Origin of the sequence: Rhizobium giardinii bv. giardinii H152 (genome assembly GCF_000379605.1) — a bacterium.
In the GTDB taxonomy this organism is placed as follows: domain Bacteria; phylum Pseudomonadota; class Alphaproteobacteria; order Rhizobiales; family Rhizobiaceae; genus Pararhizobium; species Pararhizobium giardinii.
Genome location: NZ_KB902685.1, coordinates 1 through 55,587, shown reverse-complemented (window position 1 = coordinate 55,587; position 55,587 = coordinate 1). Strand labels below are relative to the sequence as shown.

The window sequence follows — 55,587 nt, the reverse complement described above, 5'->3', positions numbered from 1 at the left end:
AGCCGCACCCTTACCGCGATGGTCGACTTGCCGTCGCAGCCATGCGGCACGCGGAGAACGGCCTTGTAGTTGGCCCCCGTCTTCGCGGTGTTGGTTTCCAGGGAGACATGGGCCATAGCGGGAAATACGCAGACTGCGGCGAGTGTGAGCGCGGCCATCGACGTTCTGATGATAGACATTGCTGTTTCCTTCTGTTTCGTCGGAGACCGCCGAGGAGGCGCTCCGAGGGGTAAATCGACGATGACGATGTTTAACCGCGCCGGACGCGCGCCCACTTTGTCCTGCGTCAATGAACCGGCGGTTTGGGGAGGCTCGACCTGTCGACGTACCGTTTGATCTTCCGTAGAGCGGCCGATCCAAATGACGAACCGCAGCGAGACATCGGTTCTGTGTCGGCAAATCGCGCCGAGGACGGGCTTCGGCAACTTGCGATCTGTTTCGCGACTTCTTCTCCCCAGATTAGCTTACGGCGACTTCCGGGCAAGGCCTCGAAGTGGGCCAGCGCCCTCGGCTTCGTTTTCGGTTTGGCAATCTGCGCTCTCCACTTCACGGCGATGAGTGCCGCAGTGTTCAGGACCGACCCTACCGTGCAAATCTCAGATGGAAGCCTGTCTGGATTCGTTCTCGGCATATCAGTGGCTCTTGTGACATCGTCCATCGCCATATGCAGTCTCGTCGTCGTGCGGGCGGCGAGCCCATGGATGTCACGCTTCACGCGACGCCTATTCACGCGAGCGCCCCCTTGCAGCTTGTCGTCGAGGTTCGCGACGTTCGAGACCAGAAACGGGAGCGCGAACAGATGGCCGCGCTTGCCAACCATGATACGCTCACCGGACTTCCGAACCGTAGATTGCTGGACGCCGAGCTGAGTCAGGAGACCGCTTCGGGTCGAGAATTCAGTTTGCTTTGGATTGATCTCGATCACTTCAAGGAAGTCAACGACACACATGGACACGCAATCGGAGACCTGCTCCTTCGATCGGTTGCAGATTCCGATCCGTGCTCGACGACCATCATCTGCTCGCTCGCGTCGGCGGAGACGAGTTTGTGGTTCTGTTCGGGCCGCTCCCACACCGATCTGACGCTGCGGAGCGGCCGAGTCCCTCTTTGCGTCGATGGCGAACCCGATCCGGGTTGACAATCAGACGCTGACCGTGGGTCTGTCGATCGGTTTGGCATCATAACCTGTCGACGCCGATTCGGTGGATGCCTTGATGCGGCGTTGTACGAGAAAAAAAAGACAGGCCGCAGCCGTTTCATCCTGGCCGCTTGAAAATGAGATTCACCGAAGCCCACTCCGAAACGGCGTGGACAACCACTACTTCAAACAGTTCGCGCGCACGCTCCCGGCAAGCTCGTTCCCCTAATTTTGCGTAGGCCACCATGAGCCGAGGATTTCGACATGGACTACGACTGGAATGGAACGCGTACGCGGCGTTTGACCCGCCTCAAAGTTTCCGTTTGCTTCGCGATTACCTCCGCCGCGGCGTGGGGGATTTGGCACCTGATGATCTGATGGACCCTGACTGATACGCAGCCGCCGCTTTGATCAGTTTCAGGCGACATGTCGGCAGTGTTGCGCGATGATCTCGTGCATAAGTTCCGGTGATAGGGTTTGGTGACCCAAATGGCCGTTTCAGGAAGATCGCCATCTTGAGGTCTTGCGGCACCCGACGCGACGACGACGCAAATAATATGCGGCCAGCGATCGACGACCTTCCGCGCGAGCTCGAAACCGCTGATCGGGCCAGGCATTTATACATCCGTGAACAGCAGTTCGGTCGATGGATGGTGCGTCAGGAATGCGTATGCGTCCTCCGCCGTGGTCGCTTCGAACACCGCAAAGCCTTCGTTGGTCACCATGTCTGCAGTGTCCATCAGAATGAGCGGCTCATCGTCCACGACGAGGGCGATCGGTTCACGAAATTGCGAGGATTCTCGGCGGTCCATGCCCCCAAAGCTTCAGAGACCTGAAAAGTTCCCCCAGCGTTGGATAGAGAATCCCACACGATCGACCAGAAGCGGGACCATCGTCGCGCCTCTATTTGCAGGATTTTTCAAGACCGGCCATGACGCCGTCGGTCGGCGAAACCGCTTCTGTAGGCCGTCCTGGACAAAAATCTCTGATCGCGAAGATGTTTGTCTTGCGTCAAAGATCGTGCCCCTCGCTCCTGTAGGTTACCGCCCATGAATTCAGCCATCTTCGCGAAAAGGAGCAAGAAATGAAAAAACTGGCAACCACCGTCCTCGGCGTGACTTTCGCCCTGGCTACCATGGCGCCGTGCGCCGCGGCCGCGGACTTTGAGGTCCATATGCTGAACAAGGGCAAGGACGGCGTGATGGTATTCGAACCTGGCCTGACCAAAGTGGCCAAGGGCGATACGGTCACGTTCATTCCCACCGACAAGTCGCACAACGCCGAGACCATCAAGGACCTGATCCCGGAAGGTGCCAAACCCTTCAAGGGCAAGATGAACGAGAAGCTGACCGTCACTTTCGACACTGACGGCGCGTACGCGATCAAATGCGCACCGCACATGGGCATGGGCATGGTGGCGCTGGTCTTGGTGGGCGACGCTCCTGCCAACATCGACGCCATCAAGTCCGCGAAGCTGCCAAAAAAGGCGCGCACACGTCTCGACGCTGACATCGCTGGAGCGATCTAAGCAGCGCCCAGGCCGATTGACGCCCGCGCACCTCCCTGCGCAGACGTCTTCTATTGAACTGGCTTTTCACCAGCTCTCGCGTGACATCGTCGCTTCCCACATGATAAGCATTCCGGCGATCGGACACGTGGGAAATGGATTCAAGCGGATGATGTCGAGCAGTGAGAGCGGGATTGCCCGGGCATCGTCGGATTTCGTCCTGCGCAAGTCTTGGCTCCCAATCCACGCATACATCTTCGCGGTCTCGACGGTCCTTCTTGCCTTCGTGCTGCGCTACTTCATGATGGGCTTGCTCGATGACCGCGCCATCTACATCCTTTTCGTGCCGCCGATCCTTCTTGCCGCGGTGACTGGCGGTTGCGGTCCCGGGTCTCTGGCGGTCGTCCTTTCCGTCTCTTCGGCGGTGTATCTGAGATCGATGACGCCGGGTGGCGTTCAGGTCCCCGAATTGCTTGTGTTCGTCCTCGTCAGCGTCGCGATCGTCGTCATGGGCGAGTTGCTACGCGCTGGGCAAAAGGAAGTCTCCGAAGCCAAGGAGGCACTCGACACGCGGGAGGCCCACCTCAGGTCGATCCTGGACACCGTGCTCGACGCCACGATCGTCAGCGATCAGGAAGGGACGATCGTCTCCTTCAACGCCGCCGCGGTCAGGCAGTTCGGCTATTCGGAAGGCGAGGTGGTCGGTCAGAACCTGAGAATGCTCATGCCGCAACCGTACCGTCACGAGCACGACGGCTACATGAATCGCTACCTGACGACGGGCGAAAAGCGGATCATCGGCGTCGACCGCGTGGTGGTGGGACAGCGCAAGGACGGCTCGACGTTCCCGATGAAGCTGGCCGTCGGCGAGACGAAAACAGGCGGCCGACGTTTCTTCACCGGATTCGTGCGCGACCTCACAGAACGCGAGGAAACAGCCGCACGCCTGCAGGAAATCCAGACCGAGCTGGCACGCCTTGCCAGACTGAATGAGATGGGGGAGATGGCCTCCACCCTCGCCCACGAACTGAACCAGCCGCTCTCCGCGATCGCCAACTATGTCCACGGCAGCGCGCGCCTCGTTCAGGAGTGGGAAGGCGAAAAGGCGGAGCGGCTTCGCGACGCGTTGAAGGAAGCGGGCGAGCAAAGTATCCGTGCAGGCCAGATCATCAAGCATCTGCGCGAATTCGTCACCAAGGGCGAGACCGAAAAGTCCCCCCAGAACATCCGCCAGCTCGTTGAGGAAGCCGGAGCCCTGGCTCTCGTCGGATCGCGCGAGAAAGGGGTGCGGACCCTTTTCGATTTTGCGAGTGGCGTGGAACACGTGATGGTCGACCGCATCCAGATTCAGCAGGTGCTCACCAATCTCATGCGAAACGCCGTGGAGGCGATGAAGGACGCGCCGGTGCGGGAGCTGCGGGTTGGAATCAGGCCGTCCGGCGACGACGATGTGATGATCGTGGTCGAAGACTCCGGGCCGGGCATTTCCGACGATGTCGCCGATCAGCTTTTCAAGCCGTTCATGACGACAAAACCCGGCGGCATGGGCATCGGCCTTTCGATTTCGAAACGGATCGTCGAGGCTCATGGAGGTGAGATGACGGTATCCAGAAGCCAGTTGGGCGGAGCATGTTTTAGCTTCACGTTGCCAGCATTCGATGAGGAAGACGATGACGATCGATGACTTCACGGTACATATTGTCGACGATGAGGAGGCCGTTCGGAAGTCGCTGGCTTTCATGTTGACCATGAGCGGCCTGGGTGTACGAGTGCATGAATCGGCGACGGCGTTTTTGGCCCTCGCCCCGAACCTCCGGCAAGCGGTCCTTCTCACGGACCTCAGGATGCCCGACATGAGCGGCGTGGAGTTGATCCGCAAGCTCGCTTCAGTGGGCGTCGCCATTCCGCCCATCGTCATGACCGGCCACGGCGACGTGCCGATGGCCGTCGAGGCGATGAAGGCCGGAGCCGTCGACTTCATAGAGAAGCCGTTCGACGACACCGTGATTATCGAGGCGATCCGAAGGGCATCCGAACGCCTGGGCGATCGGGACGCTGGAACCGAAAAGACCGACGAGATCAGGAGCCGCCTGGACACGCTGAGCGACCGGGAGCGTCAGGTCCTCGCACAGGTCGTGACCGGTCAACCCAACAAGGCGATCGCCTTCAACCTCGAAATCAGCCCTCGCACGGTGGAGGTGCACAGAGCGAACGTGATGACCAAAATGAAGGCGCGCAGCATTCCTGAACTGGTTCGAATGTCGCTCGCCGTCGGCTTCGCAGCCGCTGAAAACCTTCGCCGGAGTTGATCCAGAACAAGGCCCGAGGCCTCATTCGTGCGATTAGATGGTCTGGCGCGCTGATGCGCTACCAACGCTCACGGGTTCTAAAGTTGCCGCTCGCACCTACCATCGTTGCTATCGCCAAGGACTCGGCCCTGCTCCGGTCGCTGGCGTTCGCGCTGGAAGCGCACGGATATTTGGTGAAGCCGTTCCGGTCGTGGAAATCGGCCAAGGACAGCACGCGCGGCGCGTTCTGCGTCGTCCTTGACGACAACCTCCCCGCTGCTGACAAGGTGGCATGGCTCGCCGACCGGGAACCGGGCGTGGGGACAGTGCTCCTCTCCGAGGACGATCTCGAGCTCGCCGGGCGCGATCCGGGCGTGATCGTGTTGAACAAGCCGCTCGCAGGCCCTGATGTCGTGACCGCGCTCGCGATCCTCAAGGCGCGTGCTACGTAGAAACCCGTAGTGGTACAACCGAATTTCGGCTCAATGTGCATTCGGGCATGATTTCCCCATAGACATCGAACGGGGACATTTCCATGTACGCTTCTGCTTCAATTATTTCGCGGGATTTGCAACCGCCTCGCGCGCTGCTCGCCAAGTCTTTCACGCGCCCGCGGCCCGTAACGCTCCACACTCCTGGCACAGAAATCTACGCGCAGGGCGAAACGGCTGGAACTCTCTATCGAATCGAGTTCGGCGCAGTGAGGATTTGCAGATTGCTGGCCGACGGCCGCAGACAGGTCGTTGCCTTCCATATCGCAGGCGAAACATTCGGCTTCGAAGGCGGAAAGGTTCGCAGCTTCTTCGCGGAGTGCATCGTGTCCACCGGGCTCACGACCGTCGAAATCGATCGCGACGGCCGCTACTCTCCCGAGCTCATGGAACTCGCCCTCAAGGAAATGATCCGCGCCCAAGAGCACCTTCTCGTAGTCGGAAAGCAGTGCGCCCTCGAAAAGCTGGCGGTCTTTCTCGTCGACCTCGCCGAGCGCCAAGGTGGTCTCGGTTGCATTGACCTCCCGATGACGCGCACCGACATCGGGGACTACCTCGGAATGACGATCGAAACCGTTTCGAGGAATCTCTCGAAGCTGCGCTCAGCGGGCGTTCTGCGTCTTCGATCCAGCCGCTCCATCGAAATTCTGAAGCCCCAAAGACTGTACTGTCTCGCCAGCAAGCTCTAAATTGCTGCATGAGGAAGGCCACCATGGACGCCGTCCCGGTTAGAGCGCGGAATATTGGTCCCGAACTGGGACGTATTGGAAAGGCTCGATCGCCATCTTCTGTAGCGAGCTCAACTCTTGTAAAAGGATCGCACAACGATTGTTTGCTTTTAGCGCTCCAGAATGCCCGCGATCCTAACCAGATCTGCAACTGACGATGCGCGCATTTTCCGCATCATGTGACCGCGGTGAAGCTTTACGGTGGCTTCCGCCAGTTGGACCTCAGCCGCAATCTGCTTGTTCAGCTTTCCGGCGGCAACCAATGCCAGAATCTGCCGCTCACGCTCGGTAAGTTTGGAATACCTCAGACGCAATGCAGCCGTCTGATTGGCCTCTTCACGTCGAGCGCTATCACTTGCCAAAGCACGGTTCACCGCTTCGAGCAAATCCTGCTCCCGCACCGGCTTGGTAAGAACATCGATTGCACCGGCTTTCATTGCCCGGACAGCCATCGCGACGTCGACATGGGCGCTGATCAGGACCACCGACCTTGGATGTCTGCTTTTCGCCAGCGCCTCTTGAAACTCCAGACCGCTCTGGCCTGGCAGACGGATATCCAGAACAATACAACCTGCCTGGTGCGGATCGTCCGCAACAAGGAACTCCGACACCGAGCCGTGGGTTTCGGTGGCAAGACCAACGGATTCGAACAATCCCTTTAAAGCTTCTCGAACGCTTTCGTCGTCATCGATGATGATGACGGTCGGCCGGCCTCTTTTGCGGTCATCGATCATCTGCAGCTGTAACCTCCGCCATCGGCAGTGTAAACGTGAACACCGTGCCAACCTGACTGTCTGCCGTAGAAGCCCAGATCCGGCCACCATGGGCTTCGACAATGGAACGGCATATTGAAAGCCCCATCCCAATGCCATCTGCCTTCGTGCTGTAGAACGCTTCGAAAACCCGATCCAAATCGTCGGAAGAAACGCCGCGCCCCGTATCCGAGACGCTCACTTTCACGAATTGGTGCTCGTCCTCGGCGCATCTGATGCCGATACGCCTTTCTCCTGAAGAAGTGGCCATCGCTTCGGCGCTGTTCATGACCAAATTCAGAACGACCTGTTGCAACTGGGTTCGATCTCCAATGACCTCAAGAGACCGTAGCGGAAGATCGAGATCGAGTTCGATATCTCGATGACGAAGTTCCCCTCGCAAAAGATCCAGCACGTGATGCAAGGCGCCCTTCAAATCGGTTTGCTCCATTCGGGCTGGTGATTTCTGAGCCATTGCCCGGATACTCGCAATGATGTCGCCGGCGCGATGACCATCCTTGACGATCCTCTCGGCCGCGAGCCGGGCCTGCTCGATATCAGTGTGTCCCGGTTGTAGCCAGCGCAGGCACGTGCCGGCATTTGTGACGATTGCCATTAGTGGCTGGTTTACCTCATGGGCGATCGAAACGGCAAGTTCACCCGTGGCTGTCATACGCGTCACATGCGCCAGGTTGCTCTGGCTTTGTCTCAAGGACTCTTCCGCCCGCTTGCGATCCTCAATATCGACGACGACGCCGTACCACCGCACGACATTCCCATCCATATCCAGAAGGGGGCTTTGTCGGAGGTTGAACCATCGATATTCGCCATCCGCACGTCTGATGCGAGCGTCTACCGGACGACTTTTTTTCGTGGCGACGATATCGTTCCAGGCCACACGCATCGGCTCGACATCATCGGGATGAAACATTCGATAAAAGCCGAACCCTACGATTTCCTCGACGGGTAGGCCGACATAATCGATCAGGTTTCGATTAAAATATTCAAGCCGGCCATCCGAAGTACAGGACCATGCCATCGCCGGTATCGTATTAATGATAAGACTGAGCTTGTGTTCGCTTTCCCTGAGCGCGGTTTCGCTTTCTCTTAGCGCATTCTCTGCGGCTTGCAGATCCTCGATATCGATATTGCAGCCGAACCAACGCACGACGCCGTTTGCATCGACCAGCTTGCGGCCTGAGAAATAGAACCAGCGGTAGTTGCCGTCCGCTCCGCGAATACGACCCTTCAAAACGGTATGGTCGGAATGTTCGAGATCTCTCTTCCAGATGTCGACCATACCTGGAATATCATCTGGGTGGTAAAGGTCGAGGAAGCCCCATTCGAGGATTTGGTCGGCAGGACGACCTGCATAATCCAACCAGCTTTGATTGACGAAATCAGCGCTGCCATCCGGTCGTGCTGACCATACAAGTACAGGCAAGGAATTGATGATGAGGCTCAGATTCTCTTCACTGGCGGCAAGTGCCGTCTTCGTCTCTTTCAGCGCATTTTCGGCCTGCTTGCGGTCTTCGATATCAAGGACCACACCATACCATCTCATGACATTTCCTTCGCAATCGAGCCGAGGCTTTTGGCGAAGCGTGCACCAACGATAGTGGCCGTCCGCGCGCCTGAGCCTGCCCTCAACCTCCCTCGCATTTTTAGAAACCATGATCTCATGCCATTCGGAAGCGAGACGCGACGTGTCGTCGGGATGGAATATCCCATAGAATCTCTCTCCGGAGATTTCCTCGAGCGGCGCCCCGATGAAGTCGAGAAAGTGCTGGTTGGCGAAATCCAGCATGCCATCCGATGTTGCCGACCACACCATTGCGGGGATCAGATCGATGATGGGATCGGTTTCCGGCTCTCTATCCACAACACTCTCCGTGCAGAGTTTGAGACGGAACCCAAAGACCCGGCCTCATTATCGTCCGCGGGAAATAGTTACGGGATTTCTGTTGGTTGCGTAAGGACAAATCGATATACCAAGGTCTACGTCTGCAATGCCATCGTCTAGTTGCGCGTGACCTAGATCGCAATTGTGAGCGATCACAAACTCGCCTACTCCTAACCATCGAAGCCCTTGATGAAACGCACGTCGGCTGTTCCACCGTTGCGTTCAAACCAGACATTTACGTGCATCGAAATTCCATGTTGCCGCAACATCCTGACCGGGGGCGACGGCCTGACACTGCTATCGCGACGGCTGATGTGCGGTCTGGACAGCCAGATCAGCCCCTATTCGACGCCAAATTTTGTTCATCTCGATTATTGGGAGACCATCATGCGTAGTTTGATCATATGTCTGATGCTAGCGGCCGCCAGCATGACTGCCCCGACAATCGCAAGCGCGGTTCCCGCGCACGCAACAACGGAAGATCGCAAAGCTCCGGCTCCCGTCCACTACCGTACCGCAAAAATTGACGGCCTCGATATCTTCTATCGTGAAGCCGGTCCGGCCGACGCTCCGGTCGTGCTGCTGCTCCACGGCTTTCCGACGTCCTCCCATATGTTCCGAAATCTGATCCCGCTTCTTGCAGACCGGTACCGTGTCATTGCGCCGGACTATCCGGGCTACGGGCAGAGCGCCTCTCCCGATCGCAGCACGTACGCCTATACCTTTGCCGGTGCCGCCGACATCATCGATAAGCTGATGGTTCACTTGGAGACCAAGAGCTACGCGATGTACGTCATGGATTACGGGGCGCCCGTCGGCTATCGTCTGGCGCTGAAACATCCGGATCGGGTCAGCGGCCTGATCATCCAGAACGGCAACGCTTATGAGGAAGGGCTGAAGGAATTCTGGGACCCGATCAAGACCTACTGGTCTGACGGATCAGACAAGAGCCGCGAGGCACTTTCCGGCCTCCTCACCCTTGAGACCACCAAATTCCAGTATACCGACGGCATGGAAGACGTGTCGCGCATAAGCCCCGACAACTGGGTTCACGACCAGGCTCTCCTGGACCGTCCGGGCAACAAGGATATACAGCTCGACATGTTGTATGACTACCGCACCAACGTGCCGCTTTACCCGGACTTTCAAAGCTTCTTTCGCGAGCGCAAACCCCCCACGCTGATTGTCTGGGGCAAGAACGACTATATCTTTCCAGAGGCCGGCGCGCATCCGTATCTCAAGGATTTACCGGATGCCGAGATCCATATCCTGAACTCGGGTCACTTCCTGCTCGAAGAGAAGTTGGACATTGCTGTTCCGCTCATCAACGATTTTCTCGATCGCAACATCGCAAAGAAGTGACCGTGATGCATGGTCGCCGGCGGTGTGACCGAGGGTCCGCCAAACCAAGGTCGCACCGCCGCACAGCGAGACGAATATTCCCGATTTTGGAGATCACCGTGCCGTACCACTTTTTGGAAGTTGCAATCACTCCGAACGTGCGGCTGGCACAGGCCGAGATGGGTGCGGATCAGATCTGGTTGGGTGACCACCATCGAGAGTCGGATAGATTCACCGAGAACGAGCTTGCCTTCATCGCTGCACGGGACAGTTTCTACATTGCATCAGTCTCGGAAACCGGTTGGCCTTATGTGCAGCACCGCGGCGGGCCCCGCGGCTTTTTGAAAGCCGTCGACCGAAAAACCCTGGCTTTCGCCGATTACAGGGGGAACCGGCAGTACATCAGTACGGGAAACTTTGCCGCAAACGACCGGGCCTGTCTCTTCTTGGTGGATTATCAGCGACGCGCGCGTCTCAAGATCTACATGTACGTCGAGAAGCTGAAGCTTGATGCCGACCCCGCACTGACCAACCTCGTTTTCGATGCCGGCTACCGCGCAAAGGCCGAGCGGATTTTCCGGCTCAAGCTGGAAGCGTTCGATTGGAACTGCCCTCAGCATATTACGCCTCGCTACACCGAGCAGGAAGTTGAGACAGCGGTAACGCCGTTGCGTGAGCGCTTGGCCCAACTGGAAGCGGAGAATGCAGAACTGCGCGCTCGGCTGACGAAACTTGGAGAATGATGATGGGCACCACAAGACCGCCTCTGCCGCCCTTTTCGATCGCCTCCGCACCGGAAAAGGTGCGCCTTGCCGAGGATGGTTGGAATAGCCGCAACCCTGAAAGGGTGGCGCTGGCCTACACCCCGGACAGCCAATGGCGCAATCGTTCCGAATTCATAAACGGCCGCGATGCGATCATCGCCTTTCTCACCCGAAAAGGGCAGTGTGAGCTCGAATACAGGCTGATCAAGGAGCTTTGGGCCTTTACCGCTAACCGCATCGCGGTTCGCGTTACCTATGAGTGGCGCGACGACAGCGGAAACTGGTTCCGATCCTATGGCAACGAGACCTGGGAATTTGAGGCCGATGGCCTCATGCGAAAGCGCTTCGCCTCCATCAATGACGTCCCAATCCACAGCCAGGATCGCCGGTTTGATTGGCCGCTCGGCCGCCGGGCGGAGGGCCATCCCGGACTCAGCGATTTCGGATTCTAAAGCGAGGACAAGATGAAACATCCGACCTATCACCGCATCGATATCGACGGCCATAAAATATTCTATCGACAGGCGGGCGATCCGAGGAAACCGACCCTTTTGTTGCTGCACGGCTTTCCGTCTTCAAGCCACATGTTTCGCGATCTCATTCCGCAACTCGCCGATCGGTTTCACCTTATCGCACCCGACATACCAGGGTTCGGCCAGTCAGAGGCGCCATCACGCGCGAATTTCGCCTATACTTTCAACAATCTCGCCGGCTTCATCCAAAGGTTTATCGAGGTCGTGGGCATCGAACGGTTTGCTCTTTACGCTTTCGATATAGGAGCGCCCATCGGGTTCCGCGTTGCAATGAAATATCCGGCGCGCCTAACGGCTATCATTTCTCAAAACGGCAATGCCTATGAGGAGGGACTGAGCGACGTCTGGAACCCGATCAGACGGTATTGGTCCGAGCCGACAGACACCAACCGGGATGCCCTGCGCGAGATCATGAAACCTGCCGCCATACGCTGGCAATACGAACATGGCGTTTCGGATCTGTCGAAGGTGTCGCCCGATGGCTATTCGCTCGATGCCTTCCACATGGCACGTCCGGATGCGGAAGAAATCCAGCTCGACATTGCGCTCGATTACGCGAGCAACGTGGCGATGTATCCGAAGTTCCAGGCGTATTTTCGCCAGCACCAGCCAAGATTCCTGGCAATCTGGGGCGATAAGGACCCATTCTTTCTGCCCGCCGGTGCAGAAGCCTTCAAACGGGATCTGCCGAATGCCGAAGTCAGGTTCCTCGATACGGGCCATTTTGCCTTGGAAACGCATTCGTCTGATATCGCCGCCGCGATTTTGAACTTCCTGCTCTAACTCCGCCCGCAACCTCAGCCTGCTTATCCCGTGGTGGACCTTGCTGCGGTGATGTCTGTTTGGCTTATCGATAGCTCAAGGACGCTGCCATGGATCACCCGTCAGCATCGCGCCTCGCCGTGCCTGAAGAAGATGTCATCGAAGCGAAAGCATTTATCGATCTGTTCATGATCGCTCCTCAGACGCTCGTAGACCATGCTGCGTTTCGCTGTATGCAATTGGGTGCAGGCTGCGCAATATCGCTGCCCAGTGCGCCTGCCATCGGTCTCAATCGTATCCTCGGCATTGCAGAACTCGACGACCTCGACACCGCCTACGCGTGGATGAGCAAGAAGGCAGGCCGCCGATTTTTGCAAGTAAACCCTAACGCGGCTCCTCAGCAAACGCGCGATTGGATACGGAAAAAGGGGCTTCTCCCCGAGGGTAACGGGTGGGCAAAGCTACGACGAGCCGCTCCTATCACGCCACTTACCCACACTGGAGATATCGGCACCCGACAAGTCAACGTCGCCGAAGCCAAGATTTTCGGTTCAATGATGTGCGCTGGATTTAACTTTCCAGCGAACCTAATGCCACTTTGGTCAGCAATCGTCGGCAAGGAAGGCTGGACCTGTTTCTTTGCCGAGCTGAAAGGAAAAGCAATTGCGACCGGCGCAATGTACGCGTCAAATGGCTGGGCGTGGCTTGGTGGTGGTGCAACGATTCCTGAGTTTCGCAATCGAGGTGCTCAGAAGGCCCTCATCACCGCGCGCCTGAACGAGGGCGCCACGCAGGGAGTTAAATCATTTGTCGTTGAAACCGCGCAACCGACGGCAAACGACCCGAACATCTCTCACGCCAATCTGATCGCGACTGGATTCGAACAGATTTACACAAGGATGAACTACCGGTTTTCGGATGTTTCATAAGGCACGTCAGACCGTTCGGGAAGCGCTTGACGGGATATGAACCGGGGTTGACACCCTCAATTTATTCAACTCTATGATAAACCTAGGGGCCATCAAGCTTTGTCAAACGGGCTCTAGTTCATGACCCTGCGAAACAGTCGAGCGAAGCGGCGAAACTCTACTCATTCGCGGCCGAAGCACAGCGTTTCTTCCTTTCCAATGGTGGCCCGCTTTTAGACCCCCATGGTCTTGATCGCGATGGGGACGGCAGCGCTTGTGAGTTCGGGCAAACTCTCCGTACCAGCGCCGCGAGATATTGGCCTAAGCCTGTCGCGTCTGCGCGGTTGTATGCACCGCTAACGACCTCTGGCCAGTGTTATGTAGGCCCGCGAGGAGGCACCTATACGACTACAGCTAGTGGCAACAAGAATTACGACGGTTGTTAGCGGCGGTCGCGTGGTGTTCTGTATCAAGCGCGGTGAAATAGCGGACATGGAATGAAAGAGGCATTCAGGACTTTGCGATCAGAAACGCGGACATGGGCTCTTCGTGCTTTGCGTCTGTCCAGCAATTAGCGCCGGGTGGCATGCTTGGTCGGTATATTCGTTATTCCTAGTCGACCGTGACAACTGGGCGAGACGCCGAGTGGTCTATGAATGCGCCGCGCGGATTGATAACACAGCACTGATGAAGCACGCCAATGAATACGGCAACATAAACGTTCGAGGCTTATTTTGCTCGGATCAAGACTTCTTGGTGTCGATGGCCGAGCTGGCGGATGTCAGAAGCGGCACGATGAGTTTCGAGACCATTTACCACCCGTATGACTCGCTTGGGACCCTGATGGCTTTCTTCGTCGCCACCGCTGGCACTTTGCTCTTGGCTGGAGTTTGCTTCGGCGCATTGTTGATAACGAGATGGATTGGGGCTGAGTGGTGAGATATTTCCGATGGTGCGACTGAAACAGATTGTGCATGTCATCTTCCTGGCAGGGATCGTCGGAACGCTCTCCGGGTGCGGCATTCAGAAGACAATCGCCAATGTCCTCTATGAAGAGGACGCTGCTCCGTGGGAAACGGTCGATGCTTTTTACTACCCGGACCGGGGAGACCTAACGGTTCATCAGGCAGCATACGGGCTTGAAAATGTTGCTGCCTGCCGATCTGCAGTGAACGCCATGGCACGCCTGAACAACGACCCATCGCTTACGCGCGGCGATTACGAATGCGGGGTCGGAAAGCTCTCAGACTTCGCTAGCATTGGTGTCTATCGGCTGACTGTCCGCTAAATTGCGGGCAGCAGCTTCTGCGGGTTTCTTTTTGCCAGCGTACCGGAATCACGGAATCCGGCCTTCCCTCTCCAAGCCCGATACGTTCTACTTAATTGACGGCTCCCCCCTCTGGGCAGTTGTTTCCCCGCACCCGCATTGCCAAGTGTGGGATGCTTCTTGCCCCGCCCTCACCCGGCGGGGTTTTTTGTAGCAGCGGAGGAGTGCGGTGGCCCGTTGCCGCTGCTAGCGCCGGCCGCCGTTAGTTGATTAGTCTGCCGGGATGAAAAACGATCCTATACGTTGACCGCCCGCTCCATATCCATTTCACGCTGCGGATCATTTTATCGCTTCAGACGATGTGTGCAGTTTATACCATCAATCTTAGCAAAACTAGAATCCCGGCGACGCTAGAGCCAGGGGTTCGGCGGCAAACAGTCGCGCATGCCCGCCGGCAAGGAGCCACGCAACGATGATGGAGGACAGGCCCAATGCCGCTGCCATTGGAACGTCCCAACGCAGCCTGACGCGACCGTTCATCACGGTGGCAAACGGAATGATTGAGCTCCGTTGCGAACGCTCGGCCCATTGCGCGGCCATCCTCTTCTGCGCGCGGCGTTCGAGCATAAGGAGCCCACCGGCTGAGAACAGTGCAAAGCCCCCGAAGACGAGCAGTGATCGGAGGTCTCCGTTCGGTGCAACATGGGACAGGGACCAGAGCAGGAACCCCCAAAGAACTGGATGCCGCGTCACCGCGACAATCGCCCCTTCTGGCTCACTGGCCCCGCGAAACGTGATGGAGTAAGGGTTCGGGCTGAAGAGCCCGGCCAGCACCAAGAAAATCCCGATCGGCGCGAAGACAAGCGTGATCCAGGCCTGCCAGGGCGCCGGTGCCCACAGTTCGATGTAGTCGGTGTCGAGGGCGGCATGAAAAAGCCACGCCAGAACCGCAAGGGATGCCGCGGAATAGAGCGCAATATAGGCCTTGTGACCAAGATGCGCGATGAGCTTGGCTCGCACCGCCGGCCGGGCCGGAATCGAATGGAGCGCCAGAAAGAGGGCGAACGCCAGTATCAGTTCAGTCATATCCAAATCCTCGGCGTAACGGCCGATATCAAGCTATCCCTGTTGTGTGAACAGGATGGCAGCGATGACTACCGAGAAAGCGACGGCTGAGACCGTGCTATATCGTTGCAAAACGCCCATTCGATAAAGCGCATACGCGAACACAACGATGATTGGCGTGGCGATAACGAGGCCGACTTGGGCGTCTGTCATGGTGCTCGGTTCCTTGTATTTGCCAGCGACTATACCGCGGACGCCGGCTTTATCTTTGCGGCGGGACAAAGAGCAGCGATCGGAACGTGTCTAGTTCTGGTGTGACCAGAGCTGGAGACGCGCATAACGATGATGCCTCTATCCATGTCGGAGAGAACCGACGAAGACGACCTGCTTTTATGGATCCTGGTCTGGAGCGAGCTGACGGCTTTCTCCATCCTGTTTTTCGGCTATCTCGTCATGTCCGTCCTTCACGCGGACAATTTCGATATCGCAAGGCTGCACCTTTCGCCCCGGCTTGCGAGCTTCAACACCGTTGTTCTTCTGGCGAGCGGCTGGCAGGCCGCTTTGGCGGCAAGGGAGACCGCAAGTGAATTCAGCCGGCGGGTTTCGCTGCTTCTGACGGCGGGCCTCGGTTTTCTCTTCGTTGTGTTGAAGTTCGTCGAATACAGGAGCGAATGGCGGTTTGCCAGCGAAGACAGCTTCCGCTCGTTTTTCGAGCTTTACTTCATGATCACCGGCTTTCACCTCGCCCATGTGGTGTTTGTCGGCCTTCTCTTCGTCGTCGTTGCTATGCGGCCGCAACGCTCCAACATCGTCATGCTGGCGACCGTCTGGCACGTCATTGATCTCGTGTGGCTGGTGATGTTTCCGCTAATCTATCTGGGGTGACCAGCATGAAGCCGACCCATTCCGATAAGCTTTTTTCGAGCACCAATTGGATCATACTCCTGGGGGTTTGCTCTGGTCTTGTTCCGCGCAGTGGAAGCAAGAGGCACTCCCAACCATAGCCCTCGTCGTGGTGCTCGCCCTGACATTACTCAAGACGCGGCTAATCATTCTCGATTTTATGGGCCTGCGCAACCGCAGCCCGCGCCTCGCAGCAGCCCTTGCGGCCTGGCCCGTATTTTTCGCGGCCGTCATTCTTGCAAAGGCACTGCTGCCAGGCTGATGGCCTCGCGGCGGCACGCCTGCCACAGACCCTTCTCGGGGTCCGCCGTGGAGTCCCGCCTTCGGCTTCGCGACCCATTTTTGTTTGCCCAATCGCAAAGAAGCCAGCGCGAAAAAACGCCATTGAACAGGCGTCGTTCGATCGACTGGAATCAAGGGGACTTCGGAATGGCAGAGCGCCTTACAAAGACAGGAGCCCGCAACGTCTTTTATGGCGGATCGGCCTTTTTCTTCGCAATATTCGTGGGGCTTACCGCCCATAGCCACTACTACATGCGCACCGTCTCCACCGACGAAGCGACGCTTACTGATTCAGTGGCGCGCGGCAAGCACGTCTGGGAGAAAAACTCCTGCATCAATTGCCACACGCTGCTCGGCGAAGGGGCCTATTTCGCCCCCGAAATCGGCAACGTGTGGAAACGCTGGGGCGGCGACACCGATCCCGACAGCGCACGCGAAACCCTGAAGGGATGGATGGCGGCGCAGCCATCCGGCATCGAGGGCCGCCGCCAGATGCCGCAATTCAACCTGACCGACCAGGAGCTCAATGATCTCGCCGATTTCCTCGAATGGACGAGCAAGATCAAGACCCAAAAATGGCCCCCGAACGACGCCGGCTGACCCAGGGAAAGGGACAACGAAATGAAATATCAAACCCAGAAGGTCGCGATGCTGTATTTCTACGGCGCGCTCGGCCTGTTCGTCGCCCAGGTGCTGTTTGGCGTACTTGCCGGCACCATCTATGTGCTGCCCAATACGCTCTCCGAGCTGCTGCCTTTCAACATCGTGCGCATGGTGCACACCAACGCGCTGATCGTCTGGCTTCTGATCGGCTTCATGGGAGCAACCTACTATCTTCTGCCCGAGGAAGCGGAAACGGAGCTTTACAGCCCGAAGATCGCCATCGCCCAGTTCTGGATCTTCCTGATTGCGGCCGCTGTCGCCGTCGTCGGCTATCTCTTCCGCTATCACGAGGGCCGCGAATTCCTTGAACAACCGTTCCTGATCAAGGTCGGCATCGTCGTTGTCTGCCTCATGTTCCTCTTCAACATCACGCTGACGGTGCTCAAGGGTCGCAAGACTGTTGTCACCAACATCCTGATCTTCGGGCTCTGGGGCGTGGCAATCTTCTTCCTGTTCGCCTTCTACAACCCTGCCAACCTAGCACTCGACAAGATGTACTGGTGGTATGTCGTCCACCTGTGGGTCGAGGGTGTCTGGGAACTGATCATGGCCTCCGTGCTCGCCTTCCTGATGATCAAGCTCAACGGCATCGACCGCGAAGTGGTCGAGAAGTGGCTCTACGTCATCGTCGGCTTGGCCCTCTTTTCGGGCATTCTCGGCACCGGCCACCACTTCTACTGGATCGGCGCTCCGGGCTACTGGCAGTGGATCGGCTCGCTGTTCTCGACACTGGAGGTCGCCCCTTTCTTCACCATGGTCGTTTTCACCTTCGTGATGACCTGGAAGGCCGGCCGCAAGCATCCGAATCGCGCCGCCCTTCTCTGGTCGATCGGCTGCTCGGTCATGGCATTCTTCGGCGCCGGCGTGTGGGGCTTCCTGCACACCCTGTCTTCGGTCAACTACTACACTCACGGCACGCAGGTTACTGCCGCACACGGACACCTCGCCTTCTTCGGCGCCTATGTGATGCTCAACCTCGCGGTGATGGCCTATGCGGTTCCGGAAATCCGCGGGCGCGCACCGTACAACCAGATGCTTTCCATCGTCAGCTTCTGGATGATGTGCACAGCGATGTCGGTTATGACATTCGCGCTCACCTTCGCGGGCGTTTTGCAGGTCCACCTCCAGCGCGTGCTTGGCGAAGGTTATATGGATGTCCAGGATCAGCTGGCTCTCTTCTATTGGGTGCGCCTGGGATCGGGCGTCTTCGTGCTGATCTCCGCCCTGATGTTCCTGTGGGCCCTGTTCGTCCCTGGCAAAAAGCTCAGCGCTAGCGTTTCTCCCGGCGCCGTGCCGGCCGAATGACGGCCCCGCGACCACCGCCCCTCCACGGCGGGGTCGCATCCAATCGATCGCGAAGGACGAGCCATGAATATTTTCAACCCTGCCCTGTTGCGCGCCGACGCCGATGTTCCTGCCTATGTTCCGAAGGGGAACGAATGCAGGCTCTTCGAAACCGCGTGGGTGCGGCAATTGCCCCTGCTCCTGAAAGGGCCGACCGGATGCGGCAAGACACGCTTCGTCAGTCACATGGCTGCTCGCCTCGGCCTGCCGCTTGCCACCGTGTCCTGCCATGACGATCTCGCTGCCTCGGACCTCACGGGCCGCTTCCTGCTGAAGGGAGGCGAGACCGTGTGGGTGGATGGTCCGCTGACGAAATCGGTACGCGACGGCGGCATCTGCTATCTCGACGAGATCGTCGAGGCGCGGAAAGATGTGGCGGTCGTTATTCACCCTTTGACCGACGACCGACGTATCCTGCCGCTCGAACGGACCGGGGAAACGCTGGAAGCACCACCAGGGTTCATGCTGGTGGTGTCGTACAATCCCGGCTACCAGAATATTCTCAAGGCCCTGAAGCCATCGACCAAGCAACGGTTTATCGCGATCGATTTCGATTTCCTGCCGCGTGATCAGGAGATTGTTGTCGTCTCCGGCGAAAGCGGTCTTGACGAGGCGCACGTGGCACCCCTTGTCGACCTGGCGCGCAAGTTGAGAGCGTTGAAGGGCCAGGACATTGAAGAGGGCGTCTCGACCCGGCTGCTGGTCTATTGCGCGAGCCTGATCGACAGCGGAATGCCGGCGCGTGAAGCCGTGCTCGCGGCGCTGATCGAACCGCTGACCGACGAACCGGATGTCAAGGCGGCGCTGCGCGAAGTCGCCAATGCTGTGATCGTTTGAGGATCTGACATGCTCGACTTCCTCGAACTGGAAGAAACGGTCGGCAAGTTCTGGCACCGGCTGGTCGGTTCGACCACCAGCATGCCCCGCTATCCGGAATACGCCGTGTCTTTCGATCAGCTTAAACCGATACTCGCCTGCTGTTTCCGCGGTTTCGGGGGCGAAGTGACGGTGCAGGTCTCGCCGGCGCATGCGCGCACGTCCACCCACCGGCTGAGGCTCAGGCAATTGATCGGCGTCGGCGAAGAAAAGGTGACGCAGGCATCGCGCGATCTGGCAACGGTGCTTTTGCCGCCGGTGGTCGACCTGTTTCCCGACAGGAGCCTTAACCGGGACCTCTATATTTGGCTTGTGGCGGCGATGGCGGCCATGACCCGCCGCGAGTGCAGCGGATCTGACCGGCTGGTGCTCGATCTGCAACGCATCGAGGCTGGGCAGATGATGGTCAAGACCGTTCTGGCAACCTTCCCCGGCCTGCGGCCGGTCTATCGGCGGCTGTGTGCTGCCACATTGGAGGGAAGGCGTCGAGGCGCGTTGCCGGCTGTCGAGCAACTGGTCGAAAGCAGGATCGTCAGCCACCTGCGGCGCGGCGCCGGCCTGCCGGACGATATGCCGCCGGCCATCCTTTCGCGGAGCGCTCCGCCCGGCTACCAGCCGATGATGGGCGTACCCCTGTGGCCGGAATTCCGCTCGCGCGCGGAAGTCAAATCGAACGGGGAGGATATCGCCAGCGAAAGGGTTGATGGCGATGCGACGCAGGGTAATGCCCGGTACAAGGCAACGCGGCAGCACGAGAACGAGCGGCGCTCCGAGCGCAGCCCGTTCATTCTCAATCGTTTCGAGAAAATTCTTGCCATGGCCGAGATGGTCAATGTCGATCGTCCCACCGACGACGGCGAGGACAACGACAGAACGGCGGCCGACGATCTGGACGACGTGACGCTGGGACGGCGGAAGGAGCGGCCCTCCTCCAAATTTCGCTTCGACCTCGACCTGCCCCCCGAAATGGTCGACCCGGCCGGCGTCACCGCGGAGATCAGCTATCCGGAATGGGACTATCGCAAGGGCCAGTACCTGGACAATTACGCGCGGGTGCTGACCGCATCTGCAACGGCAACGGGCGAACGGGACGTCCAGAGCGATGAAACCCGTGCCTTGATCCGCAAGGTCCGGCGACAGTTCGAAATTCTGCGGCCACGGCAGGAGATCCACAAGGCGCAGCTGGACGGCGCCGACCTCGACCTCGACGCACTTGTGCGCTCAAAGGCTGATATTGCCGCCGGCGGCCAGGGCAGCGACCGGATCTATCTGACAAGCCGGCCGAGAACGCCCGATCTGGCAACCACCATCCTGGTTGATGTTTCCCTCTCCACCGATGCCTGGATCGATAATCGTCGAGTTCTCGATGTGGAAAAGGAGGCGCTGCTCGTGCTTGCCCAGGGATTGGAGGTCTGCGGCAGCATGCATTCGATCCTGACGTTTACATCCAGGCGCCGATCCTGGGTTCGCGTCGAGACGGTCAAGGGATTTTCAGAGACGCTAAACGGTGCGGTCGAGGATCGTATCGCCGGCCTGAAACCCGGCTACTACACCCGTATGGGTGCCGCGATCCGGCACGCAGCAGCGGAACTCCGGAAACAATCGAGCAGAAAGAAGCTTCTGCTGGTTCTGACCGACGGCAAGCCCAACGACATCGACCACTACGAGGGGCGGTTTGCGCTCGAGGACAGCCGCCGGGCGGTTCAGGAAGCCCGCAGGTGCGGAACCAGCGTCTTTGCCGTGACGGTCGATCGCGATGCCAACATCTATCTGCCGATGCTGTTTGGCCGCAACGGCTTTGCGATGGTCGGAGAGATATCGAAATTGCCTGTTGCCTTGCCGACCATCTATCGCGGACTAACAGAGTAGAAGGAAATGCGTCCGCCGAGAGGCCCGGCATCCGCGGATACCGGGCCTTTTCGCTTACAGGAACGGCCTCAGGCAGCCTTGCTGAAGGTTCGTCCTTCCTTGCCGAGATAGGCGTCGAAAGCTGCAGCGACGGACCGGACGATGAAGCGATATTGCTCGTTCACGCGAACTGCACCTCCGGCCACAAGAACAAGACCCTCGCCAAGCAGCTCGTCCAGCTTCGGTTGTTTTCGAGGACAAGCTCGGGATAGAACCCATGCCTTCCGGCGATGGCCGCGACATCGACGGTGAAATCACACATGACCCGCTCGATCAGTTCTGCCCGGAACCGGTCCTCAGGTGTCAGATGATATCAGCCTGGGACATCCGGCTCTCTCTTTGCTGTTCATCGTGCCGCAAATCTAAAAGACGGTCGCCTGCCGGTCTTTGAGCGAGGTCAATGAAATTGTCCGCATTTCTGACGATTGTTTGCTCGGCAGCAAATTGGCACCAGCGCCCCGGCGCTATCCTTGCACCTGCCGTGTGAGAACCGCCTCGTCATTCGGCAGATGCAACAGAGGCCCATGGAACGTTTCATGTCGAGCACCCAAAACATACCGCTGATCGATGTCAGGACCATTGCCCCCGCTGAACGCCACCCCAGAATCTTCGGCACGCTCACCGCGCTCGCCCCTGGCGGGTTGATGCATGTGACAAGCGATCACGATCCGCGCCCGCTCCACTACCAGATCGAAACCCGCTACCCTGACCAGTTCCAATGGCAGTATCTCGAGCAAGGTCCGGATGTGTGGCGCGTCGAAATCAAGCGATCCGAAAGTTCGGGCTGCGACTGCGCCTGTGGTCACTGAACCGCGGGCTGAGCCTTTCAGTTAAGGACTGACAATGCCGTCTGCTACGCTTTCACGATGGACCATGTCCTACTTCGCAGCGGCGCTTGTCTTCCTGCTGATCGGCGAAGCTCTGCTGGCCGGTGGCTTCGGTCACCCGGACCTTGCGATCGAAGCCCCCGAAACGCTGGTCATCGTCCACACCCTTGCGATTGGTTGGCTCGGACTACTGTTTTCGGGTGCGCTGCTGCAATTCGTGCCGGTTCTGGTCGCAACACCGTTGCGAGCGCCAAAGCTCGCCCTGCCCGCGCTTCTTTTCATCCTCTGCGGGCTGTCCCTGCTGATCGTGGGTTTCCTCGGTTTGAGCGGCCGGTTCACGGTATGGCCGGGCGTCTTGCCAAGCGGGGGCTTCCTTCTTGCCTGCGGTTTCGGCTCGCTCGGCTGGAGCCTCACCGCGACGCTCCTGTCCGCTCGTCCTTTGGCATTGCCGGGCAAGTTCGTCGCAACAGGCATGGCCGCAATGATCGCCACCGTAGTAACGGGCCTCTGTTTCACGCTCGGGCTGTCGGGCTTCGCCGACGAGTTCCACCTGACCAATCTGCTCGCGGGTGGCATCGGCCTGCATGCGACCATGGGTCTGTGGGGGTGGATGACGGTAACAGCAATCGGGGTCAGCTACCGCCTTTTGTCGATGTTCCTGCTTTCGCCTGAAGGCGACAGGCAGATCACCGCGCTCGTCTGGCTATCGTCGGTGGTGGCACTGGTCCTTCTCCTCTGTGCCCTCGCAGCGACGGCTTTCGGCCTGCCCACGAGCGTCCCTCTGGTGGTTGCGGCCGTGATCGCAACGGCAGGACTTGCCCTCTATGTCCGCGACATTGCCCAGATCTATCGGCAGCGGCGCAGAAGGGTACCTGAACTGAACACCGTGATTAGTCTCGCCGCCATGATTTTTCTCGCGGCGGGCGCCGGACTTTACGTCGTTGCGACACTTACCGACACCTTGGATGCGCAGGCCGGTCCTATCGCCTATTTCATCGGGGTGGGGTGGCTGACGACCCTCGGGCTTGGACAACTCTACAAGATCATCCCGTTCATGACGTGGATGGAGTGCTATGGCCCGGTGCTTGGAAAAGCCCCCGTGCCAAGGGTTCAGGATCTGGTCAGCGAGCGGGTCGCGTCGCGGTGGTTCGCCCTTTATCTTCTGTCTGTCGCCACGGCGGCACTGATGTTGCTTCTGCAGGCTGGTCTGGCATTCCGTGTTGCCAGCACCGCGGTGATGATTACGACGCTCGGGCTGGTGTTCCAGTTCATGCGCTCCCGCCGCTTGTCATGCGCTGCGCCGCATATCCGATTGCCCGACGGCGTATTGATGCCGCCGCTGTTTCTACCCGATTTCAGACACAGGAGATGAACGATGACCGACGATTTCGCGCAGCTGGATGTCCGGCCGATCTTGAGGAACGGTGGCGAGCCCTTTCAGGCCATCATGGGAGCGGTCAGCGCCCTTAACCCCGGTCAGGGGTTGAAGCTGCTTGTGACATTTCGCCCCCAACCCCTGTTCGGCGTGATGGCAAGCAGAGGGTTCAACCACGAGGTGGTCGAGCTGGATGGCGGTGATTTCGAGGTGCGGTTTACCCCGACGCAAACTGCGCCCGTGCAAGCCTCCGAAGACGCAGTCATGCCCGAACTCTGGCCCGATCCGGCTGTCGAAATGGATCTCTGCGACCTCTTGCCGCCTGAACCGATGGTTCGGATCCTCTCGGAAGCGGAAAGGTTGGACCCCGGTCAGGTCATTTTCGCTTTGCTCTCCAGAGAACCTCTTTTCCTCTATCCGGAACTGATAAAGCGCGGTCACAAATGGGTCGGCAATTTCGACTCTACGAAAGACACCTACCGGATCATGGTCCGCGTTGGAAAGAAGGACGATCACCATGTCAGCGCGTGAACCTGGCTCCGCGGCTCAAACCGAGAGCATCCATCGGGCCCTCCACATCGTCATCGATCCGGAACTGGGCCGCAGCGTCGTTGATATCGGCCTGATCTACGGAATCCGCAACGACGTTGATGGCAACGTCGCCGTCACCATGACAACGACGGTCCCCGGCTGCCCGGCGGCGGGCTTTCTGGTGGAAGCCGTGCGCAACTGTGTCGCCGGCATCGACGGTGTCGGCAATGTCGATGTCCATCTGACCTACGATCCGCCCTGGACGCCCGACAGGATGACCGGCTAGGGGCCAGATCGTGGCGGCGCGATGCGTTGCCGTCCTACTCTGTGATGACGCCCTGATGGATGCTTGCCATGGCCCGCTGCAGATCGCCGATCGCCGACGCCGACGGCAGGGTCTCGCCTTCCAGTTCCTTGGGCATTTTCCAGCCGGGATCGATCCCTTGCATGTTGGGCAGCTCGTGGGCGATGCCCTTGTGGCAATCGATGCATGTCGCCTTGCCGGCCAGAAGGTAGCGCGTGTGGATTTCCGCCGCCCTCTGGGTCTGCTTGGAAAGATCCATGGCGACCGACGAATGACAGTTGCGGCATTCCAGACTATCGTTCGCCTTCAGCCGCGCCCATTCATGCTGGGCAAGCTCGAGCCGGTGATCGAGAAATTTCTGCCTCGTGTTGATCGTCCCGAAGATTTTTCCCCAAACTTCCTTGGAGGCCTGCATCTTGCGCGCAATCTTGTCCGTCCATTCATGCGGAACATGACAGTCCGGACAGGACGCCCTGACGCCTGACCTGTTGGAAAAATGGATGGTGCGTGTCAGCTCTTCGTACACGTTCGCTCTCATCTCGTGGCACGAAACGCAGAATTCCTCGGTATTGGTCATTTCGAGCGCCGTGTTGAAAGCGCCCCAGAAGATCACTCCGCCCAGGAACCCTCCCAGCGTGAGAAAGGCGAGACTGAGCGTTGCTGCGGGCGTGGTCAGAACGCGCCAGACCCATCCGACCAGACGTTTCAAGCGACCCATGTCACTCGCTCCCCAAAGGCTTGACGCCCATTTCGCTCATATCCTTGAATGTGTTTTGGACGAGCGGTTTCACGTCGGCCTGGGGAACGTGACAGGCTGTGCAGAAGTACCGCCTTGGCGAAACGTCAGCGAGCATCTGCCCGTCGCGGGTCATGTAGTGTGTCACGCTGATCATTGGCGCGCCTGAGTCCTGCGTGAACTCTCGCTTGTGACAGGAAAGGCACCTGTTTGTGTTGACAGAGAGCTGATAGCCCTCGATCGAATGTGGAATGACGGGTGGTTGATCGGGGTAAGCCCGCATCTTGCGGACGTCGTCGACGACCCATTTCGGCATCGGCTGGGCGGCGAGTTCGTCCATGGATTGTTTCGGACCGGACAGCTCCGGCACCATCTGCGCCAAAGCCGCGGTGCCACCCGCCAACGTCAGCGAAAGGAGCACAAGCGCCCAACGGCGGCGCGAGATCAGGCGACGGAAACGATTTTGACTGCGCATTTCTTGAAATCCGTCTGTTTTGAGATGGGATCCGTGGCGTCAAGCGTCACCTTGTTGATCAACTGGCTGGCGTCGAACCAGGGAACGAAGATGACGCCCGGCGGCATGCGGTTTCGGCCGCGCGTTTCGACTCTGGAACGGATTTCGCCGCGCCTCGAAATGATCCTGATTTCAGCGCCCTGGTTCAGCCCACGTTTTCGCGCGTCATCCGCGTTCATGAAGCAGCGGGCGCCCGGAAACGCCTTGTAAAGCTCAGGCACCCGCATTGTCATCGAGCCCGAATGCCAGTGCTCGAGGACACGGCCAGTGACGAGCCAGACATCGTATTCCTCATCCGGCGATTCGGCGGGAGGCTCATAGGGAACTGCAAGGATGACCGCCCTGCCGTCGGGACGCCCGTAGAACTTCACTCCTTCCCCGGGCTTTACATAGGGATCGAGGCCCTCACGGTAGCGCCACTTGGTCTCCTTGCCATCGACGACAGGCCATCGAAGCCCGCGTTCCTCGTGATAACGGTCGTAGGGCGCCAGATCGTGCCCGTGCCCCCGGCCGAAGGTGGCATATTCCTCGAACAGACCCTTCTGGATGTAGCAACCGAATGCGTCGGCTTCTTTGTTGGCGTATTCGGCCTTGACCTCGCTCAGGGGGAACTGATCGACCTGCCCGTTCTTGAAAAGGACGTCGTAGAGGGTCTTGCCGCGAAACTCGGCGTGTTTGTCGAGGATTTCGGCGGGCCAGACTTCGTCGGTCGTGAACCGCTTGGAGAACTCGACCAGCTGCCAGAGATCGGAGCGTGCTTCGCCGGGCGCATCGACGAGCTGGTGCCAGACATGGGTGCGGCGTTCGGCGTTCCCGTAGGCGCCTTCCTTCTCCACCCACATGGCTGCAGGCAGGACAAGGTCTGCGCTCATTGCCGTAATCGTCGGGTAGGCATCGGAGACAACGATGAAATTCTCCGGATTGCGATAGCCCTGATAAGTCTCGTTGCTGGTGTTCGGTCCTGCCTGCACATTGTTGTTGACCTGGACCCAGTAGAAGCTCAGCTTGCCGTCCTTCAGCATGCGATCCTGTTGGACGGCATGATAGCCGGGTTTCTCGGGAATGATCCCGTGGGGAATCCGCCAGATCTCCTCGGCGTGCTCGCGGTGCTTCGGATTGGTCACCGTCATATCGGCCGGAAGACGGTGCGCGAAAGTGCCGACCTCTCGGGCCGTGCCGCAGGCCGAAGGCTGACCCGTAAGCGAAAACGGGCTGTTCCCCGGCTCGGAAATCTTACCCGTCAGCAGATGAATATTGTAGACCATCTGGTTGGCCCAGACGCCCCGGACATGCTGGTTGAACCCCATGGTCCATAGCGACATGACCTTTCGATCCGGGTCGGCGTAGAGCTCGGCCAGTTGCTCGAGAAAGCCTGCCTCCACGCCTGTCAGCTCGGCGGTCTTCTCAAGCGTGTATTCCGAGACGAACGCCTTGAAGGCTTCGAAATCGATCGGCTCGGTTTTCGTCGGATCGGCGGAATTGGCAGCCTTCATCTCGACCGGGTTGTCGGGCCGCAAACCGTAGCCGATGTCCGTGACGCCGCGCATGAACGTCGTGTGCTTGCTGACGAACTCTTCGTTGACCCGGCCGGTGGTGATGATGTGGTTGGCGATGTAGTTCAGGATCGCAAGATCGGTCCCCGGTGTGAAGACGATCGGGATATCAGCGAGGTCCATGCTGCGATGGGTGAAGGTCGATAGGACCGCCACCTTGACATGTTCATGGCCGAGCCGCCGGTCCGCAAGCCGCGTCCATAGGATCGGGTGCATCTCGGCCATGTTCGAGCCCCAGAGCACGAAGGCATCGGCATGCTCGAAATCGTCGTAGCAGCCCATAGGCTCGTCCATGCCGAACGTCCGCATGAAGGCATAGGCTGCCGATGCCATGCAATGTCTTGCATTGGGGTCTAGATTGTTGGAGCGGAAGCCGGCGCGCATCAGCTTGGTCGCCGCGTAACCTTCGAAGATCGTCCATTGCCCCGAGCCAAACATGCCGACGGCCGTCGGTCCTTTTTCCTTCAGCACCTTCTTGCACTGGGCGGCCATCACATCAAAGGCCTCGCTCCAGCTTACGGGCTCGAACTCACCGTCCTTGGCATAGGCCCCGTCCCGCTTGCGCAACAGCGGTGTCGTCAGGCGATCAGAGCCATACATGATTTTGGAGAGGAAATAGCCCTTGATGCAATTGAGGCCGCGATTGACCTCGGCCTGCATATCGCCGTGCGTGGCGACCACCTGCCCTTCCTTGACGCCGAGCATGACACCGCAGCCCGTTCCGCAGAACCGACATGGTGCCTTCGACCACTTGATCTCGAGGGATGACAGCCCACCCGGAACAGGCTGCGCGTTCGCGGGAAGCGCGATGCCGGCCGTCGCGGCTGCGATGCCAGCCGCATGGGCTTTCAGAACATCACGCCGCGTCAGTTCGTTTTTCATCACCGGTTATCTCCTCAAACTCGACATGCTCGAACACCATATTTGCCGCCACTACACCCTCGAGCAGAGACATTTCCGAGAGCCTCGCACCAAGCGCGCCTGTACTCCCGCCTTCGATGACCACGACAATCTTTCCGCCTTCAGCGGCATGGACCTCCACACCATCCATGGAGGCGAGTTGTTCCTGAACTACAGCCAGCTTTTCGGACCGCACCACGACGATCGCGCTTGATACATGATAGGGTCGACGCTCAGCCATGCATCTGTCCTCCACCGGTGCTTCCCCCAGCAATGTTTCCTTTTGCCATGTCTTTTCTCGCCAAGGGGGCGACGCCGATTGCGCCTATCGGGCAGACCGAAAGGCAGGCCCCGCAGCCATTGCAAATCTCCGGATCCAGAAGGGGGCGGAAAGGGCCGCCCAATTGCGGCTCGAAACGGATGGCATCGACCGGACAGTGATCCCTGCAGGACTGGCAATCCGTCCGGTGAAGTGCCAGGCAGCTATCCGCAATGCGTATCACATGGTCAAAGGCCGGCGGTGCAGAGCGGTCAAACACGGGCTCCGGGCAGACATCGCCGCACTTGCCGCACAGGGTGCATTCACCGCGAGAAAAATCGATCGACGGCTTGCCGCCGGCAAACGTGATAATGCCCGTCGGGCAGGCCGTAACGCATGCGCCGCACGACGTGCAGGCGGCCAAGCCATCCAGGGACACGCCGGGGGGACAGACGCACGGGGCTTGCGGACCAAGCCGTCCCCGCAGGATATTGCGCCGCGTTAGCTGGGTATCGCTCATCGCACCCTCAATGCGCTGGCGGACCAGGCGGTCCAAAGACGATCTGATACATCCAGACAAGGAAACCAAATCCGCCGACCACACCGACTGCGACGATTGGCCAGATTCCGAAGGCCAAGATCGCAAAGGTCACAAGCTCCCGCCGCCTCGCCTTCGCCCGGTCCGGAACCTCAAACGTGTCGTCCGTTGGAGACGTGGACATCCGCGCGTACCCTCCCTACCAACTGAACCCAGCCGTAACATGAATACACATGAATTACATCTGTTTTAATACTAACATTTTGAATTCATGTTTTTTATTTCCGATTGAATTAATAAATTCCGGCGTCGGCGCATCTATTGATTGTGCATTGCAGCATTATGGCTTCCCGGACTTTATTTCGCTAAATCCGTTTCCTTTGGGATTTATGACATTTCCTTTGGCATCCATAAATATTATTGATTTTGTACGCTCCGAGACAGTATTAGTCCTGACTGAACCTCAGATCCTGCGGCGAGCGAGCACCAGCATCGGGCCATATTCGATAACGAAAAGCCCGAAAGCGCATATCCACAGACCACCCGACAAAGCGTAGATCGCAGGGGTAAACTCTGGAAGAAGCGCGGTGGCGGGGCGGGCAAGCGCACAGGCCACAATCGCCGCGTAGGAAGCGCAGGTCATTTTCGAAGCTGTCAGGATTCGTCCCGTGTGCCCGCGACTCGCGCGGGTCATGACGGCGATCATCATCGAGGCGACCGTGCCGATTGTCATCACATGCAAGGCGGATGTCGGGTCGACAATATCCAGGGAAGCCAAGGCGATCGCGATGAAGCCGAGGGGCACGAACAGATAGGCGACATGCAGAATTGCGACCAGCATCTCGGCGAACGTCGTCCAGCCCCGCCAGCGCCAGAGCCGGACGGCGTGGAGTACGGCACCGGTCAGGGCAGCGATGGCTGTAACCTGAAGATCGGGCGCGCTCACCCATAGCCCCAACGCCAGAACACCCACTGCAATGCAGCCGCTGTCGAAGGAATTGAAGGGCGCCGGAAAATCGGTCCTGCCGCGACCACTGATCCAGTTGCGGGTGAAGCTCGGAATGATCCGCCCGCCGATGACCATGATCAGCCCGACATAGGCAGCGATCGCCAGCCTATAGGCAAAGTCTGGATGTTCGCCGGCAACCACTTCATAGTGAAAGAAAAGATTGGCCACGGAAAGCGCGACGAGGCCGGCGATGACTTTCAGATCCTTCCATTTCCGACCGGCGACGACTTCACGCACGCAGATGAGAAGCAAGACGGGGAGAAACAAGGCATCGACGGCGACCGCCACGGCAATCCCGGTTTGGTCCGACGCCAGGAAGACCAGCCTGCCGGAAAGCCACAGAATAAAGAGAATGAAAAGCGGCCAGCCGGAGACCGGCAGACGGCCCGTCCAGTTCGGCACGGCCGTGAGCAGAAACCCCGCAAGGACGGCGGAAGAATACCCGAACAGCATTTCGTGCGCGTGCCAGTGATGGGCCCCATATTCCTCGGCAACCGTCATGCCACCCGCAATGGTCAAGATCCAAATGCCCATGGCAACGATAGCCCATAGCGCACCGCCGAGGAAAAACGGACGAAACCCGTAGGAAAAAAGAACCGGACCGGTTCTTGCTAGTCCTCTGGGAACGCCGTTTCGCTTGCCGGCAGGTGTCGTCATGGTCGTCATTTCGAAAGCTCCTTTATCTGGAGGCATTCAACAGTGAAAGCGACCACTCTTCTTTGAGAACACGCAAGGAAGATCTCGAAATGTTTGTGCCGGAGCAAAGATGGATCAGCGATGGCGAATACATTGGTGCTCAACAGAACGGGGATAGCTCCGCTCTTGCTCAAGGAGAGAACCGATGACTGACCATATCCAGATGACCCGGCGTTCGATATTGGCCGGCGCCGCATTTGCAAGCGCCGTCGCCCCGCTTGTCACCGCAAATTTTGCCCAGGCGGAAGAGCCGCCGGCAAAGATGAAGCCCGCCGATCTCTCGACCCTGCCGCGCAGGAAGGTCGAGCTCATCAAGCCGCCCTTCGTACATGAACACACGCAGAAAGCCGAAGGCGGGCCGAAGGTCGTCGAATTCACTTTGACGATCGAGGAAAAGAAGATGATCGTCGACGATCAAGGTACCGAAATTCATGCCATGACGTTCAACGGGTCGGTGCCTGGTCCCCTCATGGTTGTGCATCAGGACGACTACGTCGAGCTGACGCTGATCAACCCGGAAACCAACACGCTCCAGCACAACATCGACTTCCACGCGGCAACCGGCGCTCTGGGCGGCGGGGCACTGACGGTCGTCAATCCCGGTGAGAAGACGATCCTTCGCTTCAAAGCAACCAAGGCGGGCGTCTTCGTCTACCATTGCGCACCTCCCGGAATGGTGCCGTGGCACGTCACCTCTGGAATGAACGGCGCGATCATGGTGCTGCCGCGTGACGGCTTGGACGACGGCCAGGGTCACCCACTCACCTACGACCGCGTCTACTATGTTGGCGAGCAGGACTTCTACGTGCCGAAGGATGAGGCCGGGAAGTACAAGAAATACGAGAGCGTCGGCGATGCCTATGCAGACACGCTGGAAGTGATGCGCACCCTGACGCCGAGCCATATCGTCTTCAACGGGGCGGTCGGCGCGCTGACCGGCGAGAATGCGCTGAAAGCCGCCGTGGGCGAAAAGGTGCTGATCGTCCATTCGCAGGCCAACCGCGACACCCGGCCGCACCTGATCGGCGGCCACGGAAACTTCGTCTGGGCGACGGGCAAATTCAACAACATTCCCGATCGCGACCAGGAAACCTGGTTCATCCCGGGCGGGACTGCGGGCGCTGCCTTCTATACTTTCGAGCAGCCCGGCATCTACGCCTATGTGAACCACAACCTGATCGAGGCCTTTGAACTGGGGGCTGCCGCGCACTTCACCGTGACCGGCGACTGGAACGACGATCTCATGACATCGGTTCTGGCATCGAGCGGAAGCTGATATTCCTTCAAACAGATGCAGGCCCTTCTCAGGGCCTGCATCGCCACGCGAGACATGAACCCGGCTGCGACACTGCCCGGTTGCGTTTCCAGGGGGCGGCGATGCCCGCATTTCAGGCCACATTCACAAAGCCGATGGTTCAAACGCTCATTCCCGCAGTGCTCCTGGCGGTCCTGGCAGCAAGTGTCGTCCAGCAGTCAGGCCTCCTTGACGCGGCGCCGGCCGATGCAGCCCTCCACGAGCCGCGCACGGTTGTTATTCAGCCGCGCCAATTCTCCTATCGCGGAGACGGAGAATATCTGCGCGGCAGCTATGTCGTCGACGCCCCGATGGTCACAGTGACCGAAACGCGACCCCTGACGATCATGAAATTCCAGGTATCGATCGGCGACTACGAAACCTGCGTCGCCGACTATGTCTGCGATCCGCCCGAGGGAATTTCAACCGCTCAGCCGGACCTGCCGGTTACCGGTGTCAGCTACGATGACGCCCAAACCTATGCAGCCTGGTTGTCGAGAAAGACCGGCTCCTTCTGGACACTGCCCAGCGATCGGCAACTCGCCTTCGCGGCGGGAACGAGTTTTCCGGACGACGCGCTGGGGCTCGACCCAAACGGCAACAACCCGGCGATCCGGTGGCTCGCGGATTATCGCCGTGAAGCGGCCGAACGCGCGAAACGCGATCCGGCTCCGCGCATCCTCGGCAGCTTCGGCGAAAACGAACACGGACTTGCCGACTTCGGCGGCAATGTCTGGGAATGGACGGACACCTGCCACCAGCGCGTTCAGCTCAAAAGCGACGGTTCGGTCAGGAGTATCGAACCGACATGCGGCGTCTACGTGACCGTCGGCAATCATCGCTCGCCCATGACGTCCTTCGTCAGGGATCCCAGGGGCGGCGGCTGCGCAGTCGGCACACCTCCCGACCATCTGGGCTTCCGTCTCATCAGATCGACGCGCTGGTACGCACCTCTCCTCAACAGGCTGCGCGACAGGGGCATTCAGCTCTGAGACGCGCGTCCTGCGACGATATCTAACCTTTCGTTGAACCGGACCGCCATGCTAGAAAGCCCTATAGCGGACGGAGTGGGTGCACGTGAAAATCGACAGAAGCTTGGTCAGGTCCTTTCCTTTGTTCGAAAGGATGAGCGACGCTGATCTCGAGCGGCTGATGGGCCACTCCACGTCGCGCCGTGTGCCGGCCGGCGAGGCCGTGTTCGAGCAAGGCGCTGCCGCCACGCATTTCTTTCTCCTGCTGCACGGGCGGCTGAAAGTCACGCAAGTCACCGAGGACGGCCAACAGATCATCGTTAGGGTCGTTCACCCCGGCGACCTGTTCGGTTTTGCCAAGGCGCTTCAGAGAAGTGACTATCCTGGTACCGCCTTGGCCGTATCGGAGAGCATTGCCATCTGCTGGCCAACGGAGCTGTGGCCGCAATTCATCGACAAGAACCCACATCTGGCTGTCACCGCCATGCAAACCATCGGCCAGCGGCTTGAAGAAGCGCATACACGCATCCGTGAAATGTCGACCCAAGAGGTCGAGCGGCGGGTTGCGCATGCGGTGCTCCGGCTCGCCGGTCAGGCCGGGAAACAGGAAGGCGCCGGCATCCGGATCGACTTTCCGATCTCGCGCCAGGACATCGCGGAAATGACCGGGACAACGCTTCACACGGTCTCACGCATCCTGAGCGCCTGGGAAACGAAAGGGCTCGTGGAGGGCGGCCGGCAGAAGCTCCTGATCCGTGATATGGATGGCCTTTCAGCGCTGGCGGCGCATATCAAGGACTAAGCGCTTCTTCCAGACTGTTTGCTTCACATCAAAGATGAGCGTGGTCTGCTCGCCTAATCTCACTCCCGACGAGGCCGGTCGGGCTTCTGATTCAGGAGTAAGAATAAATGAGCATGGTCCTTAAAACTCTCGTCGGCGCTACCTTTTTGACCGCCGCATTTGCCTCTCTGGCCGGCGCCGCCGACTTCGAAGTTCACATGTTGAACAAGGGTGCGGGCGGAGCGATGATTTTCGAACCCGCTTCGGTCAAGATCGCCTTGGGAGACACCGTCACCTTCGTCCCGACGGACAAGTCCCACAATGCCGAAACCGTGAAGGACCTGATCCCGGACGGCGCTGCGCCGTTCAAGGGCAAGATGAACGAACAGATCAAGGTAACGTTTGGCGCGCCCGGCGCCTACGCCGTTAAATGCGCGCCGCATGTGGGCATGGGGATGATCGCCCTGGTCGTCGTTGGTGATGCCCCGACAAATATCGATGCCGTCAAGGCCGCCAAGCTTCCCAAGAAGGCCCGCGAACGCCTCGACTCAGAAATCGCCGCGGCCGGCTTGTAAGCGGCCGGTACAGCATTGAACCGCGGGAACAAAGCCATGTTCTCCAGCAGGGTCTCGAAAACACGGATGTCGCCGAAAAGACGGCGACCCGCTCCGCGCAAACCCCTGGGAACACGCACCGCCTCGCGTCAACGTCACCGATTTGAACGGCTACCGTATTGATCAAGTACGCCAGCCGTTCTCAAACGTATTCGCATCAAAACGAAAAGACCGGAAATGCATGATAACCTCGAGCCATTGAAAGGATCGCCCGTGCCGCGCCAGGCCGAGATACTCGAGGCCATACGGCAAGTGCGAAACGTCGTTCGAAGCAGCGCCCTCGACTGCGGCTGCCGTGACCGCGTTTCCGAAGCCATCCAGCGGCTGGAATCTTTCGAGCTCAAGCGAGCGCGAAAGCGGCTGCGCTCGGCCGTTCGCGAGCAAAAGCGCAAGATATCCTCCCTGCTTTCGCTTTTGGGTGATTTCGACATGCAGAATTCCGATTCCTTCGAGCTAGGCGTGTTGATGGAGGCAAGTCTGTTGCTCCTGGATATTGCAGCAGAGGCTTCCGCAGGCTCGGGTCTCGTCCGCTCTTTGTTGCTTCTGGAGCGACATGCCGAGGAGCACACGTTCGCACTACGCCACGATCCGAACAAAGACATGGTCGGATGACACGGATTCCAATCCTGGCTACCGCCTGGCTGTGCGTCGGCGCTGGCATCCTTGGTATCGTTCTGCCGCTTCTGCCGACGACACCTTTTCTAATTCTGGCTGCATGGCTCTTTTCCAAATCGTCACCCAACCTGGAAGCCTGGCTTCTATCAAATGTGGTTGTGGGCCGCGGTTTGCGTTGCTGGCGCAGCCAGCGTGCCATCACCTTGACTGCCAAATTGCTTGCTGTCGCGGCGATGGCGCTCAGTTATGCCTGGGTCTGGACAAGCGTCTCGCCGGCAGCACCGGTTAAGCTCGTTCTCGGCGGCGTACTCGGTGCCTGCGCTCTTTTCATCGCAATCCGTCCAACGCCGCGGCGAGATTGATGCGGGGAAGACGCTGGAAGATCGGCATCGTCTTTGCTCCCCGACAAATTCTTCCTGTTCCTGCGCTGATACACTTATCAACATATGATGTGGGAGAACGGCGATGAATGCGAGAAGCCAGGCGAAACACCGGCAGGACCTTCTGGAAATCATGGCAACCAGCCCGGTTTGGTCTGGTGATTTCAGCGCTTTGATGGACATGCTGGTCATCGAGGCACGGGAACACCAGCCAACCCCGTCGCCGACACACCCGAACCGCATTTTTAAACCCGATGGACGCGGCAAGCCGGTTCGGCCGCGCTAGAAAAATTCCGGGAAAGTGCGAACCGGTTTTCCGTCCGGAGCCTGCGCAAAAAATAGCCACATCCTTTTTATTGGAACCGCTCTCAGCGTGCTGCGGGCCTCAGGCTCCGAGGGTGGCGTTGCGCGCTCGTGCGACCCAGGCGGCTCCCTTTTCCTGGTGGTAGAAGCCATTGGAGAAGGGCGTTGACGGATAGATCGCGGCCAGCCGCGTCAGGGCCTCGCCGCTGTCGAGGCGGCCCGACAGAACGGCATCGTAAATCTGCACGACCGCAACCATGTCGCAATCCTGAGGCGACAGGCGAATTCGCGAAATCCCGGCTGAGGCGATCTCGGTTAGTTCTTCCACCAGCGCTACACAACTGTGCGACATGGTCTGAACGCCATTGAGCACCAGGAAGGACTGGCTGTCGAGCGTGCGAAGCGGCAACCCGTCCGGTTCCTCCCTGCAGATGAACTGGCAATTGTCCTTGGTCAGGCCTTTGGAGCGGGCATGCGCGCAGCGCGCCGAAATCGCCAGCGGCATGCGCCCGAAGGCGAAGATCTCGAACGAAAAATCCGGCATCTCGGCCGCAAGGGTGCATATCGATCGCATCGGCAATTCGGGCGGGAGGCAGATATTCTCGGCTCCCCTGGCTGCCAACACTCGGGCCGTAGCCGCGTTGTAGACATTGACAAGCGGACCGATGGAGTGGGGTGTTCCCCGGAGCAGGCCGAGAGCGGCGAGATCATTAGCCTCGATCGGGTGGCTGCTGTCGAAGACGAGCGAGCGGACATGCTGACTTTCACGCTCGAGCGTCACCATGGCAAGCGACGATAGGGTCACGCGTTTACCCGCCGCCTCAAGGCGGTCGACGACGTCGGCAATGTGCGGCTCCGTGAAATTCTGGCGTTTCGAACAGACGGTCTCGCCAAGAACGACATGCGCCACGGGCGCTTCATCGGCGATGCGAAAATAGAAGTCTCGCCACTTTGCGCCGTCCCAGAGATAGTAGATAGGGCCGAGGCTGAGGCTCGGCTTGCGAGGCGTGCTCATCGATCGGTCCTATCGCCAGCGTTTCTCGAAAGCGCCCGAGGTCGTGCGCTGCCCCTCGCTCATCAGCCGGAGACGCGAAATCAGCGCTGCCCGCCCTGAAGCGTCAGCAGTGAGCGATTTCTTCAACGTTGCAACCACTTCGGCGACGTAGGCCTTGCCCCGTTGCCGCCCCTCGATCTTGAGCGCCGAAACGCCGGCGTCCCGCAAGGCGTCGAGATGGTCCATCACGTCAAGCGATACCGGATCCTCGAAAGCGTAGCCGCTCTCTTCGCCGACCGAAAAACGCCCCTTGCACAGCGTCGGGTACCCCGCCGCTTCGCCGGGGCCGTAGCGATTGATCGTGTAATCGCCGAGCTCGGAAGTCATCTCGGCGCCCTCCTGCCGGTATTTCACATGGCTTGCCGGCGAACAGACGCCGTTCATGTTGGGGGATTTGCCGGTGGCATAGGAGGAGAGCGAGCAGCGCCCCTCGGCCATGACGCACAGCCCGCCGAAAGCGAAGACCTCGACCTCGCAATCGATTTGCCGGGTCAATCGGGCAATGTCCTGCACTGTGAGGATGCGCGGAAGAACGACGCGCCGGGCACCGAATGCATCGACGAGAAACCGGATCGCTTCGCGGTTGGAAGCGGACGCCTGCACCGAGACGTGCAGGCGCTGCTGCGGATAGGTTTCCGCCACATAAGCCATCAGCCCGAAGTCGGCCAGAATCAGCGCACTGGCACCCAGGCGGACGGCGTCATCTGCGGCCTTGTGCCAAAGGCTCTCGCAGCCGGCCCGCATGAAAGTATTAAGTGCGACGAAGGTCTGGACGTTTCTGGCTTTTGCGTAGACGATCGATTGCCCGAGTTCCTCGCGGCTGAAGTTCAGACCGGGAAAATTACGGGCGTTGGTTTCGTCGCGGAATCCGCAATAGACGGCGTCGGCGCCCGCATCCACGGCTTCCTTGAAGGCGGCCGGCGTGCCGGCAGGGCAAATCAGTTCCATCACAACGCCTTTCCCCGCAATGCGCGGCTGCGGATATAGCGCGCGGTGCTGATCACCAGTGGTGCGAGAGGACCGGTCATGCCGCCGAGATCCGCCGCAAGGTCGATCACGCTGTCGTCGAGAGCGTTGCGAAGCGCCAGCATGGCTTCAATATCGCCTGTGACCATAAGGTCGCGGGAAAAGAACAAGGCGTCCCCGTCGCAGCGCCCTTCCAGCAACGCAAGCAGAATGAAAAGCGGACCGGAAATCACGGCATCGGCGGTTGGCTGTCGAATGCCGCGACTGACCTCCACCACGCGCCCCTCGGGGATGACGACGAAATGCAGCGGCAGATCGCTCGGTGAGAAGCAGAAGCGCTTCGACCTGTAGTCGCCCAAGCGCTCGAACAGGTCCGGATGGACCTTCAGGACGCGGTCGAAAATCCGCCTCGCAAAATGCTCGATCAATGCAAGTGGAGCGAAATCAAGAGGTTTCGCCAGGACAGATGGAACAAGCATTCAAGGATTCCCGAAGTTCAAGACAAGCATCAAGACTATTCGGGGACGCATTTGAGAAGTTTGCGCCAGCACAAAGACCGGTCGCATTTTCTTCTGCAAACCAAAACCATGAACTCAGATGTGCCCATTCCCCGCAATCATGCCAATCTTCGAGAATTCGTGACATTCCTCGAAAGGAAGGGCCAATTGACGCGTGTGGCGCGTCCCGTTTCGCTGGTCCACGAGATCACCGAGATTCACCGCCGGGTGCTCGACCGCCAGGGGCCAGCGCTGCTCTTTGAGAACCCCGTCGATGGTTCGGGCCGGACGCATGCGATACCGCTTCTCGCCAATCTGTTCGGTACCCGCGAAAGGATAGAATGGGGCCTGGGGCTCGAGAGCGGCGGCCTGCCTACTCTCGCCAATCTCCTCGCCGATTTGCGCGGCCCGCAGCCACCCAAGTCACTGAGCGATGCGTGGCGCCAGTTACCACACCTGAAAGCCGCGCTCAACCTCAACACGCGCTCGGTGTCGCGCGCACCCTGCCAGGAGCGTGCCTGGCGGGGGCACGAAATCGACCTTGACCACCTGCCGATCCAGACCTGCTGGCCCGGAGAGCCGGCGCCGCTTGTCACGTGGCCGCTGGTGATCACCCGTGCGCCGGACGACCCGGACGATATCAACGTCGGCATCTACCGCATGCAGAAACTTGGCCGCGATCGCCTCATCATGCGCTGGCTGGCGCAACGGGGCGGGGCACGGCACCACAGGATGTGGCAGGCGGCCGGGCAAGACATGCCGGTCGCAATCGCAATCGGCGCTGCGCCCGCGACCATATTTGCTGCGGTCATGCCGCTGCCGGACGGCATGAGCGAGCTTGGCTTCGCGGGGCTCCTGAAAGGCAAACGGCAGGACGTCACCGCGGGGCTGACGGTGCCTCTACCCGTGCCGGCGGAAGCGGAAATCATCCTCGAAGGCACCGTCTCGGCGACGGAGACAGCCGGGGAAGGCCCATACGGCGATCACACCGGCTATTACAATTCCGTCGAGGATTTTCCCGTGCTGACCCTTTCGGCGATCACCATGCGCCGCGACCCGCTCTATCTTTCCACCTATACCAGTCGACCGCCGGACGAGCCCGCCTGCCTCGGAGAGGCGATGAACGTCCTTTTCCTGCCGCTCGTCAAACGTCAGTTTCCAGAAGTCGCCGATCTGTGGCTACCGCCCGAGGCCTGTTCCTATCGCGCCATCGTCGTGTCGATCGACAAGCGCTACCCGGGCCAGGCACGTCGGATCATGATGGGCTTGTGGTCGATGCTGCCGCAGTTCAACTACACCAAGCTGATCATCGTCGTCGATCGCGACATTAATGTCAGACGCTGGCCAGATGTCATCTGGGCATTGTCCACCCGTTTCGATGCCAGTCGCGATGTCATGACGGTGGATAAGACGCCCATCGACTATCTCGATTTCGCCTCGCCCAAATCCGGCCTTGGCGGCAAACTGGGGCTCGATGCCACGACCAAGATTGGCTCTGAAACCGATCGTGAATGGGGTAAGGTCCTGACGATGGCGCCCGACGTGATCAAGCGCATCGACACGATCTGGGCCTCGCTCGGGATTGGCGAGACCCTGCCATGACAAACGAACGCGTCGTCGTTGGCATTTCCGGCGCCTCTGGGGCACCGCTTGCCGTTCGGGTCGTCGAAAAACTGGCGCAGTTCGAGACGATCGAGATACATCTGGTGATATCCGATGCGGCGCACCGGACGCTGCAGCACGAGACCGATCCGGCGGCATTGTTCAATCTTCTATCGCTCTGCTACAAACATTATCCGGCGGACGACATTGGTGCAGCGATCGCGAGCGGCTCCTTTCCCGTTCGCGGCATGATCGTCGCGCCCTGTTCGATGCGCACGCTGTCGGCGATCGCGACAGGGCATACCGACACGCTGATCGCCCGGGCCGCAGATGTGCAGCTCAAGGAGCGCAGGCGTCTGGTGCTGCTGACCCGCGAGACGCCGCTTCATCTCGGTCATCTGCGCAACATGTGCGCCGTCACGGAAATGGGAGCGATCGTCATGCCGCCGGTGCCTGCCTTCTATCACAAACCCCAGAGCGTTGGCGAGATCGTCGATCACATCGCGAACCGCGCCATCGACCTCCTGGGGCTTGCCATCGGGCCGGTCGCTCGCGCTTGGCAAGGCGACAACAGAGACAGCAAAAAGGCTGTCACCTGGGAGACTGGAGAACCTTCGTCCCGGCAGGGAGCAGCCGGCCTCACGGTAAGACCGACACGACAACCAAGGAGCAGATGATGACCGAAATTACCCTCGACAAAACCGTCGGCGCAATCGCAGCAGAGCTGCCCGGCGCGGCCGAACTCTTCCGCCGCCACGGCATCAGCTTTTGCTGCGGGGGCGATGTCCCGCTTGCGGAAGCGGCCGAAAAGGCCGGGCTGGCGCCGACGTCTCTGCTTAACGAACTCGATGCACTTGCTCAGGCAGCGGGACGAGATGCCCCGGAAGAAACCTTGCCGCTGATCGCCCATCTTATAACGCGATATCATGCGACCCACCGGACGGAACTCGCCTTTCTGATCCCTCTCGCACAGAAAGTGGAGCGTGTGCACAGCGACCACCCTTCAGCGCCGACCGGCCTCGCCGAGACGCTGATCACGCTTCAGGACGAACTCGAAAGCCACATGATGAAAGAGGAACAGGTGTTGTTCCCGATGATGCAGCGCGGCGGAAGCCCGGCGATTTCACATCCCATCAGGCAGATGCGGGATGAACACGATCACGAAGCCCGGCATCTGCAGGCGATCGAACATATAACGCACGGCTTTGCTCTTCCGCCGGAAGCCTGCGGCTCGTGGACGGCACTCTATATCGGCTTGCGCAAGTTCACAGACGATCTGATCGCCCACATGCGTATCGAGAACACCATCCTCTTTCCCCGCTTCAACGCCGCAGCCGCGCGTTGAAAGGCGGCATCTTGACGCTGTGGCGCGACCTTTGGGAAGCGCCGCATCGGCCGCTGTTTTTTCTGGCCGGGGTTTCGGCGATCACCGCACCGGTTGTCTGGCTTATTCCGGAAAATATCGGGCCGGAGCGGACTGTGTGGCATGGCCATGAACTTCTCTTCGGCATGGGAGGCGCGGCAGCAGGCGGCTATCTTCTCACCGCCCTGCCCGCCTGGACCAAGCGAGGGCCGGTCTCTCCGGTTCTTTCAAAGGTCATCACGTTCCTCTGGCTGGTGGCCCGCTTAACCGCCTGGTGGACGGATGGCCTGCCATTGTCCATCCGCATGGTTGGGGCAGCGGGCTATTTTGCCGGCTTGGTCCTCATTCTTGCAGTCGCTCTGACATCCGCCCGCGCATGGAACCGCTTCTGGTCGGTTGGAGGTGCGATGGCACTGGGAGGTGCAGCAACTCTCTCCTCTGCCAACTCCTCCGCTATCCAGATTGCCGGCCAGAATGCGACGCCCCTGGTATTCGTCGTGCTGGTCATCCTAGTCGGCGGCCGGGCGGTGCCCGCCTTCACACGCCGCTGGCTCGATCGCATAGGCGTACAGGCTGTGCCACGCGACCGGGCATGGCTTTCAAACGCGGCGATAGGTCTCGTTATCGCCGCGGTCTGCCTTGGCGTCAGCGAATACAAACTTGCGTCGGGTGTTCTCTTGCTCGTGTCGGCGGCACTGCTGCTGGTCCGCATGAGTGCGTGGCAGAGTTGGGAGACCATCCGCTACCCGGCATTGCTCATGTTTCACGTAGCCTGGACATGGACCCCGACCGGCCTGCTGCTTACGGGCCTGGCATTGACTGACCCACACCAAGTTCCCCTCGCTGCTGCCCTGCATGCCCTGACGATGGGTGCCATGGGAAGCATGATCGTCGCCGTCATGATGCGAGCCGCAATGATCCGCGATGGCAGCCGGCTTGCCGTCAGCCCGCCCATGGCAGCCGCGTTTGTTCTCGTGTCGCTCTCAGCAGTTGTTCGGATATCTGCGGGCTGGCTCCCCGCCATGCTGCTCCATGCCATTTCCCTCGCCGCAGCTTGCTGGATCATCGGCTGGACATTGTTCCTTTGGGGCCTTCTTCCTTCGATGCGCGGTCCAGTCCGGAGACCTGTGCTCAGCGCGGCATTGTCTACTGTCGCTTTGCATTTAAACGGGTTCTTCTTCAATTTCTGTGGTTAACAGGACGTTAGCCCCTCGACTGCTATCTGCCAGGATGCGAGCGCAATTGAAATGGTCACCCGGCCCGAGGGTCAAAATTCTGGATATTATCCTTCAAGATGAAGCAAACTGGGTTGTTTTCCGCTGCTGCGAAACCTGTCGGCATCTGCCCAGATTGTGGAACGCGAAGTCGACACCGGCACGGCTGGCACAACCGCCGTCTCCAGGACTTGCCTGTTCAAGGTCAAGCTGTGGAAATCGAACTGGCACTGAACCGGTGGCAGTGTAGACACCGGAAATGCGGACGACGAACCTTCACCGACAGGCTGCGCGAGATTGCGGCACCCTATGTGCGACGAACCGAGCGGATGGCTGAGATTGTGGGCTTGGTTGGCCACAGACTGGGCGGTCGTCCGGGAGAGAACTTGATGCATCGGCTCGGCATGCCGATCAGCGACGACACGATCTTGCGGCAATTGAAGCGCGGTAATCCGGCGTCCATACAAAAAGACACTATTCGGGTTGTGGGCATCGATGATTGGAGCTGGCGGCACTCCTCGCGGTACGGGACGATCATGGTCGATCTCGAGCGTCATTCGGTCGTCGATGTTCTGGAGGACCGCAGCGTCGAGAGCGCAAAATCTTGGTTGCAAGAGCGTCCGACGATCGAGGTCGTGAGCCGAGATCGCTGTGGTTTATATGCTCAGGCAGCCCGAGAGGGCGCGCCTCAGGCCCGTCAGGTCGCTGACCGCTTTCACCTGGTTCAAAATCTCAGGGAGGCAATCAAGGAACAGATGAGCGTTTACGGTCACGCCAATGTTAGACCCATTCTCTCCGAAGATGCTATCGCCAGCGCCATGTCACAACAGCGCCGTGCCCGCTTGGCGCACAGGCAATCTCGTCAGGAAATATTCGACACGCTTCAAGCGTTGCGGCAGCAGGGCCTCACCTACAGCGAGATTGCAAGGCGGACCGGATAGTGCCGCCGTGCATCAGCCCGGTCACTTCCGGTGGTCGAGGAGCTTCGTTCGCGTTTTTAGTAGGCTGAAGGCCGCTACGCGGCCCATGCCGCAATCCGTTCCGCAATCGCCTCAGGGGTCTCGATGTGCAGGAAGTGACCGACGTTAGGGGCGACCTCCCTCGTGCGCCGTGCGGCGAACTGATGTCGGTCATCGACCTGCGCAGGGAGGATGCAGCCGTCGTTGGCACCGTGAAGCTGCAACATGGGAACCGTAATCGGCCGAGACATACGGCGCGTCGCCCAAAGCATACCGGGGCGCATCATCGCCCTGTAGTGTCGTTTTGCATTTAAACGTAAGATTCTGCCGCCAACAAAATCATATAGTTACGGCAACCATAATCTGAGAATTGGCATTTAATGTGAGAGCTTTGCCACTTAACTTGAGATTTCGTTTTGGCTTTCGCAGAGACGGCTTTCCTCCGTGGCTTTGAAAAAACGTATATTTCTCCCTAATTCACCAAATTCACCGGGCTGTTGTGACCGTTGTTTACCGTCTGCAAGTCTCAGTTAAATGCCAAATGCGGCCGGAACCGCCGAATTCTCATGTTTAGGTGGCAAACGACATCTCCCTAATCGACCGATCCAAAAAGTTGTGTTACATTAGCAAACTCGAATATTATTTCTCAACACAGCGGGGATAACCCAATGTCTTCGAGGGGATCACTTTATTTGATCGCCGTGACTTTCCTTGTGAGCACGTCTGAGGGGGCAGTATCTGCCGAAACGCCGAACCAGAAGGCGCTGCCTCAAGTAAATACGCCTATACGGAAACTTGGCCAGGCGCCCAGAATTAGAGCGATGGGCATAGCAATGCCGCTGACCAATAAGGAGTGCACGGGTTTGGGGGGCGTAATTGACGCAGTTCCAGGAGTTGCACAGACGGCGGAATGTTCACTTGTGCGACAGTTGACTCGCGCGGAACGACAAGACGGGTCTGCATTGATAATAAATAGCACACTCGCCTCAGGAGGATTCGGGGACGTTTTGCACAAAGGAATCCTCGCCGAAAGTGACGAAGCGGCCGGTTTCAATCAGTGATCGACGGAGGACGGTGCGATGAGGATCACAGCTATTCTCGCAATGCTAGCGCTCACAATGACGGTTGCAGAGGCGGCGAGCCGATTGGGAGGTTCTCAGGGGTTAAACTTCTCCTGCGACGTTAATACTGGCGTTTGCAAATGCGATGGCCGTTGGGAAGGAGCGGACTGTAAGGGCATGCTGCCAAACTGCAAATTGACGGACTCGACTGGAGACATCTGGAAAAACTGCGATATAGGGAAAGGCTGTCAGTGCAGAATGTTCATGACGGCGCCCAAGCAGAAGCCGGGTTTCCGGCAGCCCTTACAGAAGATCAATTAACGCAGGCTCTCGATCGCCGTAGATAGGTTACGCGCTCGAATTCGTCGTCGTCCCGTTGCGCTCAATCTTGCAGCGGCCGCTGCGGTACTCCAGTACGCCAGACGGATCCGCGAAATGCAGGAACCGGGCAATTGGCCCACTAACGACGGATTTGCAGCAAAGGCACTAGGGAAAGATTGGCAGGACGGCGCTCCTGTCTGGAGGAGGGACGATGAATAGGGTAGCTGCTGCGATTTTCATGGTCTTGCTGATGCACGTCCCGTCGGATGGAGCCAGCCGTAAAATCCAAGGCTCATCTCTGAATTTCAGCTGCGATGTAAATACAAACCGGTGTACATGCACCGGCGAATGGGAAGGCGCCGATTGTAAGGTGATGAATGAAAAGGTCTGCGCCGGGGACTCCGGCGTCCTGTGCACTCCAACCGGCTGCACATGCAAAATGCGTTTGACGTCAGCGCCGAAGTCTCGCATCGATCGGGTTCCGATCGGAGGCGCTCGCCAATTGGCTCCGAATTAGACTGAGGCCGCACTAGCAGTCAGCCTCCTGAGCATCGGAGTAAGCGCCTTTACAATATGTCTCCCAATCCACCGCGTTGCCGCTCTCAACGAGCCAGCTCGGCATAATAGTGTTATGCATTATTTGGCAATATTTGGAGATGTACCATGCCAGCGTACGTGCATATCAATCTGCGTGTCATCGACCCCGCCAAGCAGGCGGCGCTCGCTCCTGCTTTCAGGCGGCTCTAGAAAAAGCGGGCGGGCAGATTCTGCACTTCGGTCGTGTTGCGCAGGTTCTCGAAGGCGATGAGTCGCCTTTCCCAATAGCTGGCGTGCTTGAGTTTGCAACCCTGGCCCAAGCGTTAGCCTTTTACAATTCCGAGCAGTACGAACCGATCAAGGCCGAACGCCGAGAGGCTCAGGAAGCGAGGATGTTCGTTGTCGAAACCGGCTGAGGCCTCGCGCCCAGACGCTCGACAGACGCGTCGATTTACTGCGTCCTTAAACCAAGGACGCGCTTTCCATAGTCCCTGAGTTCACCATTGGGGCCGACATACTGATAGAGGTGACGCGCTCGATCCCGAGTTCCTTTGTCAAAGGTCTACTTTTCGCCCAAGGCGTCAGCGGCTATCAACCGCTTCGCAAAGATCGCCGCCTACGGCTTGAGGAGCTTTGCACCGGAGACGGCCGTGGTTTGCCGATGCATCTCAAGGCTCAAAGAAATCGAGAACTCGATCGTCTTGAGTTGCCGCTTGAGCAAATCGCCGCGGTGGAGAGCGAGCGTATTCCCTCCTTTCTGTTGCCTCAGACGCTAGGGGCTCATGTACCGGCGCCGGCAATGTTGCTTACCTTAAAAGGTGCCGGCGCTTGAGGTTGCCGCCGTTCTTTCGACCGAAGCACTGCAGCAGATTGCCGCCTGTGCAGGTTTGACACCGACGCCATGGATGAGCGGGACGTTGACCACGAACAAGCTGCCTCTTGCGCCCCCTACCAAGGTAGGTTAATCGGAGATGGTTATGTTATTACATCACGGCGCGGGCGTGTGTCCGTGCCAGACAAATCGAAAAGGTTTCAGGGAATGAACAACGTGATCAAAACACTCGGCTACGCACTGGCTGTAGCCGCGACGCTGGTTCTCACGGGGACGGCTGGCGCCCAGACCGGGACCAACCATGCCCACGGCCATTCTCATGATGCGAAGGGATCGGTGTATGATGGATATTTCGATGACGACCAGGTAAAGGCGCGCCTGCTTTCAGACTGGGAAGGCGACTGGCAGTCCGTCTATCCTTATCTTGCCGACGGAACGCTGGATCCGGTGATGGCCGACAAGGCGAAGCATGGCGACAAGAGCGCCGCAGAATATCGCACCTACTATGACATCGGATACAAGACCGACGTCGACCGGATCGTGGTCCATGGAAAAAAGGTCGCGTTTTTCCGCGGCAAGGAAACGGTGAGCGGAGACTATGAAACGGACGGCCACGAAATCCTCACCTACAAGAAGGGCAATCGAGGGGTTCGCTTCATCTTCAGGAAAACCGCCGGGGATGACGCGGCGCCTCGGTTCATCCAGTTCAGCGACCACATCATCGCCCCCGAGAAGGCTGACCACTACCATCTCTATTGGGGTAATGATCGCGCCGCGCTGCTGAACGAGGTCACCAATTGGCCGACCTACTATCCTGCAGATTTGAATGGAAAGCAGATCGTCGAGGAGATGCTGGCTCACTGATCAAGGCGAACGCTTGCCATTGCTCGCAACCGGACCGGGGAAGGCGCACCGCCCTCCCCTTGTTGACTGGAGCTTGGACCATCAGGCGGACCGTGCCCCGGGAGGTAGTGTAGGTCGCGGCTGAAGGCCGTGCTTTCCGACATAGAGCCGGAGGGATATCAGCGGGCCACAGCGGGCAGATTGATTTGCGGATCATCGCTCATTTGCGCCATGGTCTCAAGTGTCAGGTACCGGGCGCGTTGGACGGCCCATTCGTCATTCTGTTCGAGCAGCAGTGCGCCGACGAGACGGACGATGGCTTCGTCGTTCGGAAAGATGCCGACGACCTCGGTGCGTCGCTTGATTTCGCCGTTGAGACGCTCGATTGGATTCGTAACCGGTATAAGATCTGCGGTGCCGACGTTCGGCTGCGATTTTTGTGGATCGTGGCGTATGGTGTGACCATCCGGGACAGAGGCACCGGGAGCACGAAGGTGCGGGCAGGCCGATGCATCCGATGAGCTGCGAGCTCGTGTTAGTAGCTGGCCGCCTCTGCGACTCGCCCGGTTGCGCCGAGAGCGCGAATCCGTAGTTGTCGTGTCGCCCGCCGCTCCCGTTGTTCAATCGACAGGAGGCGCTGATGCGACGCGTGATTGGGATTGATATCCACCGAACATTCGGCGAGTTGGTTTTCTGGGAAGACGGTCGGCTCCGCCATGGTGGTCGTGTTGATATGACGCGAACGGCCTTGGAGGGTCTCGGCAAGACCCTCTCGGCAACAGACGAAGTGGTGATAGAGGCGACGGGTAACTGCATGGCGGTGTCTCGCGTGCTCTCGCCGTTCGTGCGCAGAGTAGTGATTGCCAATCCGCTGCAGGTCAAGGCGATCGCACAGGCGCATGTGAAGACCGATAAGATCGATGCAGGCACCTTGACCAACTTATATGCCGCGGGCTATCTGCCGGAGATCTGGACGCCGGACGCCGCCACGGAGCGCATGCGGCGGTTGGCGGCGCGCCGCTACCAGGTTGTGCGGCATCGGACGCGGATCAAGAACGAGGTCCATTCCATCCTGCACGCCCACCTGATTCCGAAGTGCCCGCATGCCGATCTGTTCAACGGTCGAGGGCGAGACTGGCTTAAACGCCAGCCTGTGCCTGAGGATGAGCAGATTGCCATCGAGCGGCATGTACGCGAACTCGACCGGCTCGGTGAAGATCTTGCGGTTCTCGATCGGCAAATCGCCGAAAGCACGATGGATGATCCCGTGGTCAGGCGGCTGCTCACGATCACCGGCGTCAACCTCACCGTGGCGACCGGCTTGATGGCAGCCATCGGCGATATCCGTCGCTTCAAGAGCCCGCAGAAGCTGGTCAGCTACTTCGGCCTCAATCCGCGAGTTCGCCAGTCCGGACTCGGCGCTGCTCATCACGGACGTATCAGCAAGATTGGCCGTAGCCATGCCCGCGCCATGCTGGTGGAGGCGGCATGGGCGGCGGCGAAAGCGCCTGGGCCGCTACACGCCTTCTTCGTCCGGATCAGGGCCAGACGCGGCCATCAGGTCGCAGCCGTCGCCGTAGCTCGCAAACTAACAGTTCTGGTCTGGCACATGTTGACCAAGGAGACCGATTATCTCTGGGTCCGCCCCAGTCTCGTCGCCCACAAAACGCGAGCGATGGAATGCAGGCGGGAAAACCGCAGAAGAAAGGCAATACGCCTGGTCCCGCCTATGCCTACAACATCAAGAAACTGCGTGACCAGGAGATGCGTCTCGCCGAGCAAGCACAGAAGAGCTACGAACGCTTCGTCGAGACTTGGCGTCCGCGCCCGCCAAATCAAAAGGCGCGCGGACGCCTCAATCCGGCAAGGCTCGAATGAGGTGGCCCGGCGGCGCTTTCAGCCGATGCACCACGCTTCACCTCGAGGTCGTCCGCGCGTTAGTAGTTTACCACGTTCGGAAGGAAAGGACTTGTCGATCTTATCCGATGCAGCTTTGCCCGGTGTTCTTTCGGGAAAGTCATGTATGCGAGCACATCCTCTTCAGCGTTGTCCATGATGGTGGCGAGCTTTGGAACTTTCGGTCTGATTTGATCGGCGACGTTGCGCCATTGCGCGCTGGCTGCCTCCGAGGTCTCCTGGGCAAAGGCCGTTGCGATGAAGGCCGAGACGACCCGCCGGCCGCTCTTGCCAGCATGCGCCAGAACGTTCCTCATGAAGTGGACCCGGCATCTTTGCCAGGTGGCGCTGAGAACCTTGGTGACAGCCGCCTTGAGGCCTTCATGCGCATCGGAGACGACAAGCTTCACGCCGCGCAATCCTCGGCGGGTCAGCCTGCGCAGGAACTCCGTCCAGATCGGCTCGGCTTCGGACGTGCCGACTTCCATACCAAGTACCTCACGCCGGCCGTCGCTGTTGACGCCGACGGCGATGATGACGGCAACCGAAACGATGCGCCCGCCGCGGCGGACCTTCAGATAGGTGGCATCGATCCAGATGTGTGGCCAGTCACCTTCAATCGGCCTGTCGAGGAACGCCTTCACCTTGACGTCGATCTCCTCGCATAGCCGCGATACCTGGCTCTTGGAGATGCCGCTCATGCCCATGGCCTTGACCAGATCATCAACCGAGCGCGTCGAGATGCCTTGAATATAGGCTTCCTGAATGACGGCCGTCAGAGCCTTCTCTGCCATTCGACGCGGCTCTAGAAAGCTTGGGAAGTAGCTGCCCTTGCGCAACTTAGGAATGCGCAGTTCGACGGTTCCGGCCCGCGTCTCCCAGTCCCGATCACGGTAGCCATTGCGCTGAGCGAGACGCATCGGGCTCTTCTCACCGAAACCAGCACCGGTCGCGCCGCCAACCTCCAGCTCCATCAACCGCTCGGCCGCAAAGCCAATCATCTCGCGCAATAAATCGGCGTCCGCGCTCTTCTCAACAAGCGAGCGCACGTTCATCATGTCATTGGTCATCGGTGATCTTTCCATCAGGTTGGTCTTGAACAACCCGACCCTAAATGGAAAACACTGATGGCCGCCTAAACCTCAGGACCTACACCACCTCCCGGGGCATGATCATCAGGCGGCCCCAGCCCGGTTTGCGCCTGCGGCTGGAGATCGGGGAGATAGGCGACGGTGCGCTAAGCGAGCGCGGGCGCCCGGAAGATCACCCGGCGGGCTCCGTCGAGGTCGGCACAAACGAAACTGGCGCCAATGTCGGCAGGGGCATGGCTTGGTGCCGGTGTCTTACCGTCGAGCGAGCGCGTTCGGCCTTTCTCGGCGGTTCCGGCCGGCTCGCCAGCATGACGCCCGCGGCTATCATTCGGCACCGCGTGACAGTTGAACCCTATCAGCGCCCGGACGTCACAGCATGGTGCCGGGCCGCCTCAGCGGCAGCTTCAAGCTCAATGCAGGCCGGCACAAAGCCAATGCAGGCCGGCCGACACAGCGCGCGTGCCCTGGGTGTGATCATGCAACCGTCCATTCCGCTAGTTCGGATGTTCAGGTAGGCCTGCTCGTTCAACTCTTTCCGGACTGGCATCGGCGAAATGACACTCTAACCGCTGATCTTAGCGCTTTTAGTATCTGTTTTGCGATGTGATTTTCACCGGATCACACAACAATCACCGTTGGTACGCCGGGCCATCGACAATTCGATTTTGACAGAAGGAAGCGAAGTCCACGTGCGATGGCTATCCCGTCACTTTCTGAAATTGCCTGTTTGAAAAGCCGTACATTATCGGGCTCCTCAGAACCTTCGAGGTCTGGCGAAAAGACAGGCAAATCCCCTGTGCCATCAAACACTTCAACGATGATCCCCGTCGGAGCTATGACTTGCATCGCCCTCAACAATGCAGTGTTGGTGGAGAGTTGGCGTGCACTGCCGGAAATTGCGAGTATCTTCACCGGTTCACCTTTGGCGATGCTCGCCCGTATACCACCCACTGGGTCCTTATGTGTCGGCAATGAGGCGATCAAGGTCAGCGGCACCTTCAGATAACTCTGCGGATTTTACTCTCGGCATTCAGTTCCCCTTTCAGGCGAAAATGCCCTAGACAGGAGGCACTTGCAACTACGCCCCCGCCGTTGGTGTCGCCTGACCAGACCGGCTGGCTCATTAGTTCCTGAGCCTACGAAACAGTCGAGCGAAGCGGCGAAACTCGACCTCCTCTCCCTCGAACCAGGCGTCCAGCCCACAGTAGGCCACTGCGGTCGCTGCATCGCTGCCATAAAGCGCGTGTGCCTGATCGATGATGGCGTCATCAGCAGGGCTGTCGTGGTCCGCGGGTTGAGGGCTTGTTTGCTGCTTTTTTCTGGACCGGAATGGATTACGCGACACCATCGTCTCCCTCTCTCAAGTGATTTTGAAATGAGCGCAGGACTTTGCCAACCGGCTGGGCAATATGCACCCGTGCGGCCGCCCGGCCGCAGTTCCATCGGTTCCACACCCCAATTCTTCTCGGGTCTGTCTGGAAAATCGTGCAATCCCTACTACATATTGTTCTTATAACACTCCATATCGTTCGTGGCCATAGCTGTGTCATTCGGGAACAAATTGTTCCCATGGATATATTCGCTGAACGGCTGCAGGAGCGCGCCAAACAACTCGGCATCTCCAACGCGGAAGCTGCTCGCCGCATAGGGTTAGATGAGCGCCGGTATGCACACTATGCCTCCGGTCGCAGAGAGCCGGACCTGGCGACGCTGGTAAAGATTGCAGTTGCGCTGGGGACTTCGCCGAATTGGCTTCTGGGCGTGTCTCTTGCTAGCGCGACGGACCCTCAGTTTGCGGCGCTCATGGACCGTTTTTCCAATGCAGCGACCGGCATGTCAAAACAGGAAATTGAGATGTGCATCATTCAGGCGGAAGCAGTAGTCGCTGCGAAAAACCGCTAAGTTGGCGGAGCCTCGGTTCCCGAGGAGATGTTATCTGATCCTGCGAGCACAAAACGAGAATATCTCCGGTAGCAGTTGTGCCCTCTTGGTCCGCACTGCAATCAGGAGCCGACCTCTGCGGCTCTTCTCGCAAGTTTGCCATTAACGCAACTGTCGGAGCCAGGTCAGCAACCGCGTGGTGCCACCGGCGCCCGGCGCGCTTTGGGCGACAACGATCGTCAGGTCGATGGCGTCGCGTATCACGTCACATCAGTCGGATTGATGTCGGTCAGCAGCAGCTGGTCGCCGGAACCGGCGTTGGCCGCCTCGATGATCGTGTCGTGGCCGTCGCCGCGGGTGTCTCCTGCCGGACCAGAAGCAGGGTATGGTCTGGTTCTTTCGGGCGATCTATAATGGTCAGCGGTTCTGGCTTCTAAGGCACTCAATGAGGACGAGCGAAATTTTGTTCGAAACGCCTGGTCATGAAGAAGCGCGCCTGGTTTTCCATCCGAAGGGATCCAGACGAGACATCTTCGTTTGCATCGCTGGAGTCGGCTTAGGCGGTTTATTAATTGGGATATTTTTTGACATGCCGGCGTCTGCGACTTTGGCGGGGCGCATATTCGATTTCATCGGACCGGTGTTGGGAAGCCTATTTATCGCTGCAGGTGTGCTCGTATTCTTCGGACCGCGGTGGGGATATCCGCGGCTCGTGCTCGACAACAACAAGCTAATTAGCGAGGGAATGTTCCGCAGCTCGATACTGGACCTCGACAATCTCGGCAAAGCTGCGGTCACCAGCAGTGGAAGCGCGACATTTCTCGCGTTTTTTACATTGGACGAGGAGCGCGCACTGGCCTTAAGGAATGATTTCTCACAGCCCAGTGCTTTTAGTGCCGCCAAGACCTTCTTTGTTTCGCCCTATACCGGAAATAACCCTCAACGTGCACAGAAGATCGCCGATCAGATCAATGCTTGCCGAGCTACGCCCTTGAATGAAGGGGCGATGCACGTTGCGCCCGACACCAAAGCAAAAATCAAGAAGAGGAGCCGGCGGGCCCGCTTGCTGCTCGTTCTTGTGACCACAACGCTTGTGATAGTCCTGACATACTTGAAAAGCAGTGCGTAGTTCGAACCACCGACCCGTTGATTCTCGGCATCGAGAACAAAGCCTATCTCGTTGGCAAAGTGTCTGGCCATTCCTGCGCGCCATGGAGGACGCGAAGAATACGGACCGCTGTTTCGGTAATTGCATACGCCGCGACGTACGGCGTGCCGTTTAATTACCAGTTCGCGGGTGCCAGCAATTCTGCCAACACGACCGCTCGCGGGAAAATCTATCAACCGACGAACGGCAGCAACGATCCGTTCGTCGACCAGAATAGCGGCTGACGGATTCTCCGCTTCCATGTATGTGAATATGGCGTCGCGATCCGATAATGCGAACGCAGACCAAGTAAGCTTCACGATTTTCGAGAACCCGCGTTAAGCCGGGCTGCCGCTCGACGTTCAGCAAATTGTGCCTCGACTTCATCATCCGAAACGTCCGGTCGAGTATCGTTCAGCGCTTCAAGCACCTTGGTGCGAAACCAAGCGTCATGGGCCTCGCTGCCTGAAAGAAGCTCGAGTGGCAGCGCACCCTCGTTGGCCGTCCGGGTGAGCAAGATACGAACCGCGTCCGATACTGTAAGCCCCATTTTTTCAAGCACTGCGGAGGCTCTATCCCGAACTTCGGCATCAATACGAGTTTGCACGAGTGCATTTGCAGCCATAGCTATCTCCACTTTTCGATGCGATGGTAATGCAAATGAATGACAAATGCCAGCGCCTTTGAGCCGCTTTTCTCGGGAGCAAGCTGCGCCTTTTCGCCCTTATGATGAACTGCCGCGCGCAGCCCCAACCCTACTGGCCTGATGCTTTGACCCGCGCATATCCATTCGCAGATCCTTACGCATTCATAAGGTCGACGACGAGTACCCGCCGGCTGAATAGCGTGCTACCCCTCGGGCCGAGCCAGAACGAAATCGTGCTCGATCTGCGCTTTCCTTCTCGGCCGGTCGCGCCCGGGCAGCGGCGTTCGCGCAAAAGCCATAAAAACTGCGAGTGCTGGGCCACAGACTTTTAGACGAGCACAATTGCTCCGCGATATCGGCACGACCTGCGGCACTCTCTGTCGAAATCGTAAGTTCCACATCCTCTAGCCGGAGTTGACGGCCAGCAGGCAGCGGTGTGCGACGGACTGGGTGGCCCAACGGGAAATGGCTGCGTCCGAGCAGCGCGGAGTGGACGTGAGGCGTCAGGGACTCTCAAGCGTGCAGCAAGAAGTATGATCGTGAGAGGCCCGAGGCCGAGCGGTGTACGTTTCACCGACCCTTGGTCGTGAGGCTCATTGAAGGAAATGGTTAGACTTGAGCGCCCGTCCCATGGATGACCCACCTCCACTGATGGATGGAATGAGCACCATCGCCCTATCCAGGATAAGGATTTCTTTCCATATTGCCAATATTTTAGAAAGAGCTAAAATTATCGCTATATCCAAGTACCGCCACTTGAATTTGCAGGAGGTTTCACCTTTTCCCCGAGGCCAAGCCTCTAAGGTCGCTGCCACCAAGTGGAAAAAAGACGACTAGAGGCCCGGGTTATCCTCGCAAATAATTCGGGCCTCATGCGCAGCGTGTTGGCCAAGGAGCGCAACAATGGCCGCTTACCTCATCGCCGACGTCGACGTGTTTGATGCCAATGCCTTCGAAGAGTACAAACGGGACGTGCCAGCAACCGAGCAACGCTATGGTGGTCGCTACCTCGGGCGTGGCGGCGCGGCCAAGGTACTCGAAGGTGATTGGGAGCCGCACCGCCTGGTCGTCGTCGAGTTTCCAGACATGGCAGAGCTGATGGCTTGGTACAATTCGCCAGAGTACAGTCGGCTTAAAGCAATTCGCGAGCGATGCGCCAGGACGAGGATTATCGCGCTTGAAGGCATTGCTTGAGGAAATGTTCCGGCCAGCTCACCGTCAACAAAAGGCACTGAGCCCTAAGCCCAAGGCATGCACGGGAAAGACTTGCTGAAAACATTCAAGCCTCGATGCCGTGGAAGTCCGGATAAAAGCCTTTGAGGAGGCCTGACCGCGAAGGCCGCACAAGCTCAAGGACGCTGTCCAGACCGAGGTTGAGAAGCTTGACAACAAGTCTCCGACCACACGCCGAAATTCCATAGACATCTTCAACGCGACCCTCCGCCATCCCGTCGAGGTCGGACTAGCGGATGATAGTTCGGCTATCGTGGTTCGCAGCCGCCCAGCATCATTGGCGAGTGTTGCGCATTGGCTTCTTCACCCTCGCCGCGTTCTGCTGTGTCACATGATCCATCTGACTTTTTAAGATTCCAAAAGCCATTTCTAATATTAAGTGAAAATCTTTCTTTTCGTTTAAGTTTTCATTCAATTAGCGACATCGATGGCAACCGAGCGACATTTTCTTGTGAACGGCGGAAAAGAGGATGGGCATTTAACAGCCTGTGCGTGTACGTTCCATCTCGACAACCTCCACCCCAAAAGGATTGCTCATGCTGAAACCGAAGTCCCGCCACCGTAGCGCTTTCGCCGCGGGCGCCATTGTCGCTTTCCTGCAGGCCACTTCCGCCATGGCAGCAACATCCGACCCGAGGTTTTTTGATGCCGCCCTCTGCAATCCACCATACTCCATAACATCGGCGACCGAGATCTACGACGCTGCTGAAAAGCTCGCAAAGCCCGACACGTCGTCGCTGGGTGCCGCGATCTACAAGATTCCCCAACAGATCGGCCGCGACGGGTTTAAGAGTGACGAAGTGTTTTTCGCCGGCTCGGCT

At 58.8% G+C, this 55,587-nt stretch carries 56 protein-coding genes and 9 pseudogenes (1 of these 65 only partly in view); 43 read left to right on the top strand and 22 right to left on the bottom strand.

The annotated features are described in order from the left end of the window. On the bottom strand, positions 1-173 hold the beginning of the coding sequence (locus A3AY_RS0120240) for a YcnI family copper-binding membrane protein (protein WP_420830336.1). The gene continues 346 nt to the left of window position 1, outside the view; the window shows 173 of its 519 coding nt (coding positions 1-173); the start codon lies at positions 171-173; its stop codon lies beyond the left edge, outside the window. Positions 174-697: 524 nt separating this feature from the next. Here A3AY_RS0120240 and A3AY_RS0120230 point away from each other — a divergent pair. Continuing rightward, positions 698-1,138, top strand: a complete 441-nt coding sequence (locus A3AY_RS0120230; RefSeq protein WP_234913221.1) for a GGDEF domain-containing protein — start codon at positions 698-700, stop codon at positions 1,136-1,138. 617 nt (positions 1,139-1,755) lie between these two features. Here the strand turns inward: A3AY_RS0120230 and A3AY_RS37115 are convergent. Next, entirely contained in the window at positions 1,756-1,950 is a 195-nt protein-coding gene (locus tag A3AY_RS37115; RefSeq protein ID WP_018327494.1) for a response regulator, read from the bottom strand. Positions 1,951-2,273: 323 nt separating this feature from the next. On the opposite strand from A3AY_RS37115, the gene A3AY_RS0120220 reads away from it, so the two are divergent. From A3AY_RS0120220 to A3AY_RS0120200, 5 genes are all read left to right on the top strand, one after another. Further along, a complete protein-coding gene (locus tag A3AY_RS0120220; RefSeq protein WP_051108380.1) occupies positions 2,274-2,666 on the top strand; it encodes a pseudoazurin in 393 nt (130 codons plus the stop codon). 148 nt (positions 2,667-2,814) lie between these two features. Further along, a complete protein-coding gene (locus tag A3AY_RS0120215; RefSeq protein WP_018327492.1) occupies positions 2,815-4,329 on the top strand; it encodes a PAS domain-containing sensor histidine kinase in 1,515 nt (504 codons plus the stop codon). Then, positions 4,322-4,954: a response regulator FixJ gene (fixJ, locus tag A3AY_RS0120210; protein ID WP_026203642.1), complete on the top strand. Its 633-nt coding sequence runs from the start codon at positions 4,322-4,324 to the stop codon at positions 4,952-4,954. The genes A3AY_RS0120215 and fixJ overlap by 8 nt, the downstream gene beginning before the upstream one ends. Before the next feature lie 53 nt (positions 4,955-5,007). Beyond that, on the top strand, positions 5,008-5,385 hold the full coding sequence (locus A3AY_RS37110) for a hypothetical protein (RefSeq protein ID WP_154663312.1): 378 nt from the start codon (positions 5,008-5,010) through the stop codon (positions 5,383-5,385). An 83-nt stretch (positions 5,386-5,468) separates the two neighbouring features. Beyond that, positions 5,469-6,113: a helix-turn-helix domain-containing protein gene (locus tag A3AY_RS0120200; protein ID WP_026203641.1), complete on the top strand. Its 645-nt coding sequence runs from the start codon at positions 5,469-5,471 to the stop codon at positions 6,111-6,113. Between the two features lie 149 nt (positions 6,114-6,262). Here A3AY_RS0120200 and A3AY_RS0120195 read toward each other — a convergent pair whose 3' ends face one another. Together A3AY_RS0120195 and A3AY_RS0120190 are read right to left on the bottom strand one after the other, a co-directional pair. After that, positions 6,263-6,886, bottom strand: coding sequence for a response regulator transcription factor (locus A3AY_RS0120195; protein ID WP_018327488.1), 624 nt, complete (start codon positions 6,884-6,886; stop codon positions 6,263-6,265). Further along, entirely contained in the window at positions 6,876-8,786 is a 1,911-nt protein-coding gene (locus A3AY_RS0120190; RefSeq protein ID WP_018327487.1) for a PAS domain-containing sensor histidine kinase, read from the bottom strand. Before A3AY_RS0120190 ends, A3AY_RS0120195 begins: the two co-directional genes overlap by 11 nt. 408 nt (positions 8,787-9,194) lie before the next feature. Between A3AY_RS0120190 and A3AY_RS0120185 the strand changes: the two genes are divergently transcribed. The 7 genes from A3AY_RS0120185 to A3AY_RS0120155 all read left to right on the top strand — a co-directional run bounded on the left by A3AY_RS0120185 (position 9,195) and on the right by A3AY_RS0120155 (position 14,403). Beyond that, positions 9,195-10,169: an alpha/beta fold hydrolase gene (locus A3AY_RS0120185; protein ID WP_026203640.1), complete on the top strand. Its 975-nt coding sequence runs from the start codon at positions 9,195-9,197 to the stop codon at positions 10,167-10,169. Positions 10,170-10,267: 98 nt separating this feature from the next. After that, the gene (locus tag A3AY_RS0120180) at positions 10,268-10,891 is read left to right on the top strand and encodes a pyridoxamine 5'-phosphate oxidase family protein (RefSeq protein ID WP_026203639.1); all 624 of its coding nucleotides are present in this window, start codon (positions 10,268-10,270) and stop codon (positions 10,889-10,891) included. 2 nt (positions 10,892-10,893) lie between these two features. Further along, entirely contained in the window at positions 10,894-11,364 is a 471-nt protein-coding gene (locus tag A3AY_RS0120175; RefSeq protein WP_026203638.1) for a nuclear transport factor 2 family protein, read from the top strand. A 12-nt stretch (positions 11,365-11,376) separates the two neighbouring features. After that, on the top strand, positions 11,377-12,228 hold the full coding sequence (locus tag A3AY_RS0120170; RefSeq protein ID WP_018327483.1) for an alpha/beta fold hydrolase: 852 nt from the start codon (positions 11,377-11,379) through the stop codon (positions 12,226-12,228). 89 nt (positions 12,229-12,317) lie between these two features. Beyond that, complete coding sequence (locus tag A3AY_RS0120165) at positions 12,318-13,136, top strand: GNAT family N-acetyltransferase (RefSeq protein ID WP_018327482.1); 819 nt, start codon at positions 12,318-12,320, stop codon at positions 13,134-13,136. 624 nt (positions 13,137-13,760) lie between these two features. Beyond that, positions 13,761-14,054, top strand: a complete 294-nt coding sequence (locus A3AY_RS0120160; protein WP_154663311.1) for a hypothetical protein — start codon at positions 13,761-13,763, stop codon at positions 14,052-14,054. Between the two features lie 10 nt (positions 14,055-14,064). Then, the gene (locus A3AY_RS0120155; RefSeq protein WP_018327480.1) at positions 14,065-14,403 is read left to right on the top strand and encodes a hypothetical protein; all 339 of its coding nucleotides are present in this window, start codon (positions 14,065-14,067) and stop codon (positions 14,401-14,403) included. Positions 14,404-14,775: 372 nt separating this feature from the next. Here A3AY_RS0120155 and A3AY_RS0120150 read toward each other — a convergent pair whose 3' ends face one another. Together A3AY_RS0120150 and A3AY_RS39780 are read right to left on the bottom strand one after the other, a co-directional pair. Beyond that, on the bottom strand, positions 14,776-15,468 hold the full coding sequence (locus tag A3AY_RS0120150) for an NnrU family protein (protein ID WP_018327479.1): 693 nt from the start codon (positions 15,466-15,468) through the stop codon (positions 14,776-14,778). A 33-nt stretch (positions 15,469-15,501) separates the two neighbouring features. Further along, entirely contained in the window at positions 15,502-15,660 is a 159-nt protein-coding gene (locus A3AY_RS39780; protein WP_018327478.1) for a hypothetical protein, read from the bottom strand. Positions 15,661-15,804: 144 nt separating this feature from the next. Between A3AY_RS39780 and A3AY_RS0120140 the strand changes: the two genes are divergently transcribed. From A3AY_RS0120140 to A3AY_RS0120085, 10 genes are all read left to right on the top strand, one after another. Continuing rightward, positions 15,805-16,332: a cytochrome c oxidase subunit 3 gene (locus tag A3AY_RS0120140; protein ID WP_018327477.1), complete on the top strand. Its 528-nt coding sequence runs from the start codon at positions 15,805-15,807 to the stop codon at positions 16,330-16,332. A gap of 46 nt (positions 16,333-16,378) precedes the next feature. Beyond that, positions 16,379-16,612 carry a cytochrome C oxidase subunit IV family protein gene (locus tag A3AY_RS41525; RefSeq protein WP_083925997.1) on the top strand — a complete coding sequence of 78 codons (234 nt, stop codon included), beginning with the start codon at positions 16,379-16,381 and terminating at the stop codon, positions 16,610-16,612. A 167-nt stretch (positions 16,613-16,779) separates the two neighbouring features. Beyond that, positions 16,780-17,232 (top strand): c-type cytochrome, encoded by a 453-nt coding sequence (locus A3AY_RS0120130; protein ID WP_018327475.1) that lies wholly within the window; start codon positions 16,780-16,782, stop codon positions 17,230-17,232. 21 nt (positions 17,233-17,253) lie between these two features. Then, the gene (locus tag A3AY_RS0120125; protein ID WP_018327474.1) at positions 17,254-18,600 is read left to right on the top strand and encodes a nitric-oxide reductase large subunit; all 1,347 of its coding nucleotides are present in this window, start codon (positions 17,254-17,256) and stop codon (positions 18,598-18,600) included. Between the two features lie 63 nt (positions 18,601-18,663). Then, positions 18,664-19,476: a CbbQ/NirQ/NorQ/GpvN family protein gene (locus tag A3AY_RS0120120; RefSeq protein WP_018327473.1), complete on the top strand. Its 813-nt coding sequence runs from the start codon at positions 18,664-18,666 to the stop codon at positions 19,474-19,476. A 9-nt stretch (positions 19,477-19,485) separates the two neighbouring features. Continuing rightward, the gene (locus tag A3AY_RS0120115; protein ID WP_018327472.1) at positions 19,486-21,384 is read left to right on the top strand and encodes a nitric oxide reductase activation protein NorD; all 1,899 of its coding nucleotides are present in this window, start codon (positions 19,486-19,488) and stop codon (positions 21,382-21,384) included. 575 nt (positions 21,385-21,959) lie between these two features. Next, positions 21,960-22,232, top strand: coding sequence for a DUF2249 domain-containing protein (locus A3AY_RS0120100; RefSeq protein ID WP_040669027.1), 273 nt, complete (start codon positions 21,960-21,962; stop codon positions 22,230-22,232). 64 nt (positions 22,233-22,296) lie between these two features. Beyond that, positions 22,297-23,622 (top strand): hypothetical protein, encoded by a 1,326-nt coding sequence (locus A3AY_RS0120095; protein WP_018327468.1) that lies wholly within the window; start codon positions 22,297-22,299, stop codon positions 23,620-23,622. 3 nt (positions 23,623-23,625) lie between these two features. After that, a complete protein-coding gene (locus A3AY_RS0120090) occupies positions 23,626-24,156 on the top strand; it encodes a DUF2249 domain-containing protein (protein ID WP_018327467.1) in 531 nt (176 codons plus the stop codon). Further along, complete coding sequence (locus A3AY_RS0120085) at positions 24,143-24,442, top strand: metal-sulfur cluster assembly factor (RefSeq protein ID WP_018327466.1); 300 nt, start codon at positions 24,143-24,145, stop codon at positions 24,440-24,442. Before A3AY_RS0120090 ends, A3AY_RS0120085 begins: the two co-directional genes overlap by 14 nt. Positions 24,443-24,476: 34 nt before the next feature. Here the strand turns inward: A3AY_RS0120085 and A3AY_RS0120080 are convergent, their stop codons facing one another. The 7 genes from A3AY_RS0120080 to A3AY_RS0120055 all read right to left on the bottom strand — a co-directional run bounded on the left by A3AY_RS0120080 (position 24,477) and on the right by A3AY_RS0120055 (position 30,635). Continuing rightward, on the bottom strand, positions 24,477-25,178 hold the full coding sequence (locus A3AY_RS0120080) for a cytochrome c3 family protein (protein ID WP_018327465.1): 702 nt from the start codon (positions 25,176-25,178) through the stop codon (positions 24,477-24,479). 1 nt (position 25,179) lies between these two features. Next, positions 25,180-25,671, bottom strand: a complete 492-nt coding sequence (locus A3AY_RS0120075; RefSeq protein ID WP_018327464.1) for a nitrate reductase cytochrome c-type subunit — start codon at positions 25,669-25,671, stop codon at positions 25,180-25,182. After that, positions 25,641-28,145 carry a periplasmic nitrate reductase subunit alpha gene (napA, locus tag A3AY_RS0120070; RefSeq protein WP_018327463.1) on the bottom strand — a complete coding sequence of 835 codons (2,505 nt, stop codon included), beginning with the start codon at positions 28,143-28,145 and terminating at the stop codon, positions 25,641-25,643. The genes A3AY_RS0120075 and napA overlap by 31 nt, the downstream gene beginning before the upstream one ends. Then, positions 28,120-28,404: a chaperone NapD gene (locus A3AY_RS0120065; protein WP_018327462.1), complete on the bottom strand. Its 285-nt coding sequence runs from the start codon at positions 28,402-28,404 to the stop codon at positions 28,120-28,122. The genes napA and A3AY_RS0120065 overlap by 26 nt, the downstream gene beginning before the upstream one ends. After that, entirely contained in the window at positions 28,397-28,942 is a 546-nt protein-coding gene (gene napF, locus A3AY_RS38010) for a ferredoxin-type protein NapF (RefSeq protein WP_083925996.1), read from the bottom strand. Before napF ends, A3AY_RS0120065 begins: the two co-directional genes overlap by 8 nt. Positions 28,943-28,949: 7 nt before the next feature. Next, on the bottom strand, positions 28,950-29,144 hold the full coding sequence (gene napE / locus A3AY_RS0120060) for a periplasmic nitrate reductase, NapE protein (RefSeq protein WP_018327461.1): 195 nt from the start codon (positions 29,142-29,144) through the stop codon (positions 28,950-28,952). A 279-nt stretch (positions 29,145-29,423) separates the two neighbouring features. After that, on the bottom strand, positions 29,424-30,635 hold the full coding sequence (locus tag A3AY_RS0120055) for an NnrS family protein (protein ID WP_018327460.1): 1,212 nt from the start codon (positions 30,633-30,635) through the stop codon (positions 29,424-29,426). 175 nt (positions 30,636-30,810) lie between these two features. Here A3AY_RS0120055 and nirK point away from each other — a divergent pair, with 175 nt between their 5' ends. The 7 genes from nirK (at position 30,811) to A3AY_RS0120020 (ending at position 35,606) form a co-directional block, all read left to right on the top strand. After that, positions 30,811-31,941, top strand: a complete 1,131-nt coding sequence (gene nirK / locus A3AY_RS0120050) for a copper-containing nitrite reductase (RefSeq protein ID WP_018327459.1) — start codon at positions 30,811-30,813, stop codon at positions 31,939-31,941. A gap of 101 nt (positions 31,942-32,042) precedes the next feature. Further along, the gene (locus A3AY_RS0120045; protein WP_051108379.1) at positions 32,043-32,951 is read left to right on the top strand and encodes an SUMF1/EgtB/PvdO family nonheme iron enzyme; all 909 of its coding nucleotides are present in this window, start codon (positions 32,043-32,045) and stop codon (positions 32,949-32,951) included. 85 nt (positions 32,952-33,036) lie between these two features. Next, complete coding sequence (locus tag A3AY_RS0120040; protein WP_040669019.1) at positions 33,037-33,732, top strand: Crp/Fnr family transcriptional regulator; 696 nt, start codon at positions 33,037-33,039, stop codon at positions 33,730-33,732. A gap of 107 nt (positions 33,733-33,839) precedes the next feature. Then, positions 33,840-34,286, top strand: coding sequence for a pseudoazurin (locus A3AY_RS0120035; protein ID WP_018327456.1), 447 nt, complete (start codon positions 33,840-33,842; stop codon positions 34,284-34,286). 216 nt (positions 34,287-34,502) lie between these two features. Next, positions 34,503-34,937, top strand: a complete 435-nt coding sequence (locus A3AY_RS35660; protein WP_018327455.1) for a hypothetical protein — start codon at positions 34,503-34,505, stop codon at positions 34,935-34,937. Beyond that, a complete protein-coding gene (locus A3AY_RS0120025) occupies positions 34,934-35,302 on the top strand; it encodes a YbaN family protein (protein WP_018327454.1) in 369 nt (122 codons plus the stop codon). The genes A3AY_RS35660 and A3AY_RS0120025 overlap by 4 nt, the downstream gene beginning before the upstream one ends. A gap of 103 nt (positions 35,303-35,405) precedes the next feature. After that, positions 35,406-35,606: a hypothetical protein gene (locus A3AY_RS0120020; protein ID WP_018327453.1), complete on the top strand. Its 201-nt coding sequence runs from the start codon at positions 35,406-35,408 to the stop codon at positions 35,604-35,606. A 99-nt stretch (positions 35,607-35,705) separates the two neighbouring features. On the opposite strand, the gene ubiV is transcribed toward A3AY_RS0120020, so the two are convergent. From ubiV to ubiT, 3 genes are read right to left on the bottom strand one after another with little or no spacing between them, the layout of a single operon-like run. Beyond that, the gene (ubiV, locus tag A3AY_RS0120015) at positions 35,706-36,638 is read right to left on the bottom strand and encodes a ubiquinone anaerobic biosynthesis protein UbiV (RefSeq protein WP_018327452.1); all 933 of its coding nucleotides are present in this window, start codon (positions 36,636-36,638) and stop codon (positions 35,706-35,708) included. Positions 36,639-36,647: 9 nt separating this feature from the next. Further along, on the bottom strand, positions 36,648-37,625 hold the full coding sequence (gene ubiU, locus A3AY_RS0120010) for a ubiquinone anaerobic biosynthesis protein UbiU (RefSeq protein ID WP_018327451.1): 978 nt from the start codon (positions 37,623-37,625) through the stop codon (positions 36,648-36,650). Beyond that, positions 37,625-38,122, bottom strand: a complete 498-nt coding sequence (gene ubiT, locus A3AY_RS0120005; protein ID WP_018327450.1) for a ubiquinone anaerobic biosynthesis accessory factor UbiT — start codon at positions 38,120-38,122, stop codon at positions 37,625-37,627. Before ubiT ends, ubiU begins: the two co-directional genes overlap by 1 nt. Positions 38,123-38,230: 108 nt before the next feature. On the opposite strand from ubiT, the gene A3AY_RS0120000 reads away from it, so the two are divergent. The 6 genes and pseudogenes from A3AY_RS0120000 (at position 38,231) to A3AY_RS41520 (ending at position 45,613) form a co-directional block, all read left to right on the top strand. After that, positions 38,231-39,742, top strand: a complete 1,512-nt coding sequence (locus A3AY_RS0120000; RefSeq protein ID WP_026203634.1) for a UbiD family decarboxylase — start codon at positions 38,231-38,233, stop codon at positions 39,740-39,742. Further along, positions 39,739-40,419: a UbiX family flavin prenyltransferase gene (locus A3AY_RS0119995; protein WP_018327448.1), complete on the top strand. Its 681-nt coding sequence runs from the start codon at positions 39,739-39,741 to the stop codon at positions 40,417-40,419. The genes A3AY_RS0120000 and A3AY_RS0119995 overlap by 4 nt, the downstream gene beginning before the upstream one ends. After that, complete coding sequence (gene ric, locus A3AY_RS0119990) at positions 40,419-41,087, top strand: iron-sulfur cluster repair di-iron protein (protein ID WP_018327447.1); 669 nt, start codon at positions 40,419-40,421, stop codon at positions 41,085-41,087. Before A3AY_RS0119995 ends, ric begins: the two co-directional genes overlap by 1 nt. Positions 41,088-41,098: 11 nt before the next feature. Continuing rightward, a complete protein-coding gene (locus tag A3AY_RS0119985) occupies positions 41,099-42,301 on the top strand; it encodes an NnrS family protein (RefSeq protein WP_210312649.1) in 1,203 nt (400 codons plus the stop codon). Between the two features lie 34 nt (positions 42,302-42,335). Then, positions 42,336-43,257: pseudogene (locus A3AY_RS0119980) on the top strand (ISL3 family transposase); the annotation flags it as partial. Positions 43,258-45,316: 2,059 nt separating this feature from the next. Next, entirely contained in the window at positions 45,317-45,613 is a 297-nt protein-coding gene (locus tag A3AY_RS41520) for a DUF1330 domain-containing protein (protein ID WP_210163022.1), read from the top strand. A 35-nt stretch (positions 45,614-45,648) separates the two neighbouring features. Here the strand turns inward: A3AY_RS41520 and A3AY_RS41680 are convergent. After that, positions 45,649-45,755: pseudogene (locus A3AY_RS41680) on the bottom strand (recombinase family protein); the annotation flags it as partial. Here A3AY_RS41680 and A3AY_RS38005 point away from each other — a divergent pair. Both A3AY_RS38005 and A3AY_RS0119940 read left to right on the top strand, forming a co-directional pair. After that, positions 45,751-46,143 (top strand): annotated as a pseudogene (locus A3AY_RS38005) (IS110 family transposase); the annotation flags it as partial. The pseudogenes A3AY_RS41680 and A3AY_RS38005 overlap by 5 nt on opposite strands. 93 nt (positions 46,144-46,236) lie before the next feature. After that, entirely contained in the window at positions 46,237-46,893 is a 657-nt protein-coding gene (locus A3AY_RS0119940) for a ZinT family metal-binding protein (protein ID WP_018327438.1), read from the top strand. Positions 46,894-47,051: 158 nt separating this feature from the next. Here A3AY_RS0119940 and A3AY_RS38000 read toward each other — a convergent pair. Continuing rightward, positions 47,052-47,267: pseudogene (locus tag A3AY_RS38000) on the bottom strand (transposase); the annotation flags it as partial. Between the two features lie 263 nt (positions 47,268-47,530). Here A3AY_RS38000 and A3AY_RS35650 point away from each other — a divergent pair. Then, a pseudogene (locus tag A3AY_RS35650) lies at positions 47,531-48,750 on the top strand (IS110 family RNA-guided transposase). 86 nt (positions 48,751-48,836) lie between these two features. Here the strand turns inward: A3AY_RS35650 and A3AY_RS35645 are convergent. Both A3AY_RS35645 and A3AY_RS37995 read right to left on the bottom strand, forming a co-directional pair. Further along, a pseudogene (locus tag A3AY_RS35645) lies at positions 48,837-49,838 on the bottom strand (IS256 family transposase); the annotation flags it as partial. A 711-nt stretch (positions 49,839-50,549) separates the two neighbouring features. After that, positions 50,550-50,771: pseudogene (locus A3AY_RS37995) on the bottom strand (NADPH-dependent FMN reductase); the annotation flags it as partial. A 657-nt stretch (positions 50,772-51,428) separates the two neighbouring features. Here A3AY_RS37995 and A3AY_RS0119905 point away from each other — a divergent pair. Together A3AY_RS0119905 and A3AY_RS0119900 are read left to right on the top strand one after the other, a co-directional pair. After that, positions 51,429-51,761, top strand: a complete 333-nt coding sequence (locus A3AY_RS0119905) for a helix-turn-helix domain-containing protein (protein WP_018327430.1) — start codon at positions 51,429-51,431, stop codon at positions 51,759-51,761. 364 nt (positions 51,762-52,125) lie between these two features. Next, the gene (locus tag A3AY_RS0119900; RefSeq protein ID WP_018327429.1) at positions 52,126-52,869 is read left to right on the top strand and encodes a hypothetical protein; all 744 of its coding nucleotides are present in this window, start codon (positions 52,126-52,128) and stop codon (positions 52,867-52,869) included. Positions 52,870-52,912: 43 nt separating this feature from the next. On the opposite strand, the pseudogene A3AY_RS37990 reads toward A3AY_RS0119900, so the two are convergent. Both A3AY_RS37990 and A3AY_RS0119890 read right to left on the bottom strand, forming a co-directional pair. Beyond that, a pseudogene (locus A3AY_RS37990) lies at positions 52,913-53,207 on the bottom strand (type II toxin-antitoxin system RelE/ParE family toxin). Next, entirely contained in the window at positions 53,204-53,512 is a 309-nt protein-coding gene (locus A3AY_RS0119890) for a type II toxin-antitoxin system RelB/DinJ family antitoxin (RefSeq protein WP_018327427.1), read from the bottom strand. The pseudogene A3AY_RS37990 and the gene A3AY_RS0119890 overlap by 4 nt, the downstream one beginning before the upstream one ends. Before the next feature lie 924 nt (positions 53,513-54,436). On the opposite strand from A3AY_RS0119890, the gene A3AY_RS0119880 reads away from it, so the two are divergent. Then, on the top strand, positions 54,437-54,727 hold the full coding sequence (locus A3AY_RS0119880) for a DUF1330 domain-containing protein (RefSeq protein ID WP_018327425.1): 291 nt from the start codon (positions 54,437-54,439) through the stop codon (positions 54,725-54,727). A gap of 575 nt (positions 54,728-55,302) precedes the next feature. After that, positions 55,303-55,587 (top strand): annotated as a pseudogene (locus tag A3AY_RS35630) (hypothetical protein); the annotation flags it as partial.

Excerpts from the sequence above, each read along its gene's own strand:
- nirK (WP_018327459.1), top strand. The coding sequence starts at position 30,811 with ATGACTGACCATATCCAGATGACCCGGCGTTCGATATTGGCCGGCGCC.
- A3AY_RS0120055 (WP_018327460.1), bottom strand. The coding sequence starts at position 30,635 with ATGACGACCATGACGACACCTGCCGGCAAGCGAAACGGCGTTCCCAGA.
- A3AY_RS0120065 (WP_018327462.1), bottom strand. The coding sequence starts at position 28,404 with ATGGCTGAGCGTCGACCCTATCATGTATCAAGCGCGATCGTCGTGGTG.
- A3AY_RS0120185 (WP_026203640.1), top strand. The coding sequence starts at position 9,195 with ATGCGTAGTTTGATCATATGTCTGATGCTAGCGGCCGCCAGCATGACT.
- A3AY_RS0120025 (WP_018327454.1), top strand. The coding sequence starts at position 34,934 with ATGACACGGATTCCAATCCTGGCTACCGCCTGGCTGTGCGTCGGCGCT.
- A3AY_RS0120230 (WP_234913221.1), top strand. The coding sequence starts at position 698 with ATGGATGTCACGCTTCACGCGACGCCTATTCACGCGAGCGCCCCCTTG.
- A3AY_RS0120125 (WP_018327474.1), top strand. The coding sequence starts at position 17,254 with ATGAAATATCAAACCCAGAAGGTCGCGATGCTGTATTTCTACGGCGCG.
- A3AY_RS0120155 (WP_018327480.1), top strand. The coding sequence starts at position 14,065 with ATGGTGCGACTGAAACAGATTGTGCATGTCATCTTCCTGGCAGGGATC.
- A3AY_RS0120120 (WP_018327473.1), top strand. The coding sequence starts at position 18,664 with ATGAATATTTTCAACCCTGCCCTGTTGCGCGCCGACGCCGATGTTCCT.
- A3AY_RS0119905 (WP_018327430.1), top strand. The coding sequence starts at position 51,429 with ATGGATATATTCGCTGAACGGCTGCAGGAGCGCGCCAAACAACTCGGC.
- A3AY_RS0120170 (WP_018327483.1), top strand. The coding sequence starts at position 11,377 with ATGAAACATCCGACCTATCACCGCATCGATATCGACGGCCATAAAATA.
- A3AY_RS0119995 (WP_018327448.1), top strand. The coding sequence starts at position 39,739 with ATGACAAACGAACGCGTCGTCGTTGGCATTTCCGGCGCCTCTGGGGCA.
- A3AY_RS0120080 (WP_018327465.1), bottom strand. The coding sequence starts at position 25,178 with ATGGGTCGCTTGAAACGTCTGGTCGGATGGGTCTGGCGCGTTCTGACC.
- A3AY_RS41520 (WP_210163022.1), top strand. The coding sequence starts at position 45,317 with ATGTACCATGCCAGCGTACGTGCATATCAATCTGCGTGTCATCGACCC.
- ubiU (WP_018327451.1), bottom strand. The coding sequence starts at position 37,625 with ATGGAACTGATTTGCCCTGCCGGCACGCCGGCCGCCTTCAAGGAAGCC.
- A3AY_RS0120150 (WP_018327479.1), bottom strand. The coding sequence starts at position 15,468 with ATGACTGAACTGATACTGGCGTTCGCCCTCTTTCTGGCGCTCCATTCG.
- A3AY_RS0119900 (WP_018327429.1), top strand. The coding sequence starts at position 52,126 with ATGGTCTGGTTCTTTCGGGCGATCTATAATGGTCAGCGGTTCTGGCTT.
- A3AY_RS39780 (WP_018327478.1), bottom strand. The coding sequence starts at position 15,660 with ATGACAGACGCCCAAGTCGGCCTCGTTATCGCCACGCCAATCATCGTT.
- napF (WP_083925996.1), bottom strand. The coding sequence starts at position 28,942 with ATGAGCGATACCCAGCTAACGCGGCGCAATATCCTGCGGGGACGGCTT.
- A3AY_RS0120045 (WP_051108379.1), top strand. The coding sequence starts at position 32,043 with ATGCCCGCATTTCAGGCCACATTCACAAAGCCGATGGTTCAAACGCTC.
- A3AY_RS0120200 (WP_026203641.1), top strand. The coding sequence starts at position 5,469 with ATGTACGCTTCTGCTTCAATTATTTCGCGGGATTTGCAACCGCCTCGC.
- A3AY_RS0120020 (WP_018327453.1), top strand. The coding sequence starts at position 35,406 with ATGAATGCGAGAAGCCAGGCGAAACACCGGCAGGACCTTCTGGAAATC.
- A3AY_RS0120220 (WP_051108380.1), top strand. The coding sequence starts at position 2,274 with ATGGCGCCGTGCGCCGCGGCCGCGGACTTTGAGGTCCATATGCTGAAC.
- A3AY_RS0120140 (WP_018327477.1), top strand. The coding sequence starts at position 15,805 with ATGTCGGAGAGAACCGACGAAGACGACCTGCTTTTATGGATCCTGGTC.
- A3AY_RS0119890 (WP_018327427.1), bottom strand. The coding sequence starts at position 53,512 with ATGGCTGCAAATGCACTCGTGCAAACTCGTATTGATGCCGAAGTTCGG.
- A3AY_RS0120100 (WP_040669027.1), top strand. The coding sequence starts at position 21,960 with ATGTCGAGCACCCAAAACATACCGCTGATCGATGTCAGGACCATTGCC.
- A3AY_RS0120115 (WP_018327472.1), top strand. The coding sequence starts at position 19,486 with ATGCTCGACTTCCTCGAACTGGAAGAAACGGTCGGCAAGTTCTGGCAC.
- ric (WP_018327447.1), top strand. The coding sequence starts at position 40,419 with ATGACCGAAATTACCCTCGACAAAACCGTCGGCGCAATCGCAGCAGAG.
- ubiV (WP_018327452.1), bottom strand. The coding sequence starts at position 36,638 with ATGAGCACGCCTCGCAAGCCGAGCCTCAGCCTCGGCCCTATCTACTAT.
- A3AY_RS0120075 (WP_018327464.1), bottom strand. The coding sequence starts at position 25,671 with ATGCGCAGTCAAAATCGTTTCCGTCGCCTGATCTCGCGCCGCCGTTGG.
- A3AY_RS0120000 (WP_026203634.1), top strand. The coding sequence starts at position 38,231 with ATGAACTCAGATGTGCCCATTCCCCGCAATCATGCCAATCTTCGAGAA.
- napA (WP_018327463.1), bottom strand. The coding sequence starts at position 28,145 with ATGAAAAACGAACTGACGCGGCGTGATGTTCTGAAAGCCCATGCGGCT.
- A3AY_RS0120195 (WP_018327488.1), bottom strand. The coding sequence starts at position 6,886 with ATGATCGATGACCGCAAAAGAGGCCGGCCGACCGTCATCATCATCGAT.
- A3AY_RS0120095 (WP_018327468.1), top strand. The coding sequence starts at position 22,297 with ATGTCCTACTTCGCAGCGGCGCTTGTCTTCCTGCTGATCGGCGAAGCT.
- A3AY_RS0120090 (WP_018327467.1), top strand. The coding sequence starts at position 23,626 with ATGACCGACGATTTCGCGCAGCTGGATGTCCGGCCGATCTTGAGGAAC.
- A3AY_RS37115 (WP_018327494.1), bottom strand. The coding sequence starts at position 1,950 with ATGGACCGCCGAGAATCCTCGCAATTTCGTGAACCGATCGCCCTCGTC.
- A3AY_RS0120175 (WP_026203638.1), top strand. The coding sequence starts at position 10,894 with ATGGGCACCACAAGACCGCCTCTGCCGCCCTTTTCGATCGCCTCCGCA.
- A3AY_RS37110 (WP_154663312.1), top strand. The coding sequence starts at position 5,008 with ATGCGCTACCAACGCTCACGGGTTCTAAAGTTGCCGCTCGCACCTACC.
- A3AY_RS0120085 (WP_018327466.1), top strand. The coding sequence starts at position 24,143 with ATGTCAGCGCGTGAACCTGGCTCCGCGGCTCAAACCGAGAGCATCCAT.
- A3AY_RS0119940 (WP_018327438.1), top strand. The coding sequence starts at position 46,237 with ATGAACAACGTGATCAAAACACTCGGCTACGCACTGGCTGTAGCCGCG.
- A3AY_RS0120165 (WP_018327482.1), top strand. The coding sequence starts at position 12,318 with ATGGATCACCCGTCAGCATCGCGCCTCGCCGTGCCTGAAGAAGATGTC.
- A3AY_RS0120035 (WP_018327456.1), top strand. The coding sequence starts at position 33,840 with ATGAGCATGGTCCTTAAAACTCTCGTCGGCGCTACCTTTTTGACCGCC.
- A3AY_RS0119880 (WP_018327425.1), top strand. The coding sequence starts at position 54,437 with ATGGCCGCTTACCTCATCGCCGACGTCGACGTGTTTGATGCCAATGCC.
- A3AY_RS35660 (WP_018327455.1), top strand. The coding sequence starts at position 34,503 with ATGCATGATAACCTCGAGCCATTGAAAGGATCGCCCGTGCCGCGCCAG.
- ubiT (WP_018327450.1), bottom strand. The coding sequence starts at position 38,122 with ATGCTTGTTCCATCTGTCCTGGCGAAACCTCTTGATTTCGCTCCACTT.
- A3AY_RS0120215 (WP_018327492.1), top strand. The coding sequence starts at position 2,815 with ATGATGTCGAGCAGTGAGAGCGGGATTGCCCGGGCATCGTCGGATTTC.
- A3AY_RS0120130 (WP_018327475.1), top strand. The coding sequence starts at position 16,780 with ATGGCAGAGCGCCTTACAAAGACAGGAGCCCGCAACGTCTTTTATGGC.
- napE (WP_018327461.1), bottom strand. The coding sequence starts at position 29,144 with ATGTCCACGTCTCCAACGGACGACACGTTTGAGGTTCCGGACCGGGCG.